The 57671-nt window shown below is 36.7% G+C and carries 40 protein-coding genes (1 of these 40 only partly in view); 35 read left to right on the top strand and 5 right to left on the bottom strand.

All coding sequences use genetic code 11. The annotated features are described in order from the left end of the window. The 8 genes from BN6556_RS20400 to BN6556_RS20435 form a co-directional block, all read left to right on the top strand. Positions 1-950 carry the 3' portion of a sulfatase-like hydrolase/transferase gene (locus BN6556_RS20400; protein WP_066195720.1) on the top strand. 349 nt of this gene lie to the left of the window's left edge, so the window shows 950 of its 1299 coding nt (coding positions 350-1299); the start codon falls outside the window, past its left edge; its stop codon occupies positions 948-950. Between the two features lie 378 nt (positions 951-1328). Continuing rightward, entirely contained in the window at positions 1329-2648 is a 1320-nt protein-coding gene (locus BN6556_RS20405) for an ABC transporter substrate-binding protein (protein WP_066195722.1), read from the top strand. Positions 2649-2711: 63 nt separating this feature from the next. Next, positions 2712-3611 (top strand): carbohydrate ABC transporter permease, encoded by a 900-nt coding sequence (locus BN6556_RS20410; RefSeq protein WP_066195724.1) that lies wholly within the window; start codon positions 2712-2714, stop codon positions 3609-3611. Between the two features lie 14 nt (positions 3612-3625). After that, complete coding sequence (locus BN6556_RS20415) at positions 3626-4450, top strand: carbohydrate ABC transporter permease (protein WP_066195726.1); 825 nt, start codon at positions 3626-3628, stop codon at positions 4448-4450. 165 nt (positions 4451-4615) lie between these two features. Beyond that, positions 4616-6283, top strand: coding sequence for an ROK family protein (locus BN6556_RS20420; protein ID WP_066195728.1), 1668 nt, complete (start codon positions 4616-4618; stop codon positions 6281-6283). A 12-nt stretch (positions 6284-6295) separates the two neighbouring features. Next, on the top strand, positions 6296-7816 hold the full coding sequence (locus tag BN6556_RS20425; protein ID WP_066195731.1) for a DUF4127 family protein: 1521 nt from the start codon (positions 6296-6298) through the stop codon (positions 7814-7816). Positions 7817-7837: 21 nt separating this feature from the next. Beyond that, a complete protein-coding gene (locus BN6556_RS20430) occupies positions 7838-8533 on the top strand; it encodes an N-acetylmannosamine-6-phosphate 2-epimerase (protein ID WP_066195734.1) in 696 nt (231 codons plus the stop codon). A 4-nt stretch (positions 8534-8537) separates the two neighbouring features. Continuing rightward, positions 8538-10112 carry an FAD-dependent oxidoreductase gene (locus tag BN6556_RS20435; RefSeq protein ID WP_066195737.1) on the top strand — a complete coding sequence of 525 codons (1575 nt, stop codon included), beginning with the start codon at positions 8538-8540 and terminating at the stop codon, positions 10110-10112. 307 nt (positions 10113-10419) lie between these two features. On the opposite strand, the gene BN6556_RS20440 is transcribed toward BN6556_RS20435, so the two are convergent. Next, positions 10420-12720: a helix-turn-helix domain-containing protein gene (locus BN6556_RS20440; protein WP_066195740.1), complete on the bottom strand. Its 2301-nt coding sequence runs from the start codon at positions 12718-12720 to the stop codon at positions 10420-10422. A gap of 202 nt (positions 12721-12922) precedes the next feature. After that, the gene (locus BN6556_RS20445; RefSeq protein ID WP_235817560.1) at positions 12923-13747 is read right to left on the bottom strand and encodes a YesL family protein; all 825 of its coding nucleotides are present in this window, start codon (positions 13745-13747) and stop codon (positions 12923-12925) included. Between the two features lie 201 nt (positions 13748-13948). Here BN6556_RS20445 and BN6556_RS20450 point away from each other — a divergent pair, with 201 nt between their 5' ends. The 26 genes from BN6556_RS20450 to BN6556_RS20575 all read left to right on the top strand — a co-directional run bounded on the left by BN6556_RS20450 (position 13949) and on the right by BN6556_RS20575 (position 52758). Further along, on the top strand, positions 13949-15469 hold the full coding sequence (locus BN6556_RS20450; RefSeq protein WP_066195743.1) for an extracellular solute-binding protein: 1521 nt from the start codon (positions 13949-13951) through the stop codon (positions 15467-15469). Positions 15470-15900: 431 nt separating this feature from the next. Beyond that, positions 15901-16860: an ABC transporter permease gene (locus BN6556_RS20455; protein WP_066195747.1), complete on the top strand. Its 960-nt coding sequence runs from the start codon at positions 15901-15903 to the stop codon at positions 16858-16860. Positions 16861-16890: 30 nt separating this feature from the next. Further along, complete coding sequence (locus tag BN6556_RS20460) at positions 16891-17769, top strand: carbohydrate ABC transporter permease (RefSeq protein WP_066195750.1); 879 nt, start codon at positions 16891-16893, stop codon at positions 17767-17769. 23 nt (positions 17770-17792) lie between these two features. After that, on the top strand, positions 17793-18857 hold the full coding sequence (locus BN6556_RS20465; protein ID WP_235817561.1) for a prenyltransferase/squalene oxidase repeat-containing protein: 1065 nt from the start codon (positions 17793-17795) through the stop codon (positions 18855-18857). Between the two features lie 19 nt (positions 18858-18876). Further along, positions 18877-19146, top strand: coding sequence for a hypothetical protein (locus BN6556_RS20470; RefSeq protein WP_066195753.1), 270 nt, complete (start codon positions 18877-18879; stop codon positions 19144-19146). Between the two features lie 192 nt (positions 19147-19338). Then, positions 19339-20241 carry an MFS transporter gene (locus BN6556_RS20475; protein ID WP_328586567.1) on the top strand — a complete coding sequence of 301 codons (903 nt, stop codon included), beginning with the start codon at positions 19339-19341 and terminating at the stop codon, positions 20239-20241. Beyond that, positions 20238-20555, top strand: coding sequence for a cupin domain-containing protein (locus BN6556_RS20480; protein ID WP_066195758.1), 318 nt, complete (start codon positions 20238-20240; stop codon positions 20553-20555). Before BN6556_RS20475 ends, BN6556_RS20480 begins: the two co-directional genes overlap by 4 nt. A 78-nt stretch (positions 20556-20633) precedes the next feature. Further along, positions 20634-22199 carry a glycoside hydrolase family 43 protein gene (locus BN6556_RS20485; protein ID WP_066195761.1) on the top strand — a complete coding sequence of 522 codons (1566 nt, stop codon included), beginning with the start codon at positions 20634-20636 and terminating at the stop codon, positions 22197-22199. 4 nt (positions 22200-22203) lie between these two features. Beyond that, positions 22204-23304, top strand: coding sequence for a glycoside hydrolase family 88/105 protein (locus BN6556_RS20490; RefSeq protein WP_066195764.1), 1101 nt, complete (start codon positions 22204-22206; stop codon positions 23302-23304). Next, a complete protein-coding gene (locus tag BN6556_RS20495; protein ID WP_066195767.1) occupies positions 23301-23984 on the top strand; it encodes a rhamnogalacturonan acetylesterase in 684 nt (227 codons plus the stop codon). Before BN6556_RS20490 ends, BN6556_RS20495 begins: the two co-directional genes overlap by 4 nt. A gap of 21 nt (positions 23985-24005) precedes the next feature. Then, positions 24006-24836 carry a 5-dehydro-4-deoxy-D-glucuronate isomerase gene (gene kduI / locus BN6556_RS20500; RefSeq protein WP_066195770.1) on the top strand — a complete coding sequence of 277 codons (831 nt, stop codon included), beginning with the start codon at positions 24006-24008 and terminating at the stop codon, positions 24834-24836. Between the two features lie 11 nt (positions 24837-24847). Then, the gene (gene kduD / locus BN6556_RS20505; protein ID WP_066195773.1) at positions 24848-25630 is read left to right on the top strand and encodes a 2-dehydro-3-deoxy-D-gluconate 5-dehydrogenase KduD; all 783 of its coding nucleotides are present in this window, start codon (positions 24848-24850) and stop codon (positions 25628-25630) included. Between the two features lie 24 nt (positions 25631-25654). Beyond that, on the top strand, positions 25655-26497 hold the full coding sequence (locus BN6556_RS20510) for a sugar phosphate isomerase/epimerase family protein (RefSeq protein WP_066195778.1): 843 nt from the start codon (positions 25655-25657) through the stop codon (positions 26495-26497). Positions 26498-26572: 75 nt separating this feature from the next. Beyond that, positions 26573-28063 (top strand): extracellular solute-binding protein, encoded by a 1491-nt coding sequence (locus BN6556_RS20515; protein ID WP_392388605.1) that lies wholly within the window; start codon positions 26573-26575, stop codon positions 28061-28063. A 664-nt stretch (positions 28064-28727) separates the two neighbouring features. Beyond that, positions 28728-29417, top strand: a complete 690-nt coding sequence (locus tag BN6556_RS20520; protein ID WP_066195780.1) for a YesL family protein — start codon at positions 28728-28730, stop codon at positions 29415-29417. Between the two features lie 743 nt (positions 29418-30160). After that, positions 30161-33313, top strand: a complete 3153-nt coding sequence (locus BN6556_RS20525; protein WP_066195782.1) for a CBM96 family carbohydrate-binding protein — start codon at positions 30161-30163, stop codon at positions 33311-33313. Between the two features lie 773 nt (positions 33314-34086). Beyond that, entirely contained in the window at positions 34087-35010 is a 924-nt protein-coding gene (locus BN6556_RS20530; RefSeq protein ID WP_066196698.1) for an ABC transporter permease, read from the top strand. 17 nt (positions 35011-35027) lie between these two features. Next, positions 35028-35897: a carbohydrate ABC transporter permease gene (locus BN6556_RS20535; RefSeq protein WP_066195786.1), complete on the top strand. Its 870-nt coding sequence runs from the start codon at positions 35028-35030 to the stop codon at positions 35895-35897. Between the two features lie 56 nt (positions 35898-35953). Continuing rightward, on the top strand, positions 35954-37492 hold the full coding sequence (locus tag BN6556_RS20540; RefSeq protein WP_066195789.1) for an extracellular solute-binding protein: 1539 nt from the start codon (positions 35954-35956) through the stop codon (positions 37490-37492). A 286-nt stretch (positions 37493-37778) separates the two neighbouring features. Further along, complete coding sequence (locus BN6556_RS20545) at positions 37779-39281, top strand: extracellular solute-binding protein (RefSeq protein WP_066195791.1); 1503 nt, start codon at positions 37779-37781, stop codon at positions 39279-39281. A gap of 84 nt (positions 39282-39365) precedes the next feature. Further along, on the top strand, positions 39366-41702 hold the full coding sequence (locus tag BN6556_RS20550; RefSeq protein ID WP_066195795.1) for a glycoside hydrolase family 2 TIM barrel-domain containing protein: 2337 nt from the start codon (positions 39366-39368) through the stop codon (positions 41700-41702). Positions 41703-41970: 268 nt separating this feature from the next. Beyond that, positions 41971-44547, top strand: a complete 2577-nt coding sequence (locus tag BN6556_RS20555; protein ID WP_078060198.1) for an exo-rhamnogalacturonan lyase family protein — start codon at positions 41971-41973, stop codon at positions 44545-44547. 151 nt (positions 44548-44698) lie between these two features. Beyond that, positions 44699-47029 (top strand): helix-turn-helix transcriptional regulator, encoded by a 2331-nt coding sequence (locus BN6556_RS20560; protein ID WP_066195800.1) that lies wholly within the window; start codon positions 44699-44701, stop codon positions 47027-47029. 578 nt (positions 47030-47607) lie between these two features. After that, positions 47608-50064, top strand: coding sequence for a glycosyl hydrolase (locus BN6556_RS20565; RefSeq protein WP_316245343.1), 2457 nt, complete (start codon positions 47608-47610; stop codon positions 50062-50064). Positions 50065-50141: 77 nt separating this feature from the next. Further along, positions 50142-51203: a rhamnogalacturonan acetylesterase gene (locus tag BN6556_RS20570; RefSeq protein ID WP_066195807.1), complete on the top strand. Its 1062-nt coding sequence runs from the start codon at positions 50142-50144 to the stop codon at positions 51201-51203. 58 nt (positions 51204-51261) lie between these two features. Next, positions 51262-52758, top strand: a complete 1497-nt coding sequence (locus BN6556_RS20575; protein ID WP_066195812.1) for a glycoside hydrolase family 43 protein — start codon at positions 51262-51264, stop codon at positions 52756-52758. A 269-nt stretch (positions 52759-53027) separates the two neighbouring features. Here BN6556_RS20575 and BN6556_RS20580 read toward each other — a convergent pair whose 3' ends face one another. The 3 genes from BN6556_RS20580 to BN6556_RS20590 all read right to left on the bottom strand — a co-directional run bounded on the left by BN6556_RS20580 (position 53028) and on the right by BN6556_RS20590 (position 56393). After that, positions 53028-53666: a LysR family transcriptional regulator gene (locus tag BN6556_RS20580; RefSeq protein WP_078060199.1), complete on the bottom strand. Its 639-nt coding sequence runs from the start codon at positions 53664-53666 to the stop codon at positions 53028-53030. Between the two features lie 865 nt (positions 53667-54531). Further along, positions 54532-55455 (bottom strand): ROK family protein, encoded by a 924-nt coding sequence (locus BN6556_RS20585; RefSeq protein ID WP_066195822.1) that lies wholly within the window; start codon positions 55453-55455, stop codon positions 54532-54534. A gap of 35 nt (positions 55456-55490) precedes the next feature. Then, positions 55491-56393: an AraC family transcriptional regulator gene (locus tag BN6556_RS20590; RefSeq protein ID WP_066195827.1), complete on the bottom strand. Its 903-nt coding sequence runs from the start codon at positions 56391-56393 to the stop codon at positions 55491-55493. 355 nt (positions 56394-56748) lie between these two features. Here BN6556_RS20590 and BN6556_RS20595 point away from each other — a divergent pair, with 355 nt between their 5' ends. Beyond that, on the top strand, positions 56749-57666 hold the full coding sequence (locus tag BN6556_RS20595; protein WP_066195829.1) for an ROK family protein: 918 nt from the start codon (positions 56749-56751) through the stop codon (positions 57664-57666). Positions 57667-57671: the final 5 nt, after the last annotated feature.

Genomic DNA, 57671 nt, shown 5'->3' on the forward strand with positions numbered 1-57671 from the left:
CAAATGCTCATGGATTTGATGAGTTCTTCGGCTTCTTGGCAGGTTGTGTAGATTACTACTCACATATCTTTTACTGGGAACAAGGGGATGGACCTAATGGCACCAATCCGGTCCATGACCTTTGGCATAATCAAGATGAAGTCTGGAGAAACGGACAGTATATGACTGAAATAATTACACAGAAGGCTGTTCAATTTGTTGAAAGTCATGTGGAAGAACCATTTTTGATGTACGTACCATACAATGCTCCTCATTATCCAATGCATGCTCCACAGAAATATTTGGACAGGTTTCCTGATTTACCAGCAGATAAACGCATTATGGCAGCAATGATTTCAGCTATGGATGATGGTGTTGGTGAGATTATGAATACATTGGAGGAAAATGGATTATTAGATGACACCGTTATCTTCTTTTCCAGTGATAATGGTCCTTCAACAGAATCCCGAAATTACTTAGACGGGACAGAAGATGTCTATTATGGTGGAAGCGCAGGTAAGTTTCGAGGGCATAAAGACAGTTTATTTGATGGGGGAATACGTGAACCTGCTATTTTGAGTTACCCAAAAAAAATTCCATCCGGACAAATCAGTGATGAATTGGGAGTAATGATGGATATTTTCCCTACTTTTATTGACATAGCTGATGAGGAAATCCCTGAAGATCGAACAATAGATGGTGAGAGTGTATTTGATATGGCAGTAAATAGATCAGCTACTCCACATGAAAAAATATTTTGGGCCGAGAGTGATCAATATGCTGTTCGAAAAGGAGACTGGAAGCTCGTACTGAATGGAAGGTTATACAATACTAAAGAATCGCCAGATCCCGTGCATTTATCCAATATCAAAGATGATCCTGGCGAACGAATTAATTTAAAAGAAAGCTATCCTTCAATTGTAGAGGAACTTATTAATGATATCAAAGAGTGGGAGGAAGACTTGAATTAGCCAACTAAATCATCCACACACGTCCTATTTATAATTGATAAAAGCAGCACACTGTGGAATGAAAGTGGCTAGATCATGTTTAGTAGTAAATTGATTATATACTTGGATAATGCAGAACTGCCTCTTTTTTAGTAAATAAATTATTAAAGTAACCCTTGCTACCGATGTGGTAGTAAGGGTTATTTACATATATTGAAAATGTGTGAATAGCGCTGCTTGCAAAAATTACTAATTAAAAATTATTTTCATAATAATATAGATTTTAAAAATTATTTTTAAAATCTATTGCTTTTTGTCATCGATGTTAGTACAATTGCAATTAAGGAAGCGATTTCTTCTTTATTGGAAATGCTTAATTTTATCCAAGGGGGTATATTCATGAAAAAAATTAGTTGTTTTTCCATGCTTTTTTTGCTGATGGTTGGTCTGATAGCTTGTGGTGAGGAGGATAATTCCGGGTCATCAAATGAATCGGGATCGTCCAATGGTTTGTCAGGTGAAGTGGTGATGTGGACTGCCTCGCTGTCAGGAGAACCGTTTGACAGCTATTTTACTGATATTGAAGAAGCATTTGAAGAAATGCACCCAGATGTAGATGTTGTTATAGAAGATATTCCACAAAATGAAATTGAACAAAATGTACTCACTTCGTTAACGGGCGATGATGTGCCAGATGTTGTTAACTTAGCACCACGTTTTATGGTCAACATTGCAGATCAAGGTGGGCTGTTGGAGTTATCAGATCATGTTGATGAAGAAACACAAAACTCTTATTTAGAAGGACCATTTAACGCTGGGTACTTTGCTGATGGTTTGTATGCTCTTCCTTGGTATCTGACAACCACCGTCAGTTGGTATAACAACGACCACTTTGAACAAGCTGGGATAGATGAAGTGCCACAAAGTACACAGGAAATATATGATACTGCTAAAGTAATCACTGAGGAAACCGGGAATCCTTCTTATTTTCAAATAATTAATACAGGCGAAACCATTATGGAAAAAATGATAACGCTGGCAAATGGTGAACCTATCGTAGAAGATGGTGTAACAGTGATTGAGGACAATGAATCCTTAATTGAATTTTTTAACTTAACCCAGAAGATGTATGAGGAAGGGATTATGCCGCAAGAAAATGCCGAAGGATCTTTTGGTACAGCGCAGGAATTATTTATGGCTGAAAATATCTCTTTAACAGAAACAGGCGTAACTTTCTTAGGGCCAATAGAATCAGGCGCGCCAAATGTTTATGAGAATGCTCGAGCTGATCAGCCATTGAATGATCCAGAGGCCCCGGTTAATGTAGCTGTTATGAATTTCTCCATACCTGCAAAGACAGATAACCCTGAGGCTGCTGTTGCTTTAGCGGAGTTTGTTACCAACGCTGAGAATCAGCTTGAATTTGCAAAAATTGCTGGAACGGTACTGCCATCCACTACCGAATCTTTAGAAGATGAATTTTTTACCGATCCTGGAGATTCACCGAAAGCTCAAGGTATGCTTGAAGCTTCAAAATCACTGGAACGTTCTGAGGTATTAATTCCGCAAATCGAGAACAATGCAGCATTACGAGATATTATAAAAAGAGTTTACGTCGAAAATTTACAAGGAGATTTAACTCCTGAAGAAGCACTGGCTAAAATTGCAGAAGAATGGGATGCCTCATTTGAGGAAGCAGGCATAACCCCAACATTTTGATGAAAAATTTTGAGACTAGCTTCTTATGGTTGCTAGTCTCTCTCATTCAAGGGAGGGGATCAAATGAAAAAAATCCTTAACAACAAAGATGTTATGAACAATGTAGCTCCTTGGTTATTTCTGTTACCGTCTATTGCTATATTGGTTACGTTTCTATTTATACCGATTATTGAAGCATTCAGATGGAGTTTTTTAGATTATCAATTAATTGCTGAAACAAGTACATTTGTAGGATTAGAGAACTTTAGAGAGATTTTTACTGATGAATTGTTTTGGGAAGCCTTTGGTAATACTATTCTGTATATCGTTATTGTATTGCCCTTAAATATATTTTTACCGATGATATTGGCTGTTTTAGTCAATCAAAAAATAAAAGCCGTCGGAATGTTTAGAGTCTTGTATTATATTCCTGTTATTACACCAATCGTTGTTGGAGCACTTATGTGGAAAATGCTTTACGCTCAAAATGGTACTCTGTCTAACATTCTGCTTTCCATTGGAATTATTGACTCTTCAATGAACTTTTTGACTAATTCATCAACGGCGCTTGTAGCTGTGGCATTTATCACTGTTTGGAGGGGATTAGGCTACTATATGATCATTTATCTAGCAAATTTGCAGTCTATCCCTAAGCAATTATATGAATCGGCTAGTATTGACGGGGCTAATTCTATTCAGCAATTCACTAAAATTACCATTCCGATGTTAGTACCATCGATTACGTTGGTGTCTATTTTAACCCTTGTTAATGGTTTAAAAGTTTTTGAAGAAATTGCTCTTACAACAAATGGTGGGCCTGCTGGAGCCACAACCACTCTAGTTATGTATATCTACGATAAATTTATGGAATTTGATGTTAGCATTGCTTCTGCAGCTGGTCTGGTATTATTAGCGATGGCTATTATTGGGTCATTGTTACAAATGAAACTCACTAGCGGTCGTGAAAAAGACCTAAAAAGTTAAAGGGGTGAAAAAGAATGAAATCAAATTCTATCAGTAAAAGGATCTGGATTTACATTGTAATGTTGATCATTACTGCTATTACTGTCGGTCCATTTATATATACATTGATTATATCCTTAAAGCCGGCCTCACAAGGTATTTATGACGGTGTCTTACCTAGTAACCCAACTTTAGATAATTATATTAATGCATTTCAACAAACAGATTTTATTCTATATTTTTGGAATACGGTTATCGTAACAGCTATTGCTGTAGTATTTAATTTATTATTCAGTAGTTTATCCGGCTATGCCTTAGCTCGCATTGATTTTAAAGGAAGAGGCTTGGTGCTCATCTTAATTATTTCTACGATGACGGTACCTTTTCAGTTGTTTATGGCACCATTATTTCAAATTGCCGGTGAACTGGGTCTCCGAAATACACATATCGGATTAACCGTGCTGCAAATATCAACAGCTTTTGGTGTGTTTTTTATGCGACAGGCCTTCCTAGTTGTCCCAAAGGATTTAGAGGAGTCTGCTTATTTAGACGGTGCAAATAGATTTCAGGTATGGTGGAAAATCGCATTACCCTTAGTTAAACCAACATTAATTGCATTGGCAATCTATACCTTTACGTTTACATGGGGAGATTATTTATGGCCACTAATTAATACAACTGAAAGCAGTATGTACACCTTATCCATTGGATTGGCACAAATGTCTCAGAATTTTGATGGTGGAAACCTAAAATTAATAAGTGCTGCTTCTATTTTAACGACTATTCCTAGTTTAATCATCTTTTTATGGCTGCAGAAATATTTCATATCTGGGCAAACAGATGGTGCTGTAAAGGGATAAGTCAGTTATAGTAAATCTTACATTTTCAGCTCATCATCTGCATCCTCTATTCCATTTTTTGATATACTCGAAACAGGAATTAGCGTTTAGATAAGAGGTTTGCGATGATCAATAAAGCTAACAACATGATAAGTAGATGAACTACCGATGGTAAGGAGAATAATTATGAGGAATTTTTTAACGTTTGATATAGGGGGAACACTCATTAAATATGGTGTACTTACCGAAACAGGGCAATTTGTCACAAAAAATGAACACTTAACCGATGCCTACTTAGGTGGTAAAGAAGTGTTAAATAAGGTGAAGATGCTTGGAAAAGAGCTAATGAATGACCACACAATAAGTGGAATTTGCATTAGTACAGCTGGCCAAGTTGATTCTAAGAAGGGAGTTATCTTATATGCTTCAGAAATTATTCCTGAATATACCGGTATACATGTAAAGCAAGAACTAGAGGATTTTTTTGGTTTGCCGGTAGGGGTAGAGAATGACGTGAATTGTGTCGGTTTAGCTGAGTCTTGGATTGGGAAAGGTAAAGACGCCAAAAGTATGTTTTGTTTAACGATAGGTACAGGTATAGGTGGTAGCTATGTGGTTGATAATCAATTACATACGGGCCATCATTTCAGCGGTGGAGAAATTGGATATATCCCCATTGAAGGAGAGGAATTCCAGGAGTTGGCCGCTACAAAGACACTTATTGAAAATGTGGCGAAACGGAAGAATTGTACCACGTCTGAGCTAGATGGTAAAAAAATATTTGAAATGGCACAGCATGACGATCAAATCTGTATCGAGGAAATCAACAGGTTAATCTATTATTTATCAAAAGGTATTGCCACCATTATTTATATTATGAATCCAGAAATGCTTGTTATAGGTGGTGGAATTACCAATCAAAAGGAATTTTTGCACCCACTGATTATGAAACAATTAGAGAAAGACGTTATCCCTGCGATTTTGCAGAAAACCAAGATTGAAATTGCCGGAAACCTTAATGATGCAGGAATGATTGGTGCTTTACGTCATTTTTTGTTGCAAGAATCGCTTCAGCCATTCAATAAAATCACTACCATGATGGAATCCAATAAACATAAGCTAACAAATGGGGAAAAAACAATAGCCAAGTATATCACGATGAATCTAACAGATGTACCAAATCATACCATCTCACAAATGGCAAACAAAATTAATGTGTCTGAATCCATGATTACCCGATTTTGTAAGAAATTGAATATCGGTTCTTATAGTCAGCTTCGTCTTATGGCAAAAGAAGCGTTAGTAGGAAATAGAATTCACGACAAGTCGGAAGCAAATAGCTTGATAAAAATAAAGCAGGATTACTTTAATATATTAGATAAAATTGAAACGTTAAACCAAAATAAAGAGATGTTACAAATCATGCAAGCCATAATGTCAGCGAAATATATTTTCCTACTTGGGAATGAGGAACTGGCCCTGATCATGAATCAAATCAAATATCGTATTATGACATTAGGTATTCCCGTTGATGTTTTTTCAAGTACCTATCAGTTAAATATTTCCTCGAATTTAGATAGGAAACAGTCAGTAGTTATCGGATTGAGCATCTCTGGTCATGATAAAGAAATTATAGAGTTCTTAAAAACGGCAAAAATTGAAGGTGCCACAACAATTGGCATAACCAGCCAGAAAGGATCGCCAGTACTAGAGAACACCAATTTATCCCTATATATTCCGGATGATAGTGGAATAGGTACTCATTCCATACGAGAGATTTCCATTTTATACTTGATTGACACGCTTTTTCAAGAGTTGGATATGATAGTGGATCAACATGAGTCTAACGTGTAAAGGAGAGTAGAGATGAGAATAATATATATTCCTATTGATGAAAGGCCATGTAATACACTGGTTGTCAAAAGAATAGCAAACTCATCACGGGATCTGGAATTGGTCATGCCGCCAATACATCTCTTAAGTAATAAAAAAACACCTGCAGCTGTTGAGCGTTTATGGAGTTGGATAATAGATAATGCAAGTGAAGTTGATTCCTTAATATTGAGCTTAGATATGCTGATTTATGGCGGCTTGATACCATCACGACTGCACGAAATGGAGAAAAAAACAGGGGATAAGTGGTTAAAACGGTTACGAGATTTTCAACGTCAATTTCCCAATATATCAATTTATGCGTCTAATATGATTATGCGTACACCAAAGTATAGCTCAAATGATGAGGAGCCTGATTATTATGCTGATTGGGGGCGGGAATTATTTTTGCGCGCATACTTAACGGATAAGGAAGAAAAACACCTTATTTCAGAAGAAGAAAGCAGACAGTTACAGGAAATCAGTCATTCTCTGCCAAACACATACATCGAGAATTATGAACGACGAAGAAGGTTTAATTCCCGAATGAATCAGTGTGTCTTAGAACTTGTGAAGGATGGTGTCGTGACCTTCTTAGCGATTCCTCAGGATGACAGTGCTGAATTTGGTTATACTGCCAAAGATCAACATGCCGTTTTAAAAAGGCGTGGAGAATTGCAGTTATACAATCAGGTGCATATATATCCAGGTGCCGATGAAGTTGGTGCTACTCTGCTGGCTAGAGCTTATAATGACTATTATCATAGTACTCCTTCCATTTATCCTATTTGGAGCAGTACGCTGGGTGCTCAGCTTATTCCACTATATGAGGATCGTCCTTTTTATGAGAGTTTGAAGGCACATACGATGGCAGCTGGCTGTAGACTGACGGATGATCCGGATGAAGCCGATTTAATCCTTGCATATAACACGCCAGGGAAAATAATGCAAGAATCATGGGAACAGTATCAGAAAGATATAACCTATGATAGCTTTCGAAATCTATCTATGTTTGTAGAGAATATGAAAGGATTCGTTTGCCAAGGGAAGCAGCTGATCATTGCTGATTCAGCATATGCTAACGGTGGGGACCATGAATTAATTATCCGGTTAGATCAAGCGGGTATACTAGATAAAATGCTGTCATATAAAGGATGGAATACGAATGGCAATACACTGGGTACTACGATTTCCCAAGGGGTACTCGGGCTATCGCACACCAATACATTGAAGATTAAAGAAAATATTATTTATCATTTATTGGACGATTATTTTTATCAGGCAGAGCTGAGGATGAAACTAGCAGAGGAAATCCTACCTGCTTATCAATTAACCTATTTTGATTTGAAGGATCAGGCTGAGATGATTGATCGGACCAGAGATAAATTATTATTGGAACGATTCAGAGAAACAATCACAAATAGTTTTAACCAGACGTCGATAAATATTCAGACTTATGCCCCATGGAACAGAATGTTTGAATGCGGTATAGAGCTAGAGGTACAACATTATTAACATTATAATGGAGGAATATATATGGATCAGCAACAATTTTTAAATACTATCCGTCATAGCCTTATCGTTTCTTGTCAGGCACTGGAGTATGAGCCGCTTCATGGTGCAAATATGATGGCGAAAATGGCACAGGCTGCAAAGGAGGGTGGAGCTAAAGCCATCAGATGTAATACATATGCAGATGCTCGTGCAATCAAAGAGCAGACAGGCCTTCCTCTTATCTCTATTGTGAAATGTGAGTATTCCGATAGTGAAGTTTTTATTACGCCAACCGTTAAAGAAATACAAGAGCTTCTCCCTGTTAATCCAGAGGTGATTGCATTAGATGCGACCAATCGTCCACGACCTAGTCAAGAATCATTAAAAGATCTGGTGGATTACATCCATGATCATAGTAGTGCGCTGGTTATGGGGGATGTTGCAACGGAACGAGATGCTGAGTATGCTGCTACGTGTAACGTGGATATCCTCTCTTCTACGCTATCAGGTTATACAGAAGAAACAGCACATAAAATGGGGCCAGACTTTAATCTTGTTAAACAACTCGTCACTGTCTATGATATTCCGGTGATTGCGGAGGGAAAGATTCATACACCAGAACAGGCTCAAAAAATGTTGGCGCTGGGAGCTTGGTCAGTAGTAGTGGGCGGAGCAATCACTAGACCACAGCTCATTACAAAAACATTTGTCTCCGCATTAAAAACGGAGGAGAGGTGAGTTGATGAAACAAGAACAAGCTGATGTTATCGTTGTAGGCGGAGGATTAGGGGGATGTGCCGCTGCCCTAGCGGTCGCCAAAATGGGATTAAGGGTAATTATGACAGAAGAAACAGACTGGATAGGTGGTCAACTAACCAGTCAAGCGGTTCCTCCAGATGAACACCAATGGATTGAAAAGTTTGGCTGTACAAAAACATATAGAGAATTTCGAAATCGAATTCGCGCATATTATAAAAACAATTACCCTCTAACAGATCAGGCAAAAAAAGATCCATTTCTCAATCCAGGAAATGGATGGGTCAGTCGACTGTCCCATGAACCAAAAGTTGCATTGCGTGTGTTGCAAGATATGTTAGCACCTTATATTAACAGCAACCAAGTCATGATACATTTGAATAGTAAACTGATGGAAGCAGAAATGAGTAATGATAAGGTTGCCTCGATAAATATACAACAACAATCATTGTCTCAGGAGATAATAAAACTCACCGCTCCTTATTTTGTTGATGCGACGGAGTGTGGAGAGCTTCTTCCTTTAACTAATACAGAATATGTAACTGGAGCAGAGGCTAAGCAAGAGACAGGAGAACCACATGCCTTAGATCAACCTAACCCATCAGATATACAAGCGATTACCTATGTGCTTGCCGTAGAATATGTGGAAAACGGTGACTTCGTCATTCCAAAACCAGCACAGTACGATTTTTGGAAAACATTCATACCGACTTATTCAGATAAACCGTTACTAAGCTGGTATGCAGTAAACTCTGCAGACATAACTAGCTTAAAGGAATTTACTCTTTTACCAAACAGTAAAAAAATAGCTGACTTATTTACCTATCGTCGAGCGATCGATACGAGACATTTAGCTAAAAATTTATATGAAGGGGATATATCGCTAATTAATTGGCCACAAAATGATTACTTTTTAGGCTCGATTATAGATGTTTCCGAAAAAGAACGTCAAAGACACTTGGGAAATGCAAAACAACTCAGCCTTTCTCTACTATACTGGCTCCAGACAGAGGCTCCTCGTTATGGTGGCGGGCGCGGATATCCAGAACTCCGTTTAGCAACTACAGCGTTAGGTACAGAGGATGGGCTAGCGAAATATCCTTATATTCGTGAATCAAGAAGAATAAAAGCCGTTTACACTATAACAGAAAGAGATGTCAGTAAGGACTTTATAACAGAAAATGAGAGATGTACATTTGAGGATAGTGTCGGTGTGGGAAGTTATCACTTGGATATGCATCATACCACCGTTACAAACAGGACATTCTATATCCCTAGTAAACCATATGAAATCCCCTTAGGCGCACTATTACCAGTAAGATTAAAAAATTTACTGCCAGCTTGTAAAAATATTGGAACCACCCAAATTACTAACAGCTGTTACCGTCTCCACCCAACAGAATGGAACATTGGCGAATCAGTTGGTTATTTAATAGCCTATGCTATTGATAATGATATTTCTCCTCATCAGGTTCGTGTAGAGAAGAACCATTTGTCTGCTTATCAGCAGTTACTCATAAACAATGGAGTTGAAATTCATTGGCCTGCCGACTTGGAGTGAATTACATGTAAATAGAAAGCTTATAATAGTGAGACACTTGATAGATTATACGAATATAAAATGATGTTTGTAAATAAATTAGCTTTTATATGTACAAGGATAAAACTCTTGCAAAATAAAATTTACAGTATGAATGAATTTTTCAGGAAGCAATCTTTGTTCTCTTCATTAAATAAAGAATTTAAATTGTTTTATAAAAAAAGCCGTCCAAGCTATCACTTACAACTGTACAAACAATTTTAAAACAAGAGGAAGCTCTATGATGATGTAAACTTCCTCTTTTAGTTTTTGCTGTTTTACCTCATACTCAATCCCTCCCTCGATACTGCTCCCTATACTTCCCAGGTGTTGTGCCTTCCATTTTGCGAAAGGAGCGGATAAAGTTTTGTGAATTATTATACTTCAGCCTTTGTGCAATTTCCTTTACAGACATCTTGGTGGAGACTAACCATTCTTTCGCTTTATTTAGGCGATAACGGAGCAAGTATTCGCTAAACGAATAACCGGCTTCTTTTTGGAAAATGCTGCTCAAATAATTAGGGTTATAATGCAGCTCAGCAGCTATAATATCAAGTGAAAGATCTTTATCAAAGTTATGATGAATCATAGTGATTATTCTATCCGAAATTTTGCGATTCTTGGAATCATCTTTTTCTTCAATATTCTGAATGAGTGGGAGAATAATTTCTGAGCTTACCCAATCATGAATAGACTCCATCGATCGAAGGTTTTGAAAATGTGTAATCATTTCTGTTGTTTGAAACTGTTCGACGGATGCTCCCAGTGATTCTTTCAATTCGTATAACTCGTACAGGAAACGAGAGAGAATAATTTCTAACTGTTGATGATGAATGTCATGTCGGTCTAGATAATCAAAGAACTTGGTTAATTCTTGTAAAGCAATTTCCTTCTCACATAATTTAATCGCATCCAAGATCTTGTTTTTGATCGCAACAGGGTAAGGTGCTACATTGGAATAACGTCTATTCAAATTATCATAAAAAATGATAGAACCTTCACCCATCTTCAACCGATACTTAAGTGATTCTTTACTTTCCTTGAAGGCAATATGGGCATATTCCAGTTTTTGATGGGCCTTGCTTATACCAATGCTGACTGATAAATGAAGTAGTTCTTTGACTTTGGATTGAATCAACTCCGCCTTTTGGTTTAGTAACCGGGAATATTCCGTTGCATTGTTTGATTTCATCATAATTATGGTTATCTGCGTGTCATTGATGACAACAGGTGTTAAGCGCTCTTTCTCTGAAAGCAAGTCCTCCATTAAGTTATTAATCGCAAATAGGACCAAATCGTGATCGTTGGAATTGAACTTCTGTTGATCGATTTCATCTATTTTTAGAGAAAAGATCGAGAAAGAAGTCCAGTCTTGTTCATACTGAAATGCTTTCACTTTAAGCGGTATTTCTCCTTTTGATACTTTACCTTGTAATAAACGCATCATAAATAATTGTTTCAACTGTGAAACTTGGCTTTGCACTCGTTTTTCTAACAGATGATTCTGATTTAATAGACGTTCAATGTGGGATTCGATCATGTCGAATTCGTTAACAGGTGCGGTTGTATCTGTTTTTTCATGGTGGTTGGCATCGATAATTTGCTGTAGTTTTTTGACTGGGCGATATAGAACTTTGCTGCCGACAAAAGCAAAGCATAAAGAAGTAGTTAAGAGAACAATCACAATCCAGAATGTGAGCCAGCCAATGGAACTGGATTTCATGTGTAAGTCACTTAGTTTGACGAAGGATAAGTAAGTCCAGTTATTATAGTCTGATGTTTGATAAGAGATCTTATAATCAACATTATTTAGACGGTATTCAAATTCTCCTTCGAGTGCATTGTTATCAATGTGTTCAAATAGATCTTGAGGTATCTGGCTTGTTTCCCCTGTATATTCGGTATTGCTCTGTGCGATCGTACGGTTCTCCTCATCTAAGATCAAGAAAGACTCGTTATCATTACTTTGTGCCATAATTTCCCGGAGTTCACAACTGGGAATAATCACAGAAATCAAACCTGTATTATTCGATGATAAAAGTGGCAGTTTTTTAACAAGATTAATATATTGAGAGCAACTTTTTTTCGTTGCGTTGGGAAGACCGATTCTGTCTGCCTCTTCGACTAGCCATGCTGATGTATTAGGAATCTGCAGGTAATCTTGATAGATCGTTTGATACGTTTGATTATCTAATCGCACGAGTCCGTCGTTATTTAGCAGCCAACGATTGTCTAAGCTAACCAAAATAATATCTTCGATTCCAGTTTCAATCGTCTGTAAATGGTTTAAATCTTTCCGTAACTGATGAAAATCACTAAATACATTGGCGCGCATATCTTCTCTTAGATAGGCTTGTGTTTGGCCAGAACGGACAAAATAAGTAGTAGATAGATCAATATATCGCAGAACTTGCTCCACATTGGTTTGAATTTGATAGATATTTTGTTTTTTCTCGTCATTAGAGAAGTCCACGATGGCCTTAGAAGATTGCCAGTAAGACAGACCGCCAGTGATAATAACAGGTACGGTACTTAAAATAAATAAAAAGGCAATAAGTTTAAAATAATGCCGAGTAGATAATTTTTTCATAGTGAACTTCCTTTGTCTGGAGTTATCATCAACTGTGTACTTAATTACAGTAGCTAAGCTGGATGGACAATGTCAGCTCTGTTCGTCCAACTGCATATTGCATGAAGTTTGATTTTTCGAGTCCGTTTCCCTGTTTAAAAAAAGGTTTATTCATCATGTGTCTCAGGTCTAGTGGTCATTATAGCTGGTTTTTGCATAACAGCTACAATGGAGACACGTTAATCTCTTTTGTTTGTTCTTGTTGTTTTTTTAATAACTGATTAAAACCGATATGGATAATGAACATGCTGGTATAAGCACTGACGCTGAAGCTAAAAAACAGGGTAATTCCAGGTAAATAAAAAGATAGAAAATAGATTCCTGTTAAGATGGTTAATGCACAAATAGAATAATGTAAGTTTACCACACCGATAGAAACGGCATAACGGATATACTGCCAGAAAGTTAATTGGTAATGGACATATACCGGGGCAATATAAAGAAGTAACACGGTATAAAAGAAAGCAGCAATCACAAATAGACCAAATAAAATCGGATATACACTGGAGTCTGCCATTAATCCAGTGTAGTTTAGAAAGACTGATAAAATGTAACCGATAGCGTATAACACAAGTCCCAACAGGTTGGATGTAACAAATGTGCTTTTGTACTCAGCGAAAAAAGTTTTAACAATAGAAATATCATACTCCTGAACCACCCATTTACGAACAACGGCAAACATGGCAAAAGTAGCGGGAAGCAGTCCTAATAAAATCAATCCTGCTAAAGTAAAGGCAACCCATAATAAATTCAGCCAAGCAAATCGAGTAACCCAGACACTGATACGGTAGAATCCTCCCCATATTCCAGTTAGTTGCATTATAGCACGTCCTCCAATCTTAAAAGTTATATAATAAGAGAATACCTTGTAATGTTGATTTCGTAAACAATCAATTAAAGCGTTTTCAATGGTGTAATCATCATCTAAGCAAGTTGTAATCGTTGCTACAAAAGGGTTCGTGATGATAAGTAGCAAAAGAATAATCATTATGTCATCTCTTTTTGTGGGCTAATAGAAAGATGATTATTCTACAAAAAACCTCTAATGAAACATGAGCTATCATCACGGATGCAGTGAGCTATGAGAAAGTGATTATATACAAAGTGAAGCGTTTTCATTACTATAGGAAATGTACCCAAAATCAATCAATGCGGTACAAAATGATAAATATTTTGGAGGGTGGTTAATTTGAGTAATTGGAGAAAGCTATTTGGAACGGTCTTATTGTTGACATTCATCTTTGTTTTAGCAGCATGTAATAGCAGTGACAGCTCAAGTGAAGGAGGAAGCAGTTCCTCGGATGATTCGGCCGATGACAGTGGAGGACCATTTGCTTTTACTGTAATGGCCAACTTGCATACACCAGAAGTACCTGATGAGAAGATATTAGAAAAGATTGAAGAAGAAACCAATACAGACATCGAAATTCAATGGGTACCTGATAATAACTATGATGATCGTTTGAACACGGCCTTCGCAACCAATTCTTTGCCAGAGGCTGTGTTTTTGAAAAACCAGGCTTCTTTTATTCAGTTTAGAGAGGCAATAGAAGATGAGCAGTTTTGGGAAATAGGTCAATTTATTGATGAATTCGATAATCTATCTAAATTGAAGGAGAATGTAGTAGATAATACGCGAGTAAATGGTAATTTATATACCTTGTATCAAGGGCGACCATTATCGCGTCAAGGTATGATTTATCGTAAAGATTGGGCAAATAATTTAGGTTTAGAGGCACCAACTACGACCGATGAATTTATGGAAATGGCGCGTGCGTTTACAGAGGATGATCCAGATGGAAACGGAGAAGATGATACATTTGGAGTTACGGACCGAAGTGACTTGATCTATGGTGCCTTCAAAACGGTTAGTTCGTGGTTTGGAACACCGAATAACTGGGGCGAGCAAGATGGCGAATTAAGACCAGAGTTTATGTTTGATGAGTACAAACAAACGATGGATTTTTTCAAAGAAATGCATGAAAATGGCTATATTAATCAGGATTTTCCTGTAACAAGTAAAACAGATCAACAGGAATTTTTTAAGAATGGAACAGCAGGTATCTACGTTGGTTCAATGGGCGATGTAGCGAGTATCAACTATGACGCAGTAGCGATCAATCCAGATGCCAAATTTGATGTTCAAAATGCTGTGGAAGGACCGCATGGCGAGTTCGGCACTTGGTCGATTCCGGGATACGGAAGTTTGCTTATGTTTCCGAAAAGCTCTGTAGAGACAGAAGAAGATCTAAAGAAAATTCTAGGTTTTTTTGATCAATTGATGGAACCTGAAGTAATGAACTATGCCTATTGGGGTATTGAAGGAGAACATTACGAAGTGGTGGATGGTGCAGCTTCACCCTCAGACGATCAAGCTTTGACGGATCGAGAAGTCAAACCATATCAAGCAATTGAGATAGGCGAGCCTGAAACGAATGGACGTTACGAAGGGTATCATGACTATGACATCAAAGCAAAGGCTGAAGAATTAACCGTTGAGAACGAAGAATATTTAATCGAAGATCCAACCGTTGCTTTATATTCAGAAACCTATGTGAATGACGGTGCAAGATTGCAAGAAATCATTACAGATGCTACGTATAACTATATAATCGGTCAGATTGATGAAGCAGGTTTCGATGCCGCTGTTGATAAATGGGAAGCAGATGGTGGAGAGGATATTATCGCAGAGTATAACGCGGCACAATAAGAAAAAAGCGGGCTCTTAAAATGAACATTTTGAGAGCCCTCCCTATCCTCACAACAGAATGGATAATCATGATCTGTAACGTAAGGATATTTGAACAAAAAATTTGCGATAAGGCTTGATATCAAGGTTATTTGGGATTAGTAAGATAATGATTATTTACGTCATGTATCCTTTCCATTACGCTTTTGTTAGGGCAGAGGGAAGTATCAACAGATGGCGTGAACATTACATTACAAGGCAGAGTCCTTCTATCCGGTGTAATGGTTTATAGAAACCAAGTGATCTGTTCGTATTTTCTCTTGATGTGATCCTCCTATACGGATAATAGAGTCTATGGTGATGGATAACACTTTATTGTAGGTCTAGTTGATAACTTGTAAAACCTAGCGTTCTTTTTTACAACAGAAATTGATAAAGAAAGGGTTTGGCTTATGGAGCATTCTACACTAACCGTAAAAGAACGGAAACAGATTAGAAACATGAAACGTTCGGAAACATGGCGTAATATTAAGAAAAACAAATTAATCTACTTAATGATTTTACCTGGTTTTCTCTATTTTTTTATCTACAAATATCTCCCTATGTATGGATTAGTCATTTCATTTCAAGATTATAAACCATATAGAGGAATTTTGGGGAGTGACTGGGTAGGGTTAGAACACTTTCAACGATTATTTGCAAGTTCAGAATTTTGGATGATTTTCAAGAATACTTTGGTCCTTTTTGGACTGCAGATTTTTATCTTTTTTCCGATTCCTATCATTATTTCCCTTATGCTAAATGAAGTGAGACACCAATTTTTCAAACGTAGTGTACAGACCTTGGTCTATATTCCGCACTTTATGTCATGGGTAGTTATTGTGTCTATCAGTTATGTATTGTTAACACTGGATGGCGGAATTGTAAACGCTATCTTAGAATCATTAGGTTTACAGAAAGTCAATTTCCTTTTAAATGAAGATTGGTTTAGACCTATGTATATCCTGCAGGTTATTTGGCGAGAAGCAGGTTGGGGGACGATTATTTTTTTAGCTGCTATCACAGCAGTTGATCCGCAATTGTATGAAGCGGCTAGAATGGATGGAGCGAATCGTTTTCGCCAAATGTGGCATATTACCGTGCCAGCAATCCGTAATGTCATCATTGTCTTATTAATACTGAAAATTGGTGACGTATTGGAACTAGGTTTTGAGCATGTCTACTTATTGTTAAACTCTTCTAATAGAAATGTTGCGGAGATTTTTGATACCTATGTTTATGTGGCAGGTTTACAGCAAGGTCAATTCAGTTACAGTACAGCGGTCGGATTCTTTAAAGGAGGCGTAGGCTTAGCTATGGTAGTATTTGCAAACTGGTTAGCGAAGAGATTTAACGAAGAAGGTATCTATTAAAAAAGATAACAGGAAACGAGGTGAAGAGGAGTGGCTAAACAACAGATTTCTGCGGGGAGCCGTGTGTTTGATTTCTTTAATTATTTTCTATTAGGTTTGCTTGCGATTATTACGATTTTGCCTTTTATTCATGTGGTAGGGAGCTCGTTTGCAACAAGCGCGGAGATTGCAAGGACAAAATTTTTATTGTTTCCGACAGAATTCAGTTTGCAGGCGTATAAGTATATTTTTTCTACAGATACAATCTTTAAAGCATTAGGAGTTTCCGTGATGGTAACGGTTGGAGGAACGATCTGGAGTATGTTCTTCTCGGTTCTTACTGCTTATGGCCTGTCACGAAGGGATCTAGTTGGCAGACGAACGTTGAATTTTTTAATTGTATTCACTTTATTATTTAATGGTGGTATGATTCCGACTTTCTTAGTAGTACAACAAACAGGACTGTTAGATTCGTTATGGGCATTAGTAGTGCCAGTTACGATCAATGCCTTTAATATGATTATTCTAAGAAGTTTCTTTATGAATTTGCCATCAGGTCTGGAAGAATCAGCTAAAATTGATGGAGCCAATGACTTTAGCATTTTGTTTCGGATTGTTATTCCGATATCGTTACCTGCAATAGCAACGATATCATTATTCTATGCAGTCACTTATTGGAACACCTATATGCATGCCATTCTATACTTAGCAGATGCAGACAAATGGCCTGTGCAAGTGCTATTAAGACAAATTGTTGTATTGGCAAGTGGGATGAATTATGACGCAGAAGCATACACAGATGCCCCGCCTCCAGAAGTGACGGTGAAGATGGCGACGATTGTCGTTGCAACGATTCCCGTACTATTAGTTTATCCATTCTTACAGAAGTATTTTGCTAAAGGGGCCCTTCTCGGTTCTGTTAAAGGTTAATCAAAAAGGAGAGAAACATAGCGATGAAAAACTGGCGTGAAGAAGCAGGTCAGCGCTTAGATCATTTACTGAAAGATGTAGTGCCATGGGTATTACAGCGGTATGATCCTGAATCAGGAGGATTTTACTTTGCTCAGAGTGCTGCTAGGAAGCGTTCGTATCCTCCTGATATTGAATCGACGGCACAGGCAATTAATATTTTAAGTAGATCAAAAGCATTGGATATGCTCCCTAGGCAAGCGTTGATTCGTTTTTTTCAAGAACGACAGCAGCCAGACACGGGTTATTTCTATGATCCGCATCCATTGATGAAGCAGGATGAAGTGATGGTACACCGCGCATTGAATTATGCCGTCAATAGTTTGAGACGACTGGGAGGAAGCCCTTTATATCCACTGCCAGTTCAGCAAAGGCAAGCACCTTCCTATGCTTTTTCATTGGAAGACTATCGGGCGAAGTGGGAGCAGATTTCACTGGTTAACAGCTGGAGAGGTTGTGACTTATTGGCTTCATCGATGGTGTATGTAGCGGAGATGGATGCTGAAATACAATCGATTTATGTGCAGGCTTTTGCGGACTATCTAGCAGAAAAACAAGATAAGGTGACAGGACTATGGGGAGAAGGGTCCATGTATGTAAGGATCTCAGGAACTTTTAAACTCCACACTTTTTACCGGAAATATCAGATTGCGTTACCCAATCAAGGGAAAATTTATCAATCGATATGGGACTGTCTACATAACGAGATCGCGATTGATATGTGTTATATCCGAAATCCGATTGATTTGTTATCTTATCTAAACGTGCACGTGTCAGAGCAAACGCTAGAGGAAGTAGTCAAGATGACAATAGATAACATGGAGCAGTTAAAGCAAGCAGATGGTGCTTTCTCTAGAGAAATTGGCCACTCTGTAAAAGCCCCCAATGTAGCACAGGTAAAAGCGGATGAATCTTATCCTGGTATGCCAGCACCTGTGGAATTAGGGCTGGGGTTAGCGGAAGGTGATATGAATGCAACGACTCAGGCGACATTGATTCACCAGCGACTACATCAGATATGGGATAAAGAAGGGCGTCTCAATCAGTGAATAGAAAGAAGTGTATAGCTTGGATAAGGTATGGAAATTGGATAAAGAAAAGAGATTATCACTGGATGCGGTCAACGTCTTGATGAACCATGCCATCTTTCAATTTGGCGGTGCTTTATCCATTATTTTTGTAAATCTATATTTATGGCGTTTAACGAACAGTTTATGGGTGAACGGAGCGTACAATTTTATAGCTATTCTATCACAAGCTGTCACTACTTTTGTAATTGGCAAGGTGTCAAAGAAGAAAGGGCGTACGATAATTTATCACAGCGTTAACCGTCCGTAAGCCCCACTTCAGGATACTGGAAAAATAAAAGAGGCTAATTCGGGGCAACGGACGCTAAACATCCTGATAAGTCTCGCTAACCATTCGTGGAAGATAATGAAGTCCTACGAATAGGCAGTCTCGCTTTATCGTTATGGTATCTGGATGACGGCCCTGTTCTATTTATTGATTATCTTGGTTCAAGAGGGGATTGTGAATCATTTCTATTGGTTCGCTTTATGGCGTGGTATTGCACAAGGTTTGTATTGGGTGGCTTACTTTACGATTGTACATGAGGTTTCTTCTAACCAAAATCGTCATCGGTATTTGGGATGGAATCAGATGGTCATGGGTTCCTCTAATTTACTAGCACCTGTCTTAGCTGGTTTTATCATTAGTTTATTTGAAGGATTAATGGGCTATTTATTGGTATTTTCGCTGGCATTTCTATTATTTCTTTTAGCTACGATGAGGAGTTTTCGATTAAAAAAGGAACGTATTAAGCATCGCAGCTACTACATGAAATTTCTTCCTCAAATACTTAAACGTCAGCAAGCTTTTCGTTCGGCGTTAATCGGTTGGTTTATTATTGGATTTCCACAAGGGATCATGATGTATCTTCCACCGATTCTTATCTACAGCATCTTTGAAGATGAGGGAATGGTAGGCTATTTAAATGCCGGTTTCTTAACGATATCTATTGCGATGAGTTACCTTATTTCTCGTTTTGCGAATATTGACCAAACGATTAAATATCTGTGGATTGCTGCTATTGGCTTCTTTATTTCAGGAACTTTTTTAACATGGGAGATCGCGGTCTGGAGTGTGGTACTGTTTATGGTTACACAAAATATGTTTAAGCCCCTACAGGCCAATGCTTATGCGGCTTATTACTTCCAATGGCTTGATCGACTTCCATTAGGCGCCGAATTTCGGGTGGAGTCCATCGTGTTGCGTGAAACGATCATTAATGTTGGGAGAGCTTTGGGGATATTAATATTTATGCTATTTTCACAAGAAATAGATGCTCACACCGCTGGCTTTATCATTTTAGGAGTGATGGCGCTGCAGAGCATATTGCCTGTACTCATTAATAGAAGGGAGGTAGTGGCATGACGCTAAATCAGTGGGAACAAGCAGAACCTGGCGTAAAGCGTAAAGTCCATCAGCCAGGAAAAGACTTAATGATGATGGAAGTGATTTTTGAGGAAGGGGCACAAGGTGCCAGTCACAGTCATCCGCATGAACAATTAACGTATTGTTTAGAAGGCAGGCTGCTATTTACGGTTGGCCAGCAAGAAACAGTGATGGAGGAAGGAGAATCATTACAGATTCCATCTAATGCCATTCATGGTGTAACGGCATTAACCAAAAGTAAGCTGTTAGATGTGTTTACTCCAATCAGGGAGGATTTAGTGAGCGGAGATTAAGAGGATTTCTAATGTACGTGGAAATGAACGAATCACCATATGATATTTTAAATCTTGCAAAAAAGGAGAAGAAATTTAATGAAAACGTTTAAAAATCCAATTATACCAGGGTTTTACCCTGATCCATCGGTTTGTCGAGTAGAAGAGGATTATTATTTAGTCACTTCCAGTTTTGAGTATTTTCCTGGTGTGCCGATTTTTCATAGTAAAGATCTGGTGAATTGGCGCCAGTTAGGTCATGTGTTGGATCGACCAGAACAATTGAATTTGGATCAGACCCCTTTTTCGCGAGGGATATATGCCCCAACGATTCGCTACCATAATGGCACCTTTTATATGATTACTACCTTTGTGGTTAGTCCAACGGGTGCGAGACGGAATTTTTATGTAACAGCGAGTGATCCGGCCGGTCCTTGGTCTAATCCGGTTTGGCTTGAGGATGCGCCTGGAATTGACCCATCACTGCTATTTGATGATGATGGTAAGGTGTATTATACCGGGAATCGTAAACCACCTTCAGGCCAGCGATATAAGAAGCATAACGAGATATGGTTGCAGGAGTTAGATCTGGAGACTGGTAAACTAATTGGTGAGAAATATAGTTTGTGGGATGGTGCGTTAAAGAATGCTCACGCACAGGAGGCTCCGCATTTATATAAAATAGGGAATTGGTATTATTTAATGATTGCAGAGGGCGGTACAGGACATACGCATGCAGTAACGATCGCACGCAGTAAGCAGGTAAAAGGTCCATATGAAATGACGGAAACCAATCCGATTTTGACGCATCGACATTTAGGTAGACATTATCCGATTGTAAATGTTGGGCATGCCGATATCATAGAGACACAGGCAGGTGACTGGTGGATGGTTTGCTTAGCTTCCAGACCCTTCGGCGGTTATTATCGAAATCTGGGTCGGGAAACATTTCTCGTTCCATTTATTTGGGAAGAAGGTTGGCCGATTGTGAATCCGGGCAGTGGGCTGGTTGAACCAGAGATGGCTTTTCCCAACTTGCCGGAACATAAATGGCCTGCGCAACCGTTACATGACTCCTTTGAATCGGAAAGGCTGGGTGATCAGTGGAATTTTATTCGTACGCCTCGAGAATCCTTTTGGTCCTTAACCGAGCGAAAAGGTTATTTACGTCTAAAGGCAAAACAAGAAACCATTATGGAAGAAGAGAATCCATCCTTTGTAGGGAGGCGGCAGCAGCATATTGATTTTTATGCTGAGTTGGCAATGGAATTTAAACCAGCTCAGTCGACAGATAGTGCTGGCCTGGTGTTATTACAGAATCATGGTTATCAAATTCGTGTGGAAATGGTAACGGAAAATGAACAGCCGACGTTAAAGCTAGTGAGAAGAGAAGCTGGCAGCGACCAATTGATTGCCACACAAGCATTAGAAGATTGGTGTGTGTACTTATCCGTAGAAGGCAATGGGCAGGATTATACCTTTAGCTATGCGATAGATCCTGCAGAGCGACATTTGCTTGCGAGAGATGTTGATGGGAGAGTGTTGAGTACAGACCTGGCTAGTGGCTTCGTAGGTGCTTATATTGGAATGTACTGTTCTGGGAATGGCAAACAAAGTGCTGGCTATGCCGATTTTGATTGGTTTGAATATCAAGGGAGGGACTGAGTATATGGTCGTCCAACAATTAACAGCACTTGACTGGGCGAAAAAGGCAGCAGATACATTGATGGCACAATACCAGCCAATGGAACTACCACCAGCTAATCGCTGGCATTACCATCAAGGTGTATTTCTTTGCGGTGTGTTGGATATCTTTCATCGAACAGATGAGTTGCACTATTATGCGTACTGTAAGGAGTATGTAGATGAATTGATTGATGAGGAAGGGAATTTCTATTTTGCCAGAAGTGAATTAGATGCGATTCAGCCAGGATTATTATTGTTGTCATTGTATCAAAAGACGAATCAGCGCAAATATCAAATCGCTGCTAGCAAACTCAGACATTTATTAAATACGTTAAATGTAACCAAAGAAGGTGGATTCTGGCATAAAGATAAGTATCCTTATCAAATGTGGTTAGATGGTTTATATATGGCAGGTCCTTTCACTGTACAATATGGTCAGCTCTTTAATGAGCCGGAACTAACGAATGTAGTGATGAAACAGGAAGCCTTAATGCGAAAACATACGAAGAAAGAAAATGGCCTTTATTACCATGGCTATGATGAAAGTAAACAAGCCCTATGGTCAACGGAAAAAGGTCATGCACCGGAGGTATGGGGGAGGGCATTAGGCTGGTATGCAATGGTGACGACAAACTTGATAGAAATGTTCCCAGCTGATCATCCAAAGAGATTCGAATTGACAGAGGTGGTACAGCAATTAATCAAGGCATTGATTTCATTTCAAGATGAAGCGACAGGATTATGGTATCAAGTCGTCGATAAGCCAGGTGGCGCTGGCAATTATTTAGAAAGCTCTTGTTCTTGTTTATTTATCTATGCCATTGCTAAAGCAGTTCAACAAGGTTATGTAGACATATCCTTTTTACAACAAGCAGAAAAGGCCTATCAAGGTTTGTTGGAAGAGAAAGTGGAATTGGAACAACAAGGTCGATTCCAATTGCATGATATTTGTATCGGAACCTCTATTGGTACTTATGATTACTATGTAGAGCGTGAGACAAGTACCAATGATTTACACGGAGTAGGCGCTTTTATCTTAGCAAGTGTGCAGTTGAGCCGGGCTAAGAGAGAGGTGTTAGGATGACCATTATTCGGCTTTTTTTAGCGGGTGATTCTACGATGTCTGCTTATGGAAGCGATCGATATCCGCGGATGGGGTGGGGACAGACGTTAACTCATTATTTAGAGCCGCTGGTAAGTATACGAAATCATGCTATGTCTGGAAGGAGTTCTAAATCCTTTCGAACGGAGGGGAGATGGCAGGAGATGGAGTCAGAATGGCAGCCAGGTGATTATGTCTTTATTCAATTTGGCCACAATGACCAAAAATCTGACCCAGAACGAGCTACCAAGCCATTTTCTAGCTATCAGGCCAATTTACACTTTTTTATCCAGCGCGCCAAGTCTGCCCAAGTAACACCGATATTATTGACACCCATCGCACGAAGACAATTCAATGAACATGGTATATTAGAACATACCCATGGTTATTATCCATTAGCAGTTAGAAAGCTGGCGGCACAAGAAAGGGTTGACTGTATCGACATGCTGCAATGGTCGAGTCAGTTATTAAACGAGCTAGGTGCAGAACAGTCTAAATCTTTGTTTATGCAGTTGCCGCCAGGGCTCTACCCAAATTATCCTGAGGGTGAGATGGATGATACCCATTTAACCGAGGCAGGGGCAGAGGCCCATTGTAAATTATGCGTGGAAGCATTAGATCAGATCGGCCATCCATTGGCTGTCTATAACAAGTGCAAATGATATAAAAGGGAGGAATTGATGATGCATGTACGTTACGCGAATCATCCAGAAGAGATTAAGAGGTATACTACCGAAGAATTAAGAGAGAAATTCTTAGTGGAAAAATTGTTTGAATCAGGAAGTGTACAACTAACTTATGCGCATGTGGATCGGATGATTTTTGGCGGGGTGACACCTACTGTCAAAGAGCTAACAGTTGCCTTGGATAAACAGTTAGGAGTTGATTATTTCCTCGAGCGAAGAGAATTAGGCATTATTAATATTGGTGCCAAGGGATATGTCACCTTAGATGGCGAACGTTATGAAATGAATCAGCATGATGGTCTTTATGTGAGTCGTGGCACAAAAGAGATTTGGTTCGGATCAGATGATGACGCAGCACCAGCCAAATTTTATCTATTATCGTCACCAGCACATTACACCTATCCAACCGTAAAAATTGCCAAGAAGGATATCAAGCCTTTGGAATTAGGCGAAAAAGGAACATTAAATGAACGAAAGATTCATCAGTATATTCATCCAAATGTCTGTGAAAGCTGTCAATTGCAAATGGGACTAACGATGTTGCAGCCGGGAAGTGTCTGGAACACGATGCCAGCACATACTCATGATCGCAGAAGTGAAGTATATCTTTATTTTGATATGGAAGAAAATACGAGAGCTTTTCATTTTATGGGGGAGCCTCAAGAAACAAGACATCTCATTTTGAAGAATGAACAAGCCGTGATCTCGCCAAGCTGGTCGATCCATTGTGGTACGGCTACGAGTAATTATACGTTTATTTGGGGAATGTGTGGCGAAAACATCACGTATACCGATATGGATCATATTAGCATGGATGCATTACGCTAGGAGGTGATGACATGGGAAAAGAACTGCAAGATTTTTCATTAGATTACTTTTCAATAGCAGGAAAAACCGCCGTCATTACAGGAGGAAATACGGGTTTAGGTAGGGCTTATACCGTAGCCCTCGCCGCGGCTGGTGCCAATGTCTTCATTGTGACACATGGTACCAATTGGGAGGAAACGAAAGAAGCATTAGCGGACAAAGTAAGCAAGGCGATTTTTTACCAAGCAGATCTTTCCGACAGACATCAAGTGAAGCAGGTTATTCCGGCTTGTCACGAAGCCTTCGGTGCAGTGGATATACTGATTAATAATGCGGGAACCATTCGCCGTAATCCACTGCTGGAATACCAGGAAAAGGATTGGGATGATGTGTTGGCACTAAACCTGGATGCGTTGTATCTACTTAGTCAAGCAGCGGCAGTGGAGATGGTAAAACAACAAAGTGGCAAAATCATTAATATTGCATCGATGTTATCCTTTCAGGGCGGCAAGTTTATTCCACCATATACCGCAAGTAAGCATGCGGTAGCTGGTTTGACGAAATCCTTTGCTAATGAACTAGCAGGCAATGGCATTCAAGTCAATGCCATTGCACCAGGTTATTTTGCTACAAAAAATACAGCACCTATCCGTGAAAACGAGCAGCGTAATGCTGAAATATTGGCACGTATTCCTGCTGGAGAATGGGGAGATCCAAGTGAGCTGATGGGTACAGTGGTGTATTTGGCAAGTAAAGCCTCTGATTATATGAATGGTCATGTACTGGTTGTTGATGGTGGATGGCTGGCAAGATAAACGATAGGAAAGAGGTGGATAGAAATGCAGCTTCCATTAGGTATAAGGGCACATGATTTGGCTTATGATCAACTAGATCAAATAGCGAAAGCAGTTTCCGTAAAGGGATTTCACGCTGTGCAATTAGCGCTGGCTAAGTCGATAAAGAATGTTTCTACAGTTACAGGATCGCTTAGCCCAGGTTACGCTAAGCATATCAAACATGTTTTTAATCAACATGAAGTGAATATTGCGATTTTAGGCTGCTATATTAATATGATACATCCAGATGAAAAGCAGCGGGATAAGTTGCTTGATCGATTTAAGGAGCATCTTCGTTTGGCACGGGATTTTGGCTGCAGTATCGTAGCTTCAGAGACAGGGAATGTGCATGAAAAAATGGGCTATACCGAGGGCAATTTTACCGAGGAGGCCTTTCAACAAGTCGTTGAAAGTGTTCGTATATTAACCGATGAAGCAGGGAAATGGGGAGTGACCGTAGGAATCGAGGGTGGTGTGAACCACCCCATTCACACACCTGCGAAAATGAAAAGACTACTCGATGAGATTGACTCCTCTCAGCTGCAAGTAATATTTGATCCTGCCAATTATATGACTCCTGATAACTGTCACGATCAGGAGGGCGTTTTTCAAGAGTCGTTTGCTTTGTTTGGCGATCGAATCGTAGCAGTGCATGCCAAAGACTTTATCATAGAAGATCATAAGGTTAAGATGGTTCCGGTCGGACAGGGGAAGTTGCGCTATGATCTTCTGTTTGCATGGATCAAAAAAAATAAACCGTTTATGGAGGTATGCATGGAAAATACGAAAGAGCCTTATATTGATGAGGGAAGGCGTTATCTAGAGCGGATGTATCGGGAATCTTAATCTGGAATAAATTACATGTTCACTGTTTCAGGACGGGTGAGAGATCACATTTCTGATAAAAGGGGCGAAATGATAATGAAAAAACGGTCAATAGTATTTCTTTTCTGCTGCATTATCTTAACCGGGGGATTGCTTTTGGGCTGCGCCGAACAGGAAAGCAATTCAGAAAATAAGCAAGCAGCTAGTGACTCGGAACCACAGGAAATTTCGATTATGTTGAACTTACATGTTCCGGAAGTTCCAAACGAACGTTTAGAAGAATTAATCGAGGAAGAAACGAACACCGAATTAGATATTAAGTGGGTGCCAGATAACAATTATGCAGAAAGTTTAAATACCGCTATTGCCACAAATAATCTTCCAGATGTCTTTCTGTTAAAAGATGTCACTTTAGATCAACAAAAGGATGCCATTCGAGATGATCAATATTGGGAAATTGGTCCTTATTTAGATGATTATCCAAACTTATCGAAACTCAACAAGGATATTTTGAAAAACACGGCGGTGGATGGCAAAATATATACCTTATATGCTGGTAGACCATTGTCCCGACAAGGGCTCATTTATCGAAAGGATTGGGCAGATAATTTAGGTCTTGACGCACCTGGAAATGTGGATGAGTTATATGAAATGATGAGAGCCTTTACCGAAGATGACCCAGATGGCAATGGCAAAGACGATACAATTGGATTAACTGATCGAGAAATTTTAGGGACCTTCGAAAACTTTGCTACATGGCATGGAGCTCCTAATAATTGGGGTGAAAAGGACGGTCAGCTACTACCACAATTCATGTTTCCTGAATATCGAGAAGCCATGGATTATTTTAAGCAATTATTTGATAATGGCTATATCAATAAAGATGCGCCTGTAACAAGCAAAGTAGATCAACAGGAATTACTTAAAAATGGTACAGCTGGAGTATATATTGGAACAATGGGCGATGTAGAAGCTATGTATCAAGATGCACTGGCAATCAATCCAGATGTTGTATTTGACGTACACCATTATATCGAAGGACCAGATGGTGAGTATCGTACAAGAGCAATCCCTGGTTATGGAAGTATGCTGATTTTTCCAAAAGCAGCTGTTGAAACAGAGGAAAAGCTACAAGGTATTTTATCGTTTTTCGATTATTTGATGACACCGGAAGGAGCGAATCTCCTATTATGGGGGGTGGAAGGTGAACATTATGAAGTGATAGATGGAAAAGGAAAGGTAATCGAAGAAAATAGAGAAGCTTTTAACCGTGAGATACTACCATATACTTCATTAGAAATTGGCGAGCCTGACACAAATGGCCGCTACACAGGTTTCTTTGATTATGAACCACGAACAAAGGCAGATGAATTATACATGGATAATAATGATTATTTGGTTCATGATCCAACTACCTCACTAGAATCAGAAACCTGGGCTGCTCAATCAGAAACATTAACGCAAATTATGACAGATGCAACGTATCAATATTTTCTTGGTCAAATAGATAATGACGGTTTCGATCAAGCAATTGAAAAATGGAAAGAAGCTGGAGGAACGCAAGTTATCGAAGAGTATAATCAGTAATAATTAGGAAATAAAAAATGTTTACTAGACTGTAGGGGTTAATATCAACCGTGAAAATGTTTTGGTATATTTTGGATGTTTATATCAAACTTTCTATCATTTTCGTAAGGAGATCAGTGCTGTCATTGGATAGTAAGATCTTCTTATGTTTAATTTTATCTTAACATCATCCTCATAAAAACAAACTTCGATTCGTCATTATGAAGATAGCAATTAATATTGTTACATAAGGTTATCCAATTATACCAAGCTGCTGCTTCTTATTCTCCCTATTCTTACCAAAAATAGCTGTTTGATCTGCTCATGCACCATTTTAATTAGAGTACCAGTAAGAATCAGGGTAGTTGTTCCATCCATACAAGGGAAAGGTGAAAACAGACCTAACCATTCGAGTAAAGACTAGAGTGATTTTGAGATGGGTTATATTCTAGTCCTTGCTTTGCCAATCATCTCGTCTCTATTTCGATACTAAATAACGCGAAACCATAAAATGTTGCTAAATTGGTTTACTACCTAATATTCTTTGCAGTACTCATTTATTTATTTTTTAAATCAAAAATGTATTATTGACGGAAACTATACTTGTGGTTAAGATGTCAAGTAAATGTAATTAGATATTGCTCTCTTAAACAATATGATTGATAATTGAAAGGAAGTGTTTCTTATGGAATTAGGTGGATTTATAGGAGTTATTTATAAAATATCGTTATGGATAACAAGATTGACAACGGTTAACTTGTTATGGTTCTTTTTTAATCTGCCGATATGGTTTTTTGTATATAATCTTTTATTAGTTGAGACTGTAAGCCAATTAGTGTTAACTGGTATAATTATTTTTATTCTATCACCATTGTTATTATTTCCTGCAACAACAGCTATGTTTGCTATAGTAAGAAAGTGGGTGATGGGTGACGAAATCAACATATTAAGCTCATTCTGGAGATATTATAGAGAAGAATATAAGAAGAGTATCTTAGGAGGGTTTGTTTTTGTGTTTATTTGGACTTTACTTGCAATCAACTGTTATTTTTATCTAAACACTAATGAAAATGGTCTGTTTCTGGCTTTTTTTATTTTATTGACTTTCATTTTATTTGTTATTTCTCTTCAATTTTTTTCAATCATTGTTCACGCACAAACCACATTGTTTACAGCACTTAAGAATGCAATGTTTTTTACATTAGGGAATCCAATTCTGACAATTGAACTTAGTTTAATCAGTGGACTTTTTATATATATAAGTTTAAAAGAGTTTACTTTTCTTATTCCATTTTTTACTGGGGCTATCATTTCTTATTTCGCATTTTCAGGCTTTTACCGCAAGTACAAAAAATTAGACCTGCTTGCACGATGATTAAATATTAGAATTTGTAGTTTTTTAAAAAGTAATGTCTGGGCATTTATCTTGCATTCCCGGAATGTACAACGAGACTGTCTTCAAATCGCGACAAGTCCATGTTCTCCTCTCGTTATAAAATAATGTTTTTTCGGGAATCCAGAATTTATATCAATACATATTTTTTGTAAAAAAAGACCTTAAATTATGACTAGTTGTTTAAACATGGTTTAAGAGTTCTTTTTTTTACCATTAACAAACTTAAATGTAATCAGCACTATAATTTATAAAAGTAGTCGAATTTCTATTCTCTTTTGTTCCAATAAATAAAACAAATCTTTTCAATAATAGTCTCTCTTATGACTTATGAGAAAATCTAACATTTAATAAAAAATCCATCATATTTCTTCCTGATAAATTAATAAAAGTTATTTGTATAAAACCAATCAAAGTGAAGGCATTTCAAGAACATGTATTAAAATAGTGTTATAAATATAAAATAATATAATATTTTTTTTGTGTAATTCAAAAAAATGCTATTTTCGTCAAGGATTAAAGGTGATAGCTTTATAAATGACTGCTGTCATGCATCTTGAACAAACATCTCTGTTTTCACAGTAACATTATATTTTGTTAAGAAGGGGCGATGAAATGATAACAAAGATTCTTATAACCTAAAAAAATGAAAACGCTTGCTTTACTTATGGTATATTGACTCGCAAAAAAGATTGAATTCAGTTAATAAAAAGGAGGTAAATATCTTGTCAAAACGAAGAATTAGAACGAATATAATTGTTATTTCGTGTGCTATTATTTTATTGATCGGAATAATGCCTTTACCATCGGCTTCTACTATTTTACATGGAGAAACAGTTTCGGACGTTTCTAATGTTGATACATCTTCTGATAAAGAAGTCATGAAAGTAGGTGGAGAACCCTTTTTTTATAATGGTGTACAGATAAGATACGATAATATCTTGAATGAAACGGATTACACAGACGAGCAGTTTGAAGACATATATCAACAGGCAGCGGATGATGGTTTTACCGTGGTTAATTCACAGCTTTTGTGGTCGATGGTTCAACCTGACCAAGTGTACACAGCAAATGAATCAACTTATATTTCAGGAGGAGCTAATGCGAATACCAATTTTTCGTCAAGTGACTCCATGAAGGTTGAGAATGATACTTCTGATCAGAGTGAGCAGGCTTTATCATACTTTAAATTTGACTTTTCTGATATATCAGGATCAGATGCTGACGCTGCGAAAATCAGAATTTATGTGAATGATATGGATAATGGTACTGCCGATTTGCATCTTTACGGGGTGTCAGACGATTCTTGGGATGCATCGACAATGACTTGGAATAATAGTTCTTCTTTTCATGATGGGTATGACCTTGAGGGAACAGAAGGTAGTGATTATTTTGATATCGGTGGAACCGCTACGTACGATCCTGTTAATAAAGTAGCAGCTTATGACTTTGATGTAACTGACTTTCTTAATAGTCATGCTTATACAGACGGAAAGCAGGCTAGTTTTGTTTTGAAAGTAGATAATAATGTCGATGTTTCCATAGATGGTGTTACTGGAACCACACTTGCACCAAAGCTTGTTATCTCTAGAGAGGATGTCTATGATTGGTCTAAGGTAGATAAACTTATCGAGTGGGCATCAGAAGCAGATATAAAACTGGAACTCATGTGGTTTGGATCAAATACCAGTAAACGAACAGTAGACTTCAGAGTGCCGTATTATGTACTTCGGAATTATCAAAAGGCGGAATCTTCAACGGGTGAAGTACTACGTAATAAATCATCAAATGTCAGTCTTGATAAAGTCGTGTATGAATTTGTTATGTCACAAAATGATCCGAATTTGAGGCAACAGGAGTATGCAGTTTTGAAAACTCTGTTTGATCATGTTGCTGACTATAACTATCAACATGGGGATGAAAAAACTGTAGTAGGAGTTCAACTCAACAACGAACCAGGTGGTGAGATTCACGGTGGTCGTTCATACGATCCATACGCCGAAGAGCAATATGATGCTGGAGGTTATTCTTCAGAAAATAGGTTTATATATGACACTTTCTATATTTGGGCGCAAAATCTAGGTGATGCTGTTAAAGAGTCAGATTATCCAGTCTGGACAAGAATGAATTTCCACTCATCACAGTTCTATTTCTTGTACAAGAATGAGGAAGCGAGAGCTGATGGTGAAACGACAAGTATTGACTTTGTAGGTTATGATCCTTACATCCACACAACAGATGAGGCGATTCGTTTTGGACAAGGACTTTGGGATGATAAACAATATTATCCTTATAACTACGGTCATAATCTTCCAATGATTATGGAAACAAATGGTGAAAATACGAATTCTGATTATTTAGATATTTCTACGATTGCTGGTGGTGCAGTTTATAACATCTATCAATATCTCAGCCGTGATAACTATATGGGTCTCTATAAGTATGGGGAAGATGGTCCGGAAGTATCCAATAGTAATATTGAACACATCAGGAAAACCAATTTATGGCTTCAACAGTTGTGGTATGATCTAGCGACGAAACAACCAGGAGCTGCTGGTGGTACTGAGTTGAAATTTTTTAATGAGCTTGCAAAAGATTCAACAACCGTCACACAAAAAATCCGTGGCATAGATGTTGTCTACACAACAGACAATAAGGGCGTGGGGATTGCTGTAGAGAAAGATGATAAAACAGTTGCCCTTGCAAGTAAAACGGCTTCTGACTTTGAATTAAAAAATTTACTTTTATATGGACCTGTTACAATGACGAAAGGTTATTATGATGAGCATGCCGATTGGGTATCAACCAGTACTAAATCGTTTACAACAAACGGTGATGACGTGGTAGTTGATATCGATGCGTATGAAACAGTGAGGATACAAGTGGCTGATTCTCTACCTGAATTAACTACAAATTATTCCGTTAATGAAGAGTTTAACAGCCTCCCTTCAGGTTGGGATTATCAAGGGGATGTAGCTATTGATAATAACCCTGGAAAGTTAGATACTAGCCTTAAAATTGAAGGGGCTGGTTCACAATTCGATTATCGAGATCGTGGAGACCCTGATGATATTCGTCGAGATTTTATAATCAGTTCTGATTATTCTTTCTTAGTGGACGTTCCGAATGGTCAGTATGATGTAACAATCATTGCAGGAGATAATGAAGCGTGGAATGAAACAAGTATTGCTATTGAAGGTGTTGATGAAGGCGCATTCCATTCTGATGAGGGTGAGTTTTCAGAGAATACTTTCACAACAACGATAAATGACGGTCAATTAAATCTGGATTTAAGTGATCGTGTAAATGGTATAACAGTTACAGAAACTGAAGAAAATCCATCTGTGGATCTCAAGTTTGACTTTGGGTCTGATAATAGCCCAGTTGCTAATGGATACACTCAAGTAACACGCGATTTGTTATACAATGGCCAAACGGGATATGGGTTACAGACACCTTCGTCCAATGAGGCCTACACAAAGCATGCCTTATCTCCGTTGAATGGTATCGTTGAATTAGAGTCTAGGGTCTATAAAGAAGATAGGGATGATTGGTTTGGAGCACCAACCGTATATGATAGCTCAGGAAATACGGTAGTAGAAATGGCCTTTGATAGTTCTGGTAATATTGTATACAAGGACTCGAACAAGGAGTGGGTAACATTGCAATCCTATTCGAGTAGAACATGGTTTGAGATTAATGTGAGTATTAATACTGATACTGATACCTTTGATTTATATATTAACGATACGAAAATGTTGAGCCAAGAGCCGTTGGCAACACCCATAACAGATATTGCAGAGGTTAAATTTTTTACGGATACATCTGGTGTATCATATATTGATAAAGTAAGAGTATATCAAGAGTTTGTAGAGTAATAAATCTCATAAAATGATTTGGCATAGATACAGTTAAATTGAGTACAAAGAGGTCTGTAAATAATTTACAGGCTTTCTTTTTCGCGAAAATTGCGAACTAAAAGTCATATATATAATTTGAACTTATAAATGTAACAAAAATGTGTTACAAGTATGTCTTTGCTCGCATGATTTCCTGATAATACCTCGTTTGATCCATTCGTGTGAATAGTTATTCACCTGCCTTTCAGCTCTGTTGAAAGGTAGCGGTATGGTGAGATAACCCAGAGAATACATTTATTTATTCCTTAGTTATCTCACCATACCGCGTAAATGGATACAGAGCACTTATCCGATCAGTGAGAAATTATTTAATTAAACTTATATAGTTAGCAATTAATTTTTACGAGTGTCTATTTCTATGAGATTTTAGCTAATTTTAAAACAATGATTTAACAATATTAAGCGCTCGTTTAATATAAAGGAAAATCGGTTGAAATGCTTCTATAACAGGAAATAAAAGAGATACATAAAAATAATATAATAAAATTAAAAAAGTGCAAAGAGTTATAATAAGGGTTGTCAAAAGAGTATGATTGCTAGGAACTAATCATCTTGCTAAATTTGAAATTGTAAAAGATGTTAAGTGTGAATCACGATGAAATTTAAGCGGTTTCAAAATCGTGTATTCTAAGAAAAGTATTAATCATATAGAAAATACAGGAAGGAAGTGAGTACAGATGAGTGATAATGGCTTATCTCTTCAGAATCAAAGTAAAATCAAAGAAAACAAAATGTTAAAGAAACAAAACAAAATTCAATTTTTTAGAAATTTAAAACGTGATCGATACCTATATTTATTAGCGCTACCTGGTATCATGTATTTTTTGATTTTTAAATATTTACCTATGTATGGTATCACAATTGCATTTCAAGATTTCTCTCCATATCTTGGATTTAAAGAAAGCCCGTGGATAGGATTCGAACATTTCCAACGATTTTTTACCAATGACGATTTTTGGATGTTACTTCGAAATACGCTAGCGATTAGTTTTTTAAATATTATATTTTTCTTTCCATTACCAATTATTCTATCACTCTTATTAAATGAATTAAGGAGTCAGTTTTACAAAAGGACAGTACAGTCTTTGGTTTATCTTCCGCATTTTTTATCATGGGTAATCATTGCAAGTCTATCTTTTATTCTGTTAGGTAAATCAGATGGGATTGTTAATTTTATTATTAACGAACTTGGTTTTGCTAAAATTGATTTTCTCACAAATCCAGATATTTTTTGGTTCTTAATAACTGGGCAATCGATTTGGAAGGAAGTAGGTTGGGGTACAATTATTTTCCTTGCTGCTATTGCTGGAGTAAACACTGAATTATACGAAGCAGCAAAAATAGATGGAGCGAATAGATTTAGACAAATATGGCATGTAACATTACCAGCGATTCGAAACGTGGTTGTTATACTATTAATTCTTCGTTTAGGTGATGTAATAGAAGTAGGGTTTGAACAAATATTTCTTATGTATAATGGTGCGGTTTCTGAAGTAGCTGAAGTTTTTGATACGTATGTTTACCGAGTGGGTATCCAGCAGGGGCAATTTAGCTATAGTACAGCGGTAGGTATATTTAAATCTTTAGTAGGGTTAGTACTCGTTGTTGTTGCAAATAAAATCTCAAAACGTTTTGGAGAAGAAGGAATTTACTAAGAGAGGAATGAATTATTGTGAAACTAAGTTCAGGTGAAAAAATCTTTAATATTACCAATATTATTTTTCTTGGATTGGTAGCTTTAGTTACCATGTTCCCACTCTATTATGTTTTTGTTGTTTCCTTTACAGAACCAGCAGAATTCGTTCGAAAAACAATTATATTATGGCCAGAAGATTGGTCGATCGATGCTTATAGATACTTATTATCTGCTCCTACATTTATACAAGCAATCGGTGTTAGTACTTTTTTAGCGGTAGTCGGTACTGTATGTAGTTTAGTTATTACGTCATCATTTGCATATGCATTGTCACGGAGAAATTTTATGGGTAGAAGAATTATATTAATGCTCGTACTATTTACGATTTTATTTACTCCTGGGATTATTCCGAATTATTTACTGGTTAAAGAATTGGGTTTGCTTAATAGTCTATGGGCTGTCATCCTTGTTTCGCTAACTAGTGGTTGGTTTGTCATACTAATGAAAGGATTTTATGATAGTATACCTACTTCATTAGTAGAGGCGGCATTAATTGACGGGTGCAATGAGATCACGGCATGGATAAAGATAATTTTACCACTATCCCTACCATCAATTGCAGCCTTTGGATTGTTTTTTGCAGTACAGTATTGGAATCAATTCTTTAATGCATTACTTTATTTAAATGATCCAAGTAAATGGCCAATACAAGTTTTACTTCAGAACATGTTAATTGATTCATCAGGAAGTAGCCTAGGTGGAGCCGACCCAACAATTGCACCGCCACCCAGTCAACAGTTAAAAATGGCTGCAGTAATTATAGCGATTGTACCAATTCTGTGTGTTTATCCATTCTTACAAAAACACTTTGCTAAGGGTGTGATGATAGGATCAATCAAAGAGTAATATATGTGTAAAATGCTTTTAATTATTAGTTTTACTTCACTTAGGGAGGAAAAAAGATGAGAAATATATCATTTTTTATATTGTTAATTTTTTCTATGTTATTGGTGTCATGTAGTGATGATATTAGCAAAAATGAAACGCTTGAAAATGATCTAAATGATAGCGATGATGGTGAGGTCAATGGTCAACCAATAGAAATATCAATTATGACTCACTTCTTTGGCTCAACCCCACCGTCTTCAGATAATCAAGTTGAAAAAGCAGTTGAGGAAGAAACAAATACCAAACTAGACATACAATGGGCCTCTGCCCAAAATTATGTGGACAAATTTAATGTTGCAATTGCTTCAGGAGAACTTGCAGATTTAGTATTAGTACCAGATGTAGATATATTATCTAATCCTGTTTTTGTTCAAGCAGCTCAGCAGGAAGCATTTTGGGATATAACGCCTTATATTGAAGATTATCCTAATCTTCAAAAGTATATACCAGAATCAGCGTGGGAGTTAACCCAAATTAATGGTGCAAATTTTGCAATGCCCAGACCTCGTCCATCTGAAAGTGATTGGTTTTTTATTTTTCGAAAAGATTGGTTGGAAAATGTAGGTTTAGAGGTGCCAACAACAGTGGATGAACTTTATGAAGTAATGAGGGCCTTTACAGAAGAAGACCCAGATCAAAATGGAAAAGATGATACAACAGGATTTACTAGTCCTATTAATGATCAAGACATGGGTGACTTTGGATTAATTGAAGATGTATTTACTGGAGTGAATGGTGAGTGGGCAAAGAAAGATGGAAAGCTTGTTTATAAAGATTTACTGCCAGAAATTAGAGATGCACTTGAATTTATAACGGATGCCTATAAGGAAGGACTAATTCCAGAAGATTTTGCTTCTATAACTTCAGAGAAATCCAGAGAAATTTTCATGGCCAGTAAGGCAGGAGTTAAGAGTGATAATACAGGAGGGTTTAAATTACTTTATGATGAAATTTCAAAAAGTAATTCCGATTTTGAAATGACAGATTTGACCCCAGCTATTAATATTGATGGTTATAATCCAAAAGCTACTGGATTCAATGGAGGACTTGTTATTCCCAAAACTGTTCCTGAAGATAAGATGAAAGAAATATTAACAGTGATTGATAAGTGGATGGAAGATGATATATTTAGTTTACATCAAGGTATCGAAGGAATTCATTATACAATTGGCGAAGACGGTGAAAAGGTTGTAGACAGTGATCAGGTTGAAAAAGATGGTATTAGTAATTATAACCAAATAGTGTACGTTGCGGATCCTTATGGGAATGCCTACAAACCTGAGTTCCCAGAGGAGTTAAAGGTGAAATACTCAGAAATTCAAGATGAGAGAGAAAAAACCAGCGTGGCTCCTGTAGCCGTAGGACTGACTTCAGAATCTTCCAATACTTATTTACCTGAACTCAAGAAAGATATTACTGATTTAAAAGTGAAAATTATACTTGGGCATGAAACTATTACTGCTTGGGACAACTTTATTGAAGATTTGAAAAATGATAATACGATGCAACAAGTTACTAAAGAGATTAACGAAGTATATGAGTCAAGACAGTAGAAATACATTGATTAAATGAATATTATCACAATTACTTGTGAACTTATTGATCACTTAAAGAGATAAATTATTTTGTCTAGACTGAAAAAATGGCTTTAATTATCTGAATATTGGAACGTAAGGATATTCTCTTTGTTTTTGGAAAGAGAGATTAGCAGATAGTAATACTATGGTTGCACTCATTCCTCTTATTTATTCATTACTACAAGAAGGGAGGTGATGGTTGGATCTATCAAATATATTGAAAATTGAACGATGAAAAATAATATTAGGGGGTTGAAAGAAAATGAAAAAATTTTTATTTGTATTGTTATTTGTAATATTATTATCGGCTTGTGATGAAACGAATTCAGGGACTTCCTCTGAAAAAGATACAGATTCAACGGAAATTAGTATTATGACTCAATTTTACAGTGCGACACCACCTAGTGATGATAATGCTCTCGAACAGGCCATAGAGGAAAAGACAAACACTAAATTAAATATTCAATGGAATTCTTCAAATAATTATCAAGATAAATTCAATGTTGCAATGGTGTCAGAAGAACTCACAGATTTGGTGCTGATACCTAATGAAGATCCATTTACAAATCCTGTATTTATGGATGCTGCTGAACAAGGGGCATTTTGGGATGTTTCATCATATATAGATGATTATCCCAACTTAAAAAATAAAATCCCTGAGGTAGCATGGGAACTTAGTAGTCTAAATGGCGCGAATTACTTCGTACCTAGACCACGTCCATCTGAAGGCTCATACTTCTTTACTTTAAGGAAAGATTGGCTTAAAAATGTTGGTTTGGAAATGCCTACAACGGATGAAGAACTGTATGAAGTTTTGAAAGCGTTTAGCGAGCAGGATCCGGATCAGAACGGTAAGGATGATACAACAGGGTTTACGGGAGCGATTTGGGATGATTCTATGGGTGATTTTGAAAATTTTGAATTTATGTTTACAGGAGTAATAGGGGAATGGAAGGAAGAAAATGGAGAGTTGATTTATTCTGCTTTTCTTCCAGGAATGAGAGAAGGAATTGAGTATATGAAGAAAGCGTATGAAGAAGGTTTAATTGCAGAAGATTTTGCATCACTCACAAATACTCAAAAAGAAGATATGTTTTCTGGTGGAGATGCAGGAGTTATGATTCAAACTGCCTCATCTGCTAAATATTTCTACGATATAATATCTGAAAATGATTCAAATTATGAGTTAACTGATTTTCAACCTGTTATGAACATTAATGGTTATAATCCAAAAGGAACAGGATATAATGGTGGAAATGCCATTCCGAAAACAGTCCCAGAAGAAAAAATGAAAGAAATCTTAGGTATGCTTGATACATGGATGGAAGATGATATATTTAAATTACATCATACCGGTATTGAAGGGGTACATCATACTTTAAATGGAGATGGTGAACTTGAGATAGATCAAGAAAAAGTTGAAGAAGATGGGTTAGGTAACTTTAGCCAAATTGTTTTTGTAGCGGATCCTTATGGAAATGGATACAAGAGCGATTTCCCTGAAGATGCAAAAGAAGTATATAAAGAGATAATTGATGAGAAATCCAAAACTGGTGTGGGTCCAGTAGCTGCCGGCTTAGTTACTGAATCAAGCGAGAAATATTTACCAGAAATACGTAAAAATATGACTGATATAAAAATAAAAATTATTCTTGGTCATGAACCGATTACAGCATGGGATGATTTTGTTGAACAATTAAAAAAGGATCAAGGGATGCAACAAGTTACACAAGAGATAAACGATTTGTATCAAAGTAGAAAATAAATATAGAAGCAATTTAACTCTAACACCCTCTAAGGATTTTAGAGGGTGTTATTACTAAACATATACACATGAGGTGAAAAAATTATGTTAAGAAAAGAGTTAACAATGGATTTTGATTGGTCTTTTTGTAAGGGAGATCCACAAGACGCGTATAAAATTGAATTTGATGATTCAAATTGGCAAACATTAAATGTCCCACATGATTGGAGTATATCAGGCCCATTTGATGAATTAAATCCAAGTGGCGCGAGTGGTGGATTCTTACCTGGTGGAATAGGTTGGTATAGAAAAAAATTTTATTTGCCTGAAAAGGCTGAAGATAAAAAAGTATTTATTCATTTCGACGGTGTTTATCACAACAGCGAAGTATGGTGTAATGGTCACTATATTGATAAACGTCCATATGGTTTTGTAGGTTTTTGTTATGATTTAACACCATATATTAATGTGGAAAAAGAGAATGTAATTGCAGTAAGAGTAAATAACTCAGATCAACCAAACTGTCGATGGTATACTGGATCAGGAATTTATCGACATGTTTGGCTTACTATTAGTGATCCCTTACATATTAAAACTTGGGGTACTGCAATTACGACTCCGGTTATTTCAGAAAAAAAAGCTACTGTTGAGTTAGAAACAACTGTGACTAATGATTATCATTCTGCTAAGTCTTTCACATTGGAAACTCATATATATGATAAAAGCTACCAGCTGATTACAAGTGAATCAAAAGACGTCGTTTTAAATTCAGGAGAAACAAATACTACTAAACAATCATTTGTAATCACAAATCCTCGTCTATGGTCACCGAATTCTCCTTCTCTCTATTATGCAGTGAGTCGTTTGATTGTGAAGGAATCAGTAGTTGATGAATATATTACCTCGTTCGGAATTAGAGAAGTGTTGTTTTCAAGCGAAAACGGAATGACTATAAATGGAGAAAAAGTAAAATTAAAAGGAATAAATCTTCACCATGATGCGGGCAGTGTAGGTGTTGCAGTGCCAGAACGATTGTTAGAAAGTAGACTTCAAACCCTTAAGGAAATCGGGTGTAATGCAATAAGATGTAGTCATAACCCTCCGACCAGGGAGTTACTTGATTTATGTGATCAAATGGGCTTCTTTGTAATTGATGAGATCTTTGATAAATGGTGGTCTCGCAGTTATGGAAAAATATTTGAAAATTGGTGGAAAACAGATCTAGATGCTATGATATTACGGGATCGAAATCATCCCTCCATAATTATGTGGAGTGTTGGGAACGAAGTAGAAGATCAAGGATCACAGAAAACAGTTGATACCTTAAAAATGTTAGTAAATTATGTACATGAGAAAGAACCGTCAAGACCAGTTACTTGTGCTATTAGGCCACCTGGAGAAGTGGATGATATTAAAGTATTTGAAGAGAAAATTGATGTGATTATGAGTATGGTAGAGCACATGGATATTGCAAGTTTAAATTACCAAGAGCAATGGTATGCCGAATTGAAAAAAAGAAAACCCGACATTATTATTTTGGGAAGCGAAACCTACCCTTTCTTTCGAGGAAACAAACATTTCTATAAAGCCTTCGAACCAATTAATCCATGGTTCGATGTAGCTGAAAACGATTATGTAATTGGTCAATTCTTATGGACCGGTTTTGATTACGTCGGGGAGGCTGTGAAATGGCCAAATAAAGGGTGGGCAGCATCAATCATTAATACATGTGGAAATAGAAAGCCTTTATCTTATTTTCAACAGAGCGTATGGAGGGAGGAGCCAATGGTTCATATTGCTGCTTTTGATGATAGTATCAAACAGCCATTAGAAAAATTGCATTGGAATGCACCAAAAATGGCATCACATTGGACATTCCCTCATTTTACGGACCAGATGATTAAAATAGTTACCTTTACAAATTGTGAAAAGGTCGAATTGTATTTAAACAATGAGTTATTGGGTGATAAGTATCTAAATGATTTTCCGGATCGTATGATGACGTGGTACCTACCGTATAAAGCAGGAACTATTAAGGCTATCGGTTATGTTGATAATGAGAAGGTAAGCATTCATGAAATGGAAACATCTAGAACACCTAAACAAATTAAACTAACTCCTGATAGGACAACAATTGTAGCTGATGCTCGTGACGTTTCCTTAGTAGAAGTAAGCGTAACGGACGAGCAGGGAATATGTTATCCGTATGCAGAAGATGATATAACGTTTGAATTAAAAGGTGAAGGAAAGATTATTGGTCTGGATAATGGTAATTTAGACAGTAATCAATCTTTCAAAGAAAAAAAACGCTCTGCATTTAATGGAAAATGTTTAGTGATTATTCAAGCAAATCATAATGAGGGTGTAATAGAACTTAACGCAAGTGCACAGAGCCTGAAAAATGCTCAAACAATCATTAACTCTGTTAGAAGAAAATTATGATTTGTTGAAAGAAGACTCACAGCAGATCCTAAGTTCAATTTTTGACTTAGGCGAGTAATGATGGAGCTGCGCCAAAGATACCTGAACTCATCCGTTTTTTAGACATACGACTCCCTTGGTCGGACGAAGTGGTTTTAAAAAGGGAGGAAGCTAACGTGGATAGAGGCTCACTCTATTTGTAATCGCTGAATGTGCTGTAACACATCCCAGAAAAAGCTGGGATGTACAAAGCTGGAAACTAATTTAAAATAAAGGGAGGAAAAGAATTATGTCAAAATTAGATTTTGATTGGTTAACGCCAAGAAAAGCAAAGAGAACCCCAGTAAGCTTTGGTTCGCCGTGGGCGCAAGGTGCTTTGTTGCCTGAAGAATCGGTGTCGTTGATAGATCAGACGGGAAATATTGAGCCTATACAGACCAAAGTTAATGCATATTGGCCGGATGGTTCTGTTAAATGGCTATTGCATAGTGGCGTACTCGACACTAGAAAATCTTATAAAATTAATAAAGGTCAAGGAATAAAAATTAATAGTGTCATTACTGCATTTCAAACTGTGGATGGTGCTGTAACTGTAGATAGTGAACTACTTTCTTGTACTATTCAGAAGGGGGAGGTTTTAATCTCTTCTTTATTGCGTAAACACACCAATCAAAAGTCTGTATCGGCAAAATTAACAGCATTTATTGAAAACAGAGAAGAGCAGCACGGTTTAGAAAATATTATGATAGAAAAGCTAATAGGTTATACGGAGAAAATTACTTTAGAAGAAAAAGGGCCAATAAGATCAGTTGTAAAAATTGAAGGTAAACACGAATACGTGAATCACAAAAATCAAATTTTTCCATTTGTAGTTAGGCTATATTTTTACGCTGACAGTGACGAGATTAAAATGGTACACAGTTTTGTTTATGACGCGGATTGCGAAAATGATTTCTTGAAAGGGCTTGCGGTGGAGTTTGATTTACAAGCAAGTGGGGAGATGTGGAACCGTCATGTAGGCTTTAGTGGTGATACTGGTATGTTCTATGAAGCTGTGCAACCTATGTATATGGAAAAGAAAACTCATCCTGCATATGAAAGGCAACAGGTGCATGGTCAATTTGTAGAAATTGATCCGGTGTCTGAAGGGAGTTTTCTAGAGAATGTAAGGGATAATGCTTCTTGGGGGAATTTCCGTCTCCATCAGGGTTCCTGCGATCATTACAGTATTGAAAAAAAGACAAGATCTGGGTGTGCTTTTATCCCTGCAGCACAAGGAAACCGGTCTAGAGGCGCTGTTTTCTTTGGCGACGAAAGTGTGATTCTCTCAACTGCAGTTAAAGACTTCTGGCAAAAGTGTCCGAGGGCACTTGAAATAACGGATGCTACTGAAGATAATCCAACAATGACAGTCTGGCTTTGGAGCAAGTATGCCGAATCTTTTGATTTTAGGTCGTATGATACGAACAAACATGAGTTTTCATACGGTGGTATAAACAATCATCCAGAAGGTATTGCTAATACCAATGAGATATTTATAAAAATGTTTGATGAGATGCCAGGGAAGAATGAAATCATAGATTTTGCTGACGATGTACAGACGGATTCGTTACTTATAGCTGACTTATCTGCCTATGAAGACACTAAGGTATTCGGTACGTATTGGTGTGAGCCTAAAGAAGAACAGTACAAGAATCCTGCGCATGAAAAAGCATTTATCGGATTCCTGGAATTTTATATGAGAGAAGTGGAGCAACGCAAATGGTATGGTTTTTGGGATTATGGTGATGTTATGCATACGTACGACCCAGTGCGTCACTGTTGGCGGTATGATGTAGGTGGATTTGCATGGCAGAACACAGAGCTTTGTAACACTTATGTCAACTGGCTTGCATTTCTTCGCACGGGTGACTATAACATATATCGTTTTGCACGTGCGATGTCTCGACATACGAGTGAGGTGGACATATACCATCTCGGAAAATATGCTATGCTCGGCAGTCGGCACAATGTACGCCATTGGGGTTGTGATTCCAAGGAACCACGTATTTCAATGGCTGGTCACCATAGATTTTATTATTATTTGACTGGTGATGATAGAATTGGGGATATTATGGATTTTGTTAAAGATGCAGATTTTGCATGGAAGAATCTTTTGATTGATAAGGATGGTGGTACAGCTCGAACAGGTCCGGACTGGTCTTCTTTTGTATCCAATTGGATGACCCGTTGGGAACGGTTTAGAGATGTGAAGTACCTTGATAAGATCATGTCAGGTTTAAATAGCATCAAACAGGCTCCCAATCGTCTTTCTTCTGGTTCGAAATTTGATTATGATTCACACACAGGATATATGCACTATATAGGTGAGGGAAATTACCAATATCATATGGTGATCTGTTTTGGCGGTCCAGAGGTGTGGTTTGAGCTGGCTGATTTATTGGAAGATGAAGAATTTAAGGATATGTTAGCACAGTTTGGTGATTATTATGCTATGACACCTGAGGAAAGGAAAGAAAATTCAAATGGATTATTTAATGAAAGTAACGATATTGCATGGGGAGGCGTGAGATTTGCTATACGTATGTTGGCGTTTGCAGGATACTGGTATCAGAATCCTTCTCGTATGCAACAATCAATAGATATGTTAAATGACAAGCCAGCATTCAATTCCAATACGCCAGGCAAGATAGACAAAGAGGGAAACGTAGTATATACAGATGTAGAAAATCAAGAATATATCCGTAAAATTCAAGAGGTTGAGTTCGTAAATACTAATGGTATATCACAGTGGAGTCTAAATTATATTGAAACGGTAAAGTTGTATGAGCTGTCAGGTTTTAATAACATATATTCAAGAGAATAATATGCTGGCTTGATTTGCGATCGTATATTAACAATAGCTCATTGCAAATGAATTATTTATCATGGAAAAGGTGAACGAGGGTTATTTCGTAATCAAAACGACTATGATACAATTTAAATAATGCGCTTCCATGTTATCAGAGGTGATTTGATTGAAAGAAAATATGGTAAAGAAACTATTAGGCTATTCAAGAATTAATGGTAACTATCGGAAGAATCTAATTGTTTTTTTGTTACTAGCTAGTATACCAGGGATTATATTTAGCATGTTGATCTTTTTCATTAGTAAATCTCAAATGGAAAATGAACTAGAAACAGTTCATCAAAATATCTTATCTAATAGAATTGAATCTATAAAAGACCAGTTTACAGATTTAGAACTATTAGTGGCAAACTGGGCATATCAAGCCAATTTACAAGATTATAATGATTTAGATATGGTGAATGATTATCAAAGCGTAAATGATATTTTAGATAGACTCATGTTGATGGAAGGATATAATCCACTTATTGGTCGGGTAGAACTATATTTAAATAGACCCGAACCAATGATTTATACGAGAAACGGTTATTGGTTCTTAGAGGAAGCGCAAGTTGGGGTTTACAATCAACTTTTAAAAAATAATAAAAAGATGTTTTGGAATGATACCCTAGCTAGTTATGAAGGTGGTTACGAAGATAAATACGCCCCATTAGTTGTGGTTCATAACTTGGATAATATTACACGCAACCCATTTGGATCTTTAATCGTTTTTTTAGAAAATGAAAAATTTGACAGTATATTGCAATCTCCTTATGAGGATGGATCTGTATTCTTACTGCAAGGCAGCGACCAGTACTTTTTTGGGAAAAAAAATCAAACCAATCCTGATCCAGTTCAAAGAACTGTTATGGAAGAAATAAACGAAAGAGATGATAATTCAAAACCATTCGTACTTGATTATAATAATATCAAATATACAGTTACTTATGATTATTTTTCACGTTTAGATCAAAGGTGGTACTACGTTTCAATTGCCCCGATGACTAATATTACTGCTCCAGTTGTTTTTATTTCAAAATTATTCATTTATTTGTTTTTAATCGTATTTATTCTTGCAATTTTTCTTTCTATTGTTTTTTCAAGAAAATTATATGATCCTATCGAAAATATAACAAGTAAAATAGGTAGAAATAATATTCACTACAAAAATGAATTTGAACTGATTGAAACTCAGTTAAATCAGCTATCAACAAAAAGTGAAGACTTACAAAATCGTTTAAGAAAACAACTCCCTCATTTACGCGCAGGATTTCTACTGCAACTAGTGCAAGGTCATTTATATGCTTACCGTGAAAAAGACTTACTAGAAAGAATGAAACAATTTGGTTGGAATGGCAATAATAAAAAATACATGATCCTATTTATACAAATGACCGGATTCACAAAATTGAAGCATAGGTTTTCCGAAGGAGATGAAGGATTAGTAACTTTTCTGGCAGTGAACATTGCTGAGGAGTTAATGCATTCTTTTAATTTGGATGGAGATGTTATTAATTTTCATAACTTATCTTTAGGGATATTATTTTCTTTTTCAGAAGAAGAAAATACTGATGAAATAGATGAATTAGTTTTTCATTTTAGTGAAAAATTAATTAAAGATATCAATAATATTTGTAAGTTGGATACCTACGTTGGAATAAGTAAAATGTTAGACTCATTAAATCAGGTCCACAGTTATTTTGAGGACACAAGAGCCGCTTTAAACTTTCGAAATTTACAAGAACGAAATCAAATAATTGAGGTAAAGAGAATGGATGCTATATTAGAATATAATCAAAATTTCGAGTACCCATTTGACATTGAAAAGGAAATTGTTAATGCTATTCGTTTGGGGAAAAAAGAGGAAGCAATAAGCCTTGTAAGCCAATTTTTACTTCAGTTATCTCAGAATAACGTTAGCGAAGCTATGATGAAACAAGGTGCATTAAAGTTACTAGGTAGTGTTTATCATATTGTATTACAATCTGGGTTAATTGAGGATTTTGTTGAAAAAAGCGGAAGTCTGTACGAATCATTGTATAAGCTAAAAGATACAGATGAAATCAGTCAATGGTTTCAAGATAAAGTAGTTATTCCGATTATTGATGAATTATCTCAAAAGCAAAATCAGCGTCTTCGTATAATTGTAGATAAAGTAACAGATATTCTTGATCATTATTATATGAATGATGAAATATCGTTAGAATACTGTGCAGACCAAGTGAACATACACCATTCTATATTGAGTAAAGTGTTCAGAGAGTTTACTGGTTGGAACTTTATTGACTATTTGACGAATATCAGGGTTACGAAAGCGAAAGAGTTGTTATTGGAGACAGATACAAAAATTAAAGATATTGCTGAATCAATAGGGTATAAGCATACCTACTTCAATCGGATTTTCAAGAAGTATGAGGGGATCACTCCAAGCCAATTTAGAGAGATTAATAGAAAAATTTAGTTGGGAGCATGGTCTAGTCTGAGAAGTGAAGACAAGTACCATGCTTTTTTACCTTGTTTCCAAGCGATATTCGACATAATTCAATAAAAAAGTATTATAATATCAAAATTCTACAAATTATACTTTATGATTACATCAAAAAAGTTCAATTGCAGTAAACAATAATTACGGATTAAGATAAAAATAGGATTAACATCCTACAATATGAAATTACCCAGAGGTGAACTAATGCTAAATGGCAACTTTTGTTTTAAACATATAATATACAGATGGCTGGACAGTTTTTTTATCGCATACACCATATGTATATAATTAAGACGATTTGAACTTGGGTGTGATGTTGTAACAGAAAAACACTGGTAAAGAAATACGTGTAGCATTTCATTACAGCTATGCACCCCATAATACAAAAAACAGGAAACAAATTAAGAATGATGTAATTGGTAAAGTTTAATTCTGTGAATTATAAAGTGTCACTAGACACGCAATGTCGATCAAATTATATCCAAAGGTGACATCGGTATAAGTGAAATAATGGAAAATCACTTGGGTTATATTTATAGAAAGGGGATAGAATATTGAATATATTACACAACCAGTTTCTTGACCCACCAGAGGAATTTACCCCTATTCCTTTCTGGTTTTGGAACGATCATCTAACGAAAAAAGAAATTATTGGACAAATTAACGATTTTCATAATAAAGGGGTAACAGGATTTGTTATCCATCCAAGAATCGGTATTCCAAAAGAAATTGAATATTTATCAGTTAACTATATGAAAATGGTTTTAACAGCGGTAGAAGAAGCTAATCGATTGGAAATGTCTGTTGTCTTGTACGATGAAGCAATGTATCCATCTGGTTCAGCCAAAGGATTGGTGGTGAAAAATAATCCTGAATATGCTAGTAGAGGATTAAAAATGTTTGAGTACCCTTATAAAGAGAGCACTGATTTAGATATTGAATTAAATAGTGAAGAATCAGTTGTTTCAGTTCAAGCTGTTAAAAAACTTTCAGCTAATACAATAGATCTCTCGACATCTCAAGTATTAAAAATGGAAGATGGAAGGGTTTCTTTTACTCCACCTGATGATGGTAATTGGTCTATTTTGGTATTTTTTGAAACTCTCTCTGGTGGCCATATACGTGGTATCCATTTTGATGAAGATGATGGTGAAAAAAATGCCCCACCTTCTGCTGACTTACTAAATCCAAAGGCAGTTGCTAAGTTTATTGAAATTACACACAAAACATACTATGAATGGTTGAAAAACTACTTTGGGAATACTGTATTTGCAATGTTTACTGATGAACCAGATATTTTAGGAAGAGGATCTGACTTGGAGTTAAAGCCTTGGTCTGGAAATTTACTTTCATATTATAAACAACAAGGAAATGAGGAAGTCCATTTAGCATGCTTATGGTTTGATGCAGGAGAGATAACAAGTACAATTAGACGAGCCTATCAAAAAACTATAAATAAACGTCTATCAGAATCTTATTACAAACAAATCAGTGACTGGTGTGAGAAGCATGGTATTGCGTTAACGGGTCATCCTGCGCGAAGTGGCGACATAGGACTACTTGACTATTTTCAAATACCAGGTCAAGATGTTGTGTGGCGTTGGATTGCACCTGAGGATGGAAAATCATTACAAGGGGAACATTCTACAGCTGGGAAATGTTCAGCAGATGCTGCACGACATAGAGGGAGGAGAAGGAATCTAAACGAGTTTTTGGGAGTTTGTAGTAAAGAAAGCCCTTGGGCGCTTAGCCCAGGTGATATGAAATGGTATATTGATTGGTTGTTAGTTCGGGGTGTGAACCTTCTCTGTCCACATGCCTTTTATTATTCTATTAGAGGTGAAAAAAGAAGCCATGAACGTCCACCAGATGTTGGTCCAAATAATTTATGGTGGCCATACTACAGTCTATTTGCCCAATACATGAAACGTCTTAGCTGGTTAATGACAGATAGTACTAATCAAGCAACTATAGCTATTCTGTGTGAAGAAGACTTTTTGCCATGGGAAGTTGCAAAAATACTATATGAAAATCAAGTTGAGTTTAATTACTTAGAAGAAGAGTTATTTTTATCATCAGCTTATATAGATGATGGAAATATAAAAATTGAAAGACAATCATACGAAACTATAATTATCGAACGAGGTGGGTTACAACTAGATTCAGTTACAATAGGCAAACTGGAGGAATTTATTCAAAATGGAGGAGAAGTGATTTTTCTCTCGGATGAATATGAGTTGAATACGATCAATGGAGCTAAACAGATCGAGAATGTTGGTGATGTTCTTAAGATACTTTCTACAGACCATCTAGAGGAAGTAGTTATTTCTCCTTCTAGCAACGACATAAGAGTTAGTAAAATAAAAAAGCAAGACAAATTATTTTATTTTTTCGTTAATGAAGGTGAAGAGAACTATAAAGGCTCTTTGCTACTGAAGGAGCAGGGAAGTGTCGAAAAGTGGGATGCATGGAATGGTACAATTAAAAAAATTTCTCTTAAATGTCAAGATAATCATATAGTGGTACCTTTAACAATCGAACGAAGATCATCCATTGTGTTAGCTATTGATACGGAGATACAACCAGTAATGAAAGAAGTATTAAAAACTAGCTATAAATCAGAGAAAATAGATATCCAACGAAATTGGCTCATTGATGGCCGACCTAATTATCAACTAGAGTCATGGATTCGGTGGGATGGCATGGAATCCTTTTCGGGAACTGTAGTTTATGAAAGTCAGTTTTGTGTAAGAAAGTTAGCTTCCATTTCAAAAGTATACTTGGATTTGGGTGAAGTATATGAAATTGTAAGGGTTACAATAAATGGGTGTGAAATTGGAGTGAAAATGTGGGCACCATATCGTTTTAAGGTTAATCCATCTTATCTAAAGAGTGGAGTTAATAAAATTACTTTTGATGTTACTAACAATAGAGCAAACGAAATGGATGATGCACGGTTAATATCTGGTTTGCTTGGTCCAGTTACATTAAATATATACCGTAAACAATAGAATAAATGATTGCAATTTATAAAAGTGTTTCCTTAATATTAATAAATTTAAACAATAATATATAGGTGGATGAAAGAATGCAATTTAAACATGAAATTAAATTTGATAAGCATATGGACTATAGTTCTGAACGAGGATATGGATTTGTTAGATCACGAGAATTATCAATTAATGAGGAACTAAGAGATTCTTGGCCAGGAGACTATTTTATACCTTCTGTTCCAACATTCATGATGGATGTACCGAATGGAAATTATAAAGTTATTTTAACTTTAGGATCCGAATCAAAGCCAACTGTAACAACTGTCAAAGAAGGACTTGGTAGATTAAAACTTCACGAAGTAAAAACTTTAACAGGTAATACGATAACTAAAACTTTTGCAGTAAATGTTGAAGATGGACAATTAAAACTCGCTTTTGCGGGAAAAAATCCTGTTGTCCAGCGTATCGAGATCGAGAGAGTTACAAGTATTTCTACTATGTTCTTGGTAGGAGACTCCACGGTAACTGACCAAGCATCTGGAAAATATCCTTATACCGGATGGGGCCAAATGATTGGATACTTCTTAGATGAAAGGATTGCAGTTTCTAACCACGCACGATCAGGAAAAAGTAGCAAAAGCTTTATTGAAGAAGGTCGTTTAACTCGAATTGAAAAAAAAATACGCAAAGGAGATTACCTTTTTATACAATTTGCGCACAATGATCAGAAAGAAGACGAGCGTTATACAGATCCCTTTACTACTTATCAGAATTATTTGTCGAAATACATTGCGATAGCGCGAGCGAAAAAAGCCATTCCGGTTGTAGTAACCCCCATGCATAGACGAAACTTCAACGAAGATGGAAGTATTAACAATACTCACGGAAAATATATCGAAGCTGTAAAACAACTTGCGAAAGAAGAAGAGGTTTTTATTGTCGATCTTGCTTATCAAAGTAAAAAATATTTTGAAGAAATCGGAAAAAATCTTACAAAAAATATATTTATGTGGGCTGCTCCTGGAAAATACAAGAACTTTCCTAAGGGAATTCAGGACAATACACATTTTTCTGAATTTGGTGCCTTTAAAATTGCAAATTTAGTAGTAAAGGGTATAAAAGAATCAGGTATTACATTACCAATTAGGAGATGTTGAGATAGGGGAAGTATTGAAATTATAAAAGTTATCCTATAGTGTACGAAAGGTTGATATCATGAAATATTATAATCCGGTTATTAAAGGTTTTAATCCGGACCCGAGTATTTGCAAAGTAAATGATGACTACTTTTTAGTTGCAAGTTCCTTTGAGTATTTTCCTGGTATACCTATATATCATAGTGTGGACTTGATTAACTGGAGACAGGTAGGAAATTGTATAAATAGGTCTTCCCAATTATCCTTTGATAATGTTAGTGATTCAGGTGGAGTATGGGCTCCTACTATTAGATATTCGAACGGTGTTTTTTATGTTACTGCCACTATGCAAAATTATGGGAATTTTATCATAACAACTAATGATATTTATAAAGATTGGTCTGATCCTATGTGGGTATCAATGGGTGGTATAGACCCATCATTATATTTCGAAGGAACAAAGGCCTATTTTTGCACCAATTATAGTAAACATAAAGAAAAAGAAGAAATCTCTATGGCGGAAATTGATATATCAACTGGAGAGTTAATAACTGATATTAAACCTATTTGGTCTGGAACTGGAGGAGGTTTTTTGGAAGCACCTCACCTCTACCATATTGGTGAATGGTATTATCTACTAACAGCAGAAGGTGGAACCTTTTCTAATCATATGGCCACTGTGGCTCGAAGTAGGAACATTTGGGGAGGTTATGAGAGTTGTCCATTAAATCCTATATTAACTAACAGACATGATACTTCAAAAGAAGTACAATGTACAGGTCATGGAGATTTAGTAGAAGATCAAAACGGAAATTGGTGGATGATACATTTGGGCACTAGACTTTCTAGGCGAACCATGACTCATTTGGGAAGAGAAATTTTCCTTACACCAATAAAATGGAGAGACGAGTGGCCAGTTGTAGTTAATAATAAGAAAGCTTCCTTAGAAAATGAAGGAGAATTGAGTGAACAGCAAAAAGTAAGACAAAATTGGTATGCGAATTTCAAGCAGAAAATATGGGAACCGCAATGGCTTTTCCTTAGAAAGCCTAAAAATTCATCCTATCATAAAGTGGATGGAAGGCTTTTACTATACCCGAATAGTAGTAGTTTTGATGGTGAGTTGCAACCCACATTTGTAGGTGTAAGACAAGCTGATTTTATTTGTACCATAAATGCAACTTACTATTTTGCAACAAGTGTAGTTGATGATGAAGCGGGGGTAGTATTTTATCTTTCATCCAATTTTTATTATTCTATTAGTAAAAGAAAAACAAAGCAAGGAGACTATCTTATTGTAGAGAGAGTGGCGGAAGATTTCAAGCAAATAGCCTATAAAGAAAGAATAAAAGATGGGAAAATTTCATTAAGGATAATAGCTGATAAACAATACTACCACTTCTACTGTGCAATTGGTGAAGAGCCGTTAAGATTTGTCTGCAAAACTTCAACCAGATTTCTTGCTTGTGAAATGGCTGGTAAATGCTTTACTGGTACAGTTATTGCTTTGTATGCATTGGGTAACGCTTTCACTAATTCTGTTGCGAAAGTTGAAAGCTTTTCTATATTAACTTAGATATCAAGACTAGAACTACCATTAGATGGGCAATGGAAGTCTGAAAATCGATGAGTGGTCATTACTTAGTACAAGATGTAAGACGCTTATATTTATTCCATGAAGGATATCAATTTAGGAAATAAAATTGAAATGCTTTCAACTTATCCTGCCCAAAGAATGCATGAACTGATGGAGCGAGTGACAAAAAGGTTGAACAAGTCAAAAAAATCTTTATTTGTAATACTCTCTTTAGTTCGTTTGCTTTTCAAGAGAAAGCTCCATCAACATTATGTATCATTTAATAACATTATAATTTTTGAAGAAAAAAGTGTCCAGTATTTCCATGTATTACGATAGAAGTCACTCTGCATATCGGAGCGTTCAGAACTGTACAACAGCACTTCTTGATCCTCAATAGCTGGAGTGGAGAATTCATATTCCTTGTGTTCGTCATTGTATATAATCATGATGTCAAATTGGTTCAGGCCAAATAAATATTTGATAATCGAGCTTGGGTGTGAATATATGCGATAATTATTTACATTATACTGCTTTAATTGTTGAAGGATTAGCTTGCCAAGAGTAGGTGCGAGCCAACTATCGATCCCAATAATTAATTTATTATCCCTATCAACAACCTGCTGGAACGTTTGCTTTCTTCCTTGTTGTTCATCCTGTTCTAAAACAGTGTTGACATTATTAATACTAGCTAAGAATCTCGTGGCATATGGAAGAAAGTACATTCCTTTTTTCGTGAGTTGAATTCCTCTATTACTGCGCTCGATCAATTTAAATTGCAGTTCGTTTTCCAACCTATGAATCCTTGCACTTAAAGTAGGCTGGCTAATGAATAAAGAACGAGCTGCGTTAGAAATACTTTTATCTCTAATAACTGTAATGAATGATTGTAAATCTGAGTATGGCATTCAATATGTACCAGCCTTGCAATCTTTTTTACCACTAAATGCGGAGAGTTTTACCACCTGTTGCTGAAGTCTTTACCACTGAAGAATAAGCACTTACCAACCACAGTGTTAACTGCTTGCCCTTGACCGTCGTGCCACTTCTTAGTGATCGCTGAAAGGGGACGGGGCCCCGTCAGCGGAACTTAGAAGTGATTGTCCGTGGTACGCTATTTGAGCGGATGAAGCCCTAAAGGCTGCTTTTTTTCCATCCGCCATTAAACCACTACCACGGACACAAACAAGGTCAAGGGTGGTGGGATCGTTGCTATATCATGAATGAACAGTTGGTTCCACTGTATTGGCTTGTCTCTTTATGTATGGTAAAGAACTCCGCAATAAGTGGTAAATTTCTCCGCAAAAGGTGGTAAAAAAGATTGCACAAGTGGTAAAAATCGTCCGCCGTACTCATAAATCTTCTAAATTCATACCCGCCACCTTCCCTTTTTAACGTATTTTAGCCAAGAAGTCTCCATCCTCAAGAAATGTGAAGGACTTTAGTCCAATGTGTAGGGTGGAGATGAATTGGCTTTCGGTCAGGTATGTCTTTAGACGTGTCAATTGACCAAACATATGTTACCATAATAGTATGAAGTGTTCTTTGATAGCTAGATATATAAGGTTGCATGGAGAAACAAAAATGCGAAAACCAAGCGATATCCTTCCATGCGTAAAATATCTAAGGTGCGAAAGAAACTCCGAATTGTCGGACATCTAGGGTAGGGACTTCCTGAAGTAACGCTCATGGAGATGAAAGATTGCTTTCGTCATGGAAGTGAGAAGCTTCCACTCCAAGCGACCTGTAAGGGTTGGAAGTGGTGGGAGTAGTTCACTCATCCCCGCTAAACATCACATCAATCCCTTTAAAAGTGTAATAAAGCGCGTCTTTTAAAGCTATCACTTCTATTTTATGTTGTTGGGCTGCTTTTTGTAAAGCATTGCCAAACAAATGAAAACTCTTAGAAATCTGCCCTCCAATTACGACTTTATCTGGTTGAAAAGACTGAATATAAGGCTCTAGCATCTCCGCAAGGTTATTTCCAAAAGTATCGAAGGTTTGAATAGCTGCTTCATTCTTTTCCTTTGCTAGAAGTGCGATATCTTTCACCGTATTGTACTGAATTGTATCAATTCCATTAGACGATGCTAATTGGAGGATGCCTCGTATTGAAAAATAATCATCCACGATGGAATCTTTATATGGAATTTGATATAAATAGCCTTCTGGTGGAATGTCTTCTCTGCTTGTTAATATTTTCCCTTGATCTAAAAAAACAGAGCCCAAACCTGTGCCAATGGTTAAACAGATTAGTTTTTCCGCTGGAAATTCTTCATTGACGCCAATCCCAAATAGATGACAGTCATTCTCAAAACGAATATTAATCTGATCATTTACTGGAAGTTGTGCAGCTAGTAGTCTCTTCCGTATTTCTTCATGAATATTTATACCGTATAGTGCATCGAACTTTCCGACGCCTTTTACATAGCTAATCCCATTTCTATAATCGAATGGTCCGGGAAAGGTGAATCCAATATTTAATTGGCTGATATATTGGTTGTTGTGAGCTCTTATATATGGATAAACAAGGTCTTCGATGATTCGCTTAAAATTATTAAGAATGGCCTCCGCATCTAAATAGGAATAGGTATTGTATTTTTTTATAGTTGAAGTGAGAATTTGGTGATGTTCAATGATACATCCTTTCGTAAATGTACCACCTACATCCAAGGCAAGCATTAAGCGGTCTGACATAAGTTATTCACCTCTCTGCTGAATTTTATGGTTATTTAATCTGCTTGTAATCTCGATCGGAATTCTCCCGGAGGAATATCCATTACTTTCTTAAAGACACTGGAGAAATAATGAACGGTATCAAAGCCAACTTGTTGCGCCACTATTTTAATGGGTAAATCAGTCGTAGCTAATAATATAGCCGCTTTATTTATTTTTTCGGAACGTACATATTGTGTAAATGTAACGTCGATATGTTGTGTAAATAATCTGGAAAGATGACGGTGAGACACATGAAGATGATCTGCTACGTCACTTAATTTTAAATGTTTGTCTAAATTATCGTGGATAAATAATTTGGCATTATAAATAATTTCATTGGATTCCAGCACTTTTGTTTCCTTTAACTCATCCCTCTCTATACCTACGATTTGCTGATAAAAATGTTGCATAATAATTTGGACGAGAGTATATGCCAGCGACTGGGTGATTTCTTTAGTAAATAAAGTTTGTTGACTGCTTTGAAGCAGCATTTCTTTCCATAATAACCCCACATTAAATTGATTGTTCAACAAAAAATGTTCGAAATGCTCGATATTTTCTATACGATCAAACAAATCCATTAATTCTCTGGTTTCCATTAACGAAAAGGGTTCAAACGTAAAAAATAACATAGTCAGGTTTGATTTATCTATTAGCTGGCATTCTGCATATGGCTTTAAAAGAAATAAATCGCCAGAAATGATGGGATAATCTTGTTTATTAAACATAAAGGTACCTTCGCCGCTTAAAATATAGTACACTTCATAATGTTTACTAAAGAAATCATTTTGTGAAAAGGTTCCTCCGCCCCAATGGTGAAGGGATAGATTCATTTCTTTACCTTTTACATAATGAATATGTTGATTGAGATAGTGGTTTCCTTGATTGATGATTGCGTTCTCAATAAGAATGTTCATAAGTAACATTCATCCTTTTGGCTTTTATTAGTTGTTCAGTGGACGTAAAACGCAATATCCATCATTCCCGCATCTAGAACTTAGGCATCTAGGTAAGAGACAATGGACGTGAACACCTCAATAAGACTGCTTTATTATGACAAAATGATCTTTAACATGAAGGTAGTTTTCGTGTGATAAAAAACTTCACAGACGACTGGACAATAACTATCTGATTAATGATAATATACTATTTTTAAAAAAATATTCAATTCATTTTGGGGTAATGTGTCCGATTCTTATAAATACAAGGCCTCAAATTACAAATACAAACGTTAAGCAATACTATATATTTTTAGTAAGGTGGATGAATGACATGATGAATAATTATTTTTTAGCATTTGATGTAGGTGGACAATTTATCAAGGGAGGTGTTTTCAATCACCAAGGGGAGTATATAGAATCTTCTTTTTCTTTTTACCCAGCTAAGAGTCGGATGACTGCAGAAGTGATTTTAGACAATTTAACCAATATTATCTGTAATCAAATTAACAGAATCTTAGACAAAAATTATTGCATTAAAGGAATAGGGTTTGCATTTCCCGGCCCGTTTGATTATGAAAATGGGATTTGTTATGTGAAAGACGTCGATAAATTTAATTCTATTTATGGGCTTAATATTCGAACAGAAATCTGGAAGCGCTTAATGCGAAAGAGGGTTTGTCATCGAATTTCAAAGGATGCCATTTTCTTTTTCCAAAATAATGTAAGTATGTTTGCGATAGGAGAATGGAAAAATCGCCAATTCGACAGTAAAGTCACCCGAGGTCTTTTCTTAACAGTAGGGAATGGAGTAGGTTCAGCTTTCTTAGAGAATGGCAAGATTATTACGGATCGCTTTGATGTACCTCCTAATGGCTGGATTTATAAGCTGCCATTTTATGATTCGATTGTTGATGACTATATTTCTCACAGAGGAATCATGCGAATAGCCAACGAAATTGGATTATCTGAAAACATAGATGAAATTATAGAAAGCTACCAGCTAGGAGATGATAGGGCAATCGAGTTATTTAACCAGTTTGGACGTTATTTTAGTGAAGTACTTGCCATGATAAATCATCAATTTAAAGCTGAGGTTATCGTTATTGGCGGGGAAATAGCAAAAATATATCCATATTATGAAAATAGCTTAGTAGAACATTCAGAAAATAATGAAACACCAATCAGGTGGAGTAGGCAAACAGAGCTTTGCACATTTAAAGGGTTATTTGAATATTATAAAGAATTTTGATTACT

The organism is Gracilibacillus timonensis (assembly GCF_900086715.1).
Classification (GTDB): Bacteria; Bacillota; Bacilli; order Bacillales; family Amphibacillaceae; genus Gracilibacillus; species Gracilibacillus timonensis.

Coding starts and splice junctions, on each gene's coding strand:
- BN6556_RS20405 (WP_066195722.1), top strand. CDS start 1,329: ATGAAAAAAATTAGTTGTTTTTCCATGCTTTTTTTGCTGATGGTTGGT.
- BN6556_RS20580 (WP_078060199.1), bottom strand. CDS start 53,666: ATGCCATACTCAGATTTACAATCATTCATTACAGTTATTAGAGATAAA.
- BN6556_RS20445 (WP_235817560.1), bottom strand. CDS start 13,747: ATGATTATTCTTTTGCTACTTATCATCACGAACCCTTTTGTAGCAACG.
- BN6556_RS20490 (WP_066195764.1), top strand. CDS start 22,204: ATGGTCGTCCAACAATTAACAGCACTTGACTGGGCGAAAAAGGCAGCA.
- BN6556_RS20455 (WP_066195747.1), top strand. CDS start 15,901: ATGGAGCATTCTACACTAACCGTAAAAGAACGGAAACAGATTAGAAAC.
- kduI (WP_066195770.1), top strand. CDS start 24,006: ATGCATGTACGTTACGCGAATCATCCAGAAGAGATTAAGAGGTATACT.
- BN6556_RS20590 (WP_066195827.1), bottom strand. CDS start 56,393: ATGAACATTCTTATTGAGAACGCAATCATCAATCAAGGAAACCACTAT.
- BN6556_RS20480 (WP_066195758.1), top strand. CDS start 20,238: ATGACGCTAAATCAGTGGGAACAAGCAGAACCTGGCGTAAAGCGTAAA.
- kduD (WP_066195773.1), top strand. CDS start 24,848: ATGGGAAAAGAACTGCAAGATTTTTCATTAGATTACTTTTCAATAGCA.
- BN6556_RS20495 (WP_066195767.1), top strand. CDS start 23,301: ATGACCATTATTCGGCTTTTTTTAGCGGGTGATTCTACGATGTCTGCT.
- BN6556_RS20585 (WP_066195822.1), bottom strand. CDS start 55,455: ATGTCAGACCGCTTAATGCTTGCCTTGGATGTAGGTGGTACATTTACG.
- BN6556_RS20420 (WP_066195728.1), top strand. CDS start 4,616: ATGAGGAATTTTTTAACGTTTGATATAGGGGGAACACTCATTAAATAT.
- BN6556_RS20550 (WP_066195795.1), top strand. CDS start 39,366: ATGTTAAGAAAAGAGTTAACAATGGATTTTGATTGGTCTTTTTGTAAG.
- BN6556_RS20440 (WP_066195740.1), bottom strand. CDS start 12,720: ATGAAAAAATTATCTACTCGGCATTATTTTAAACTTATTGCCTTTTTA.
- BN6556_RS20555 (WP_078060198.1), top strand. CDS start 41,971: ATGTCAAAATTAGATTTTGATTGGTTAACGCCAAGAAAAGCAAAGAGA.
- BN6556_RS20415 (WP_066195726.1), top strand. CDS start 3,626: ATGAAATCAAATTCTATCAGTAAAAGGATCTGGATTTACATTGTAATG.
- BN6556_RS20410 (WP_066195724.1), top strand. CDS start 2,712: ATGAAAAAAATCCTTAACAACAAAGATGTTATGAACAATGTAGCTCCT.
- BN6556_RS20510 (WP_066195778.1), top strand. CDS start 25,655: ATGCAGCTTCCATTAGGTATAAGGGCACATGATTTGGCTTATGATCAA.
- BN6556_RS20435 (WP_066195737.1), top strand. CDS start 8,538: ATGAAACAAGAACAAGCTGATGTTATCGTTGTAGGCGGAGGATTAGGG.
- BN6556_RS20520 (WP_066195780.1), top strand. CDS start 28,728: ATGGAATTAGGTGGATTTATAGGAGTTATTTATAAAATATCGTTATGG.
- BN6556_RS20515 (WP_392388605.1), top strand. CDS start 26,573: ATGAAAAAACGGTCAATAGTATTTCTTTTCTGCTGCATTATCTTAACC.
- BN6556_RS20430 (WP_066195734.1), top strand. CDS start 7,838: ATGGATCAGCAACAATTTTTAAATACTATCCGTCATAGCCTTATCGTT.
- BN6556_RS20485 (WP_066195761.1), top strand. CDS start 20,634: ATGAAAACGTTTAAAAATCCAATTATACCAGGGTTTTACCCTGATCCA.
- BN6556_RS20575 (WP_066195812.1), top strand. CDS start 51,262: ATGAAATATTATAATCCGGTTATTAAAGGTTTTAATCCGGACCCGAGT.
- BN6556_RS20545 (WP_066195791.1), top strand. CDS start 37,779: ATGAAAAAATTTTTATTTGTATTGTTATTTGTAATATTATTATCGGCT.
- BN6556_RS20425 (WP_066195731.1), top strand. CDS start 6,296: ATGAGAATAATATATATTCCTATTGATGAAAGGCCATGTAATACACTG.
- BN6556_RS20530 (WP_066196698.1), top strand. CDS start 34,087: ATGTTAAAGAAACAAAACAAAATTCAATTTTTTAGAAATTTAAAACGT.
- BN6556_RS20465 (WP_235817561.1), top strand. CDS start 17,793: ATGAAAAACTGGCGTGAAGAAGCAGGTCAGCGCTTAGATCATTTACTG.
- BN6556_RS20595 (WP_066195829.1), top strand. CDS start 56,749: ATGATGAATAATTATTTTTTAGCATTTGATGTAGGTGGACAATTTATC.
- BN6556_RS20570 (WP_066195807.1), top strand. CDS start 50,142: ATGCAATTTAAACATGAAATTAAATTTGATAAGCATATGGACTATAGT.
- BN6556_RS20540 (WP_066195789.1), top strand. CDS start 35,954: ATGAGAAATATATCATTTTTTATATTGTTAATTTTTTCTATGTTATTG.